Here is a 57,671-nt window from a genome sequence, read left to right as displayed (position 1 = left end):
TTCATGGAAAAAAGTAATAAATGAACAGGAAGACAGGAAAAAATACAGTTACAACTCGTTAAGGAATGCGCCGTTGCACCAGATAACAGAAGAATATTTTTACGAAGAAAAAGAATTATGAAAATACGAACAAAAGAATTAAGCAAACTGGGATACACTAACAATGTGGCTCGCAGCCTCGCTATAAATATCATAAGCAAACACTGCAAGCACGACAGCAAGGATCAAATAACAAAACTGCTGTGTGACCTGTTGGCAAATCCCGAAAAGTACAAAGACAATGAGGTGTGGTGCAAACTTGCCGAGCATTTCGCTCCTACCACATACGAAAAGAAATATACAGTGTATGACCTGCTCGATAATCCGCTACCATTCAAAACTTACGGTGGCAAATTTATAGAGAGCCTTGCCAAGCAACAGATGGAGCTGGCTATGCGGCTACCGGTAACACTATCGGGCGCACTGATGCCCGATGCACACGCCGGATATGGTTTACCCATTGGTGGTGTACTGGCTGTAGACAATGCAGTGATACCTTATGCAGTGGGTGTAGACATCGGTTGTAGGATGAGCCTGACCGTATTCGATGCAAAGTCAGATTATCTGAAACGTTATTCGCACCAGATAAAAGAAGCATTGAAGGGATACACACATTTCGGAATGGAGGGAGGGCTACCCTTCGCACAAGAGCATGAGATACTTGACAGAAGCGAGTTTCAACGGACTCCATTGCTAAAAATGCTTCATGGGAAAGTGGTGCGGCAACTGGGGACATCGGGAGGAGGAAACCATTTCGTTGAGTTCGGAGAAATAGAATTGACCGAAAGCAATGTACTGAAACTTCCAGCAGGGAACTACGTAGCCCTACTCTCCCACTCCGGCTCGCGCGGCATGGGGGCGGCCATAGCAAGGCATTACAGCAACATAGCCCGCGAAGTGTGTAAACTTCCACGTCAGGCACAGCACTTTGCTTGGCTAGGCTTAGATAGCGAAGAAGGGCAGGAATACTGGCTGAGCATGAATCTTGCCGGAGATTTTGCGCAGGCATGCCACGAACGCATACACATCAACCTATCCAAAGCGTTGGGATTGAAAGCATTGGCAAATGTGAACAATCATCACAACTTTGCCTGGCGGGAAGAGATTGCTGCCGGAAAATATGCCATCGTACACCGAAAGGGAGCTACTCCTGCCGGAAAGGGTATTGCCGGATTTATACCGGGTAGCATGGCTACAGCAGGATACCTTGTGTGCGGAAAGGGTGTCAGTGAATCATTAAATTCGGCCTCACACGGGGCAGGTCGTGCCATGTCGCGCCAAAAGGCAAAAGAGCAATTCACCCAGTCGGCACTGAAAAAGCTGTTAAGCCAACAGGGAGTAACGCTCATCGGCGGCAGTGTAGAAGAGATGCCTCTGGCATACAAGGATATTGACAGAGTGATGCCGGCACAGGAAGCGTTAGTGGATATTCATGGGCGTTTCATGCCGAAAATAGTAAGAATGAATAAAGAGTAATGAAACGATGAAAACTAAAATATACATACAAATAACCTCGGGACGAGGGCCTGCCGAATGTTGTCGTGTAGTGGCTCTGGTGTTAGAGAGAATACTTAGGCAAGCTAAAGAAAAAGGTCTGAAAGCTGATGTTTTAGACAGGGAAGAGGGTGAGATAAACCGCACCCTCCTGTCTGCAACATTATCCATAGAAGGTGAAAAGCCCGACGAATTCATCAAAGAATGGGAAGGAACAGTATTGTGGATATCGAAGAGCCCATACAGAATCTATCATAAACGTAAGAACTGGTTCATCGGCGTCCGCACATTCTCCGTTAGTGAAAACATACAAGCTAATGAAAAGGAAATCCGGTACGAAACGTTACGTGCATCAGGACCGGGTGGGCAACACGTAAACAAGACTGAATCGGCTGTAAGGGCTGTGCATATACCTACAGGTCTGTCTGTTACAGCTTCGGATCAACGGTCGCAACTACAAAACAAAAAACTGGCTACCGAACGCCTGTTGGTAAAGCTTGCTGCATGGAACGTAGAACAGGCGATGCGCATAGCACAAAGCAACTGGAGCAATCATAACAGCCTCGAACGGGGCAATCCTGTGAAGGTAATAGAAGCTCCTTTGATATAAATACAAAAAGACTCAGAGGATATATTTTAACTTTTTGTCGATCATACTGTCCTCTTTGTCGATTTGCCTTGTGCGGATGATCAGTGGTTATTAATTTTGAGTAAACAATTTAAAAACAAAGCATTATGAAAAAGATAATAATAGCAATAAGCCTATTCTTCGCAACAGGACTTATCAGTCTGGCTCCGGCACAGAATATAAATATTAACATCAATCTGGACAAGCAACCTTCATGGGGACCTACAGGATATGATTATGCAGGGTATTACTATATACCCGATCTCAATGTTTATTACGATATAGCTAATTCGCTATTCTATTACCTATCGGGGAGCAACTGGATATCAAACCAGTACCTGCCTGATAGATACAGAAAATATGATTTGTACAGCATGTACAAGGTAGTGATAAACGAGCAACAGCCTTGGTCGCAGAATAAGACTCACAAAAAATCATATTCACAATACAAGGGTGACAGGACACAAGAGCCTATCCGCTACAGTAATAACAGCAAATATGACACAAGCAAAAATAATAACCGTAGCTGGGTGAGTAACGATAGACGTTCGACCAATATTAACAGCAAAACCAGTAATAAAAAAGAAGGTAATATCAATAATAATAGGAATAACAACAATAGCAAAAGCACCAATAACAGGCAGACATCTAACAGTTCGGGAAGAAACCAGAATGATCGTGCAAGAAATTAAGTGAAGTTAACAGCCCTTTTATCTACAGACACCAACGTGTAAATGAAAAAATAGTGTAGCCGAAGTCAAAACTATACCATATCACATTACACAATATTGAGGTAAAATAAGCCCCGGAAGCTACCCAGACGCAGACGGGGCAAATCTTGTCCGCGATATTGTGAAAGTCTATGGTAAACTCATTGCCGGACTGAATGAGTAAGAGAACATGAAAACACTTGCTCTTTTATTTTAAATTAACCTTAGTTAACCAAATCATTGTTAATGTAAATTAACCGATAAAAATATCCGAATTTATAATTTTACTGAAAATGTGATTATTAAGCAACGATTATCATAAAATACCATATATAAGATTGCCTGATAATACTTAATTTTATTAAAACAATAGTATTTTATAACATTTATGCAGTTACTTTGTCTAAAATTTACACAGAAGACACCCTTCCAAATATTCAAGACAATGAGGAAGTAGGTACTTTGAAACTTTAAGAAACTATTGAATCCATTAATTTAACTTAATTTTTTTTTGCATGAAACGTTTAAAGCTCGTAATGATGTTGGCTGCGCCAGCCTTGCTATTGTCGGTGGTATCGGTAGCACAAGAGTTGCCCACAACAGCTCAACCTGGAAAATGTTATGTAAAGTGTATCACACCTGATGAGTATAGAGACATAACTGAGGTTATCGTAGTAAAACCTGAGTATAAAGTACTCAAGACAACACCTGCTACTTACAAAACTATCGAAGAAAGAGTATTGGTTAAGGAAGCATCGAAGAAATACGTGCTCCACCCGGCTGTTTATGAAACAGTATCGGTAACTTACGAAAGTAAAGCCGAAGAAACTAAACTTACTGTACAACCTGCTTCATTCGGCAATTCAAGCAAAACTATACAGGTGCAACCTAAATCGGGTCGTTGGGAATACACTCAATTGGCAGACTGCCCTTCAGCTAATAGTGAAGATTGTATGGTAGCATGTTATGTGGAATATCCCGAAGTTAACGAAACTTATCCTATTTCAGTACTGAACGCTGCTGCATCTACAAGCAAAACAGTTATCCCCGGAAAGAATGCTACTTATACAAAACAGGTAATTAAAACACCTGCAAGAGTAGAAGAAATTGAAATTCCGGCTGAGTACAAAATAATTAAGAAAACAGTTGTTGATAAACCGGCAGGAGTAAGTGAAACAGTTGTACCAGCTGTTACAAAAACTGTTACTAAGAGAGAGTTAGTGAAAAAAGGTGGAATCACTACTTGGGAAGAAGTTGATTGTAACTTAGTAGGAACAGCTAATATCTTACCTATTTACTACGAACTGAATAGCGCACGTCTGACTCCTGAATCGGAAAGAATTATCGACGAGCACCTTCTGAAACTAATGAAAGACAAACCAGGATTAAGAATAGAAATCATGTCGCATACCGACTCGCGCGGAAATGACGATTACAACCTTGCATTGTCGCAACAAAGAGCTCAATCGGTTGTAAACTATCTGGTAGATCATGGTATTTCACGCAACAGACTTGTAGCTAAAGGATATGGCGAAACAAGACTTAAAAACAAATGTGGAAACGGTGTTGATTGTACAGAAGACCAACATCAGCAAAACAGAAGAACCGAATTTAGAATTATCCAATAAGCGGAATGCTGTATAAACAAAAGAATCATCCCTCCCTACAGAGGGGTGATTTTTTGTTTTATAGAAAAAAACACCACATACCAAATCCTTCCAAAAAGCTAAAAAATTAAAATAAAGATAGAGGCAGGCAGTAAGTTTTATATCTTGCAACGAAATTACCATAAAAGCTATGAACAGTATGAACCTAAAATATATTTTGACAATAGCCGGTCTTATGCTTTCGCTATCGTCGATGAGCCAGCCCCCTTTCCTTATAGACAAGGTGATCTCTAAAAATCAGATAACCACCTTCACAAACCAGAAGCTTCTGGTAATTGATTTTTGGGCTACTTGGTGCGGACCTTGTGTGCCGGCTACCAAACAGTTAGAGATAATTCAGGAAACAAAACCCAACGATGTGTTTATAGTTTCGGTATCGGACGAAAAAGAAGATGTAATAAGCACTTTTTTACAAAAGAAACCGATCAGGTTGACCGTCATCAGAGACTATCCCCCTAATAGTATGATAAGCTTGTTTAATGTGGAAAGAAGACCTTATTCAGTACTTTTAACCACCACCGGAGAAGTCCTGTACAGTGGACATCCGTCGGGTATAACCATTGAACTGATAGAAAAACATGCATCGCGGCTAAAGTCGAAAGGCAAAAAGGAATGGGACGATTTATTTACCTCTATGGCAGATCGTGTGGCAAATAACACAACAAATTACAAAGCTAAAAATGTAGGATTCAATATCAGCCGGAAACCCGGAGTCTCGAAATCGATATATAGCGAAAACGGCATTTTTAATTTCACAGGACGTATCTCAGAACTGATCGAATATATGACAGATTGCTCATCGTGGCAAGTGAGCTTGCAGAATATGAACGATTATGAAGTTGCCATGACTTGCAGCGAAAACGAAATGGCAACAGATAAAAATAAAATACTGGAACGGATATCCGGAGCATTGAGGCTCGATATACGCTCGCAATCCAAAACTATCGAAGGCACAATAGTGGAAGTCGCTGACGCCAAAAGGCTTTGGAACGACGAGCAGATAAGTTGGGGAGCCGAAAACTCGCAGGGATATATCATCGGATCGGATCGGATAGATGCCGACAATATTACCATTAGGCAGGTAGCGAACCTGCTGAGCGATGTAAAAAAGACATTTTTTTATTACGGAGGTCAAGACACCCAGTTGCACGATTGGAGCTTTCATTATCTATACGACAACTTGATGGAAGAAGACCTGCTATATAATTTCGGCATCAAACTGAAAAAGGGAAAAATAAGAGTTCCCTCATATATGGTGTCGCCTATGTAATACGGATCTTTATTGTAATTCGCATCTGTTTTTAGACACTAGTATGTAAGGCTACCCGTTATTCTAATTTTCGCAAGTAATCTTTGAGAGATCGTATTAATAAAAAGAGAACCAACTCCTTTACCAAAACAAAAAAAGAGCTGCCATACGACAGCTCTTTTCTATATAGATATTGTAAATATCCTGAGATTATGCGTTAACTTTAGCCATGTGAGCGATCAGTTCAAGCATTTTAGTAGAGAATCCCCACTCGTTGTCATACCAGCTAACAACTTTTACGAATGTCGGGCTAAGTTGGATACCAGCTTTAGCATCGAAGATAGAAGTGCGAGGATCGCCGATGAAGTCAGAAGAAACAACTGCATCTTCAGTATATCCAAGTACACCTTTCAATTCACCTTCTGAAGCTTCTTTCATTGCTTTACAGATTTCTTCGTAAGAAGTTTCTTTAGCAAGACGAGCTGTAAGGTCAACAACAGAAACGTCAAGAGTAGGAACACGCATTGACATACCTGTAAGTTTTCCGTTCAGTTCAGGGATAACTTTACCTACAGCCTTAGCAGCACCTGTAGAAGAAGGGATGATGTTACCGGCAGCAGCACGTCCGCCTCTCCAGTCTTTAGCTGAAGGTCCGTCTACTGTTTTCTGAGTAGCAGTAGTAGCGTGTACTGTAGTCATCAACGCTTCAAGGATACCGAATTTATCGTTCAGTACTTTAGCGATAGGAGCAAGACAGTTTGTAGTACAAGATGCGTTAGAAACGAATTGCTCACCTTTTTTGTATTCATTGTGGTTTACACCGCATACGAACATACGAGTGTCGTCTTTTGAAGGACCAGACATTACTACATATTTTGCACCAGCATCGATGTGTCCCTGAGCTTTAGGTTTTTCAAGGAAAAGACCTGTAGACTCAACGATATATTCAGCGCCTATTTCGTTCCATTTTAGGTCAGCAGGATTTTTTTCAGAAGTTACGCGGATAGCGTTTCCGTTAACAACCAATTTACCGTCTTTTACTTCAACTGTTCCGTCAAATTTGCCATGAACGGTATCATATTTCAGCATATAAGCCATGTATTCAACGTCGATAAGGTCATTAATACCTACAACTTGAATGTCTTTTCTGCCTTGTGCAGCACGGAATACCAGACGACCAATACGTCCAAAACCGTTAATACCTACTTTAATCATTTTGTTTTAATTTTTATAGTTAAAAAATTCGAGTATATCCATCCTAATTAAACACCTTACATGGAAGTAAATATCTGTAAATATTTATGTTATAAAACATGATTTCCAAAAGGCAGTACAAAGGTAGCAAAAATATTCTTATTTGTCTAACTACTTAGCTTTTTTTAATGACAAAAAGTAGGTTTTATCTCTTGATAATCACATTTTTGGCTGTTTTGTAAGGTCGAGTTGACTATTTGATGGTTTTAGTTGTAATCGCATAAATCAGAGTTGGCAAAAAAGCCTGATTTTATAGACAAAAATCTGTTAAAATATGCTAATCTCATTTACGTTATTACCTCTGCGACCGTCTGCGCGATGGCGCATTTGCCTTTTCTTTTTGAGGGTTCGTTTTGCCAATTCTGCGGTTATCATTTCCGGTAGACTTATTCACCTCCCTCTTGCTAAAATTACTATTAGCAGGTCTGTTTTTCGATGTCGGCGTTTTTGCACCCGGCGATTGAGGCTTTGGTCTTGATTTCTTTTTCGAAGCTTCCTCCGTTTTTACAGACGAAGCTGTTTTTTGGTACAGTGTTTCCACTTCTTCCGATGTAAGATTGCGCCATTTCCCCAGTTTGATGTTTCCCAGTTTGATGTGCATTACCCGTATGCGTTCGAGCCTGAGCACCTTATAGCCAAGATGGTCGCACATACGCCGTATTTGTCTGTTGAGTCCTTGTCGTAGTACAATGTTAAAAGAATGTGTCCCGGTCTTTTTTACTTCACATTTGCGGGTAACCACACCTAATATCGGCACACCATTCTCCATTTTTTTGATGAAATCCTCATTTACCAATCTATCAACAGTTACAGCATACTCTTTGTCATGGTCATTGTTGACACGCAGCATTTTGTTTACAATATCTCCGTCATTGGTGAGTATTATCAGGCCTATAGAATCCTTATCGAGACGCCCTACGGGAAATATCCGTTCTTCGTGCCCTATGGCGCGAATGATATTACCGGGATCGTCTGCGTCAGTCGTGGTTACAATGCCCAGAGGTTTATTGTAGGCAATAAAAACTGTCTTGCTGGTGCCGGACACTACTTCCCCGTATATTTTCACCTCTTGCCCTGCCAATACCTGACTACCGACTCTGGCCTTTCTGCCGTTTATAGTTACAGCACCCTCTTCGATGAGTTTGTCTGCTTCGCGGCGCGAACAGTAGCCGCTATCGCTGATGTATTTATTGATACGCATTTGTATTCTTTATTTAATGTAAGTAAAAGGATGATGTTTGATTACAGCCAGTTATTTTCTTTATACCATTGCACCGATTCTTCCAGCCCTCTTCTAAGATTGTACTTAGGCGAAAATCCGAGATCGTTAACCAATGGTGTAATGTCGCATTCCCAGTTGCGCTGTTTCATTATTTTATACTTATCCCTGTTCAGAGTAGATGGCTTCTTCGTTAGCTTGGATACTTCTTCCGCTATTACAGAAATGCCTTTGAGTAGCCATAAAGGCACTTTCAGACTGAGTACATGTTTTTTGCCGATTACCTCTTTCACCAACCGGGTATATTCCTTATCGGTATACACATCTCCGTCGGCCACAAAATATGCCTTGTCGCGAACATCACTTTCCAATCCCAGATATACGGCGTCCACCAGATCCCTTACATATATAAAGGTGAGGTGCTGAGGTTTGAAACCTGCGCCGACATCCAATCCCGACTTTACGGTCTTCACCATCAGGAAGTAATCTTTTTCGCGTGGCCCATACACCCCTGTCGGACGCAATATTATATAAGGGAAATCGTTTGTCGCTTGCAGATACTGTTCTGCTTTTAATTTACTCTTCCCATATGCAGTATTCGGATTAGGTGTATCATTCAGCTTTAGCGGGGCGTAATTCACTTCATCCCCCACGCCTATGGCGCTCAGGCTGCTCATCAATATGAACTTCTCCGGTACGGCATTCACAGCCTGTAGAGCATCTATAAAGTTGGCTGTGTATCCAAAATTTACCCTATCAAAGTCTTCGGCATTCAGACATTTGGTAACACCCGCATTGTGTACGATGTAGTCGAACTTGCCATGCTCTGACACAAATTCGCGTAGCTGCTCCTCCAGCTTAGCCTTATCGCCGAAGTCGAGGTCGATAAAGCGAATACGCTCATCCTGCAAATATTCGCGGCTGCTGCTTTTGCGAATACCTGCCCATGTGTCATATCCTTTTTTCAGTGCTTTCTCTATAAGAGAACTCCCTATAAATCCACTGGCTCCGGTGATAAGTATGCGTTTGTTGTTCATATCAAGGTGCAAATTTAATCATTATTCCGGATGTACTATACGTGAGGCCTCCGAAATTATTTATTCAATAGTGAGAACTTTAACGTTATAAATATTTGTAAGTTTGAAAAATATCACTAAATTTGCAACCCGATTTTGCACACGATTAAAGAATAAAATAAACATAAAAAATTACGATAGCGATGTCCAAGATTTGTCAAATTACAGGAAAAAAAGCTATGGTTGGCAATAATGTTTCTCACTCGAACAGAAAGACTAAGAGAAAATTTAATGTCAATCTTTTCAGAAAAAAATTCTACTGGGTAGAAGAAGATTGTTGGATCAGCCTTAATATTTCAGCTGCCGGTCTTCGCACAATTAACAAAATTGGTTTGGATGCTGCTTTGAAAAAAGCTGCTACAGACGGGTATTTGAACGCATAATAAAGGAGGACCTACACGATGGCAAAGAAAGCAAAAGGAAACAGAATCCAAGTGATACTTGAGTGCACAGAGCACAAAGAAAGCGGTATGCCAGGCACATCGCGCTACATCACTACAAAAAACAGAAAGAATACGACAGAAAGACTCGAATTGAAAAAATACAATCCGGTTCTTAGAAAAATGACTGTTCATAAAGAAATTAAGTAAAAATATATAGACCATGGCAAAGAAAGCAGTGGCCGGTTATCGCGATGCTTCATCGAAAGACGGTCGTAACTATGCAAAAGTAATAAAAATGGAGAAGTCGCCTAAGACAGGTGCTTATACATTTAAAGAAGAAATGGTTCCAAACGAATCAGTAAAAGATTATTTCAGCAAATAATCACAAAATAAAGAAATACAAAAGCCTCTCTGTCTCCGAACAGAGGGGCTTTTGTGTCTTAAAGAAGAAAACCAGAAGATTTACCTTGTTGATACTATCAGTTGAACCGATAAAAGATTAAAGCATACTTCACTTTACAGAAATGCTTTTTTTGCTTCATTATTTGATATGTATAGTCTGAAATTCACTATCTTTGATGGTTACAAGTATTAGTAGCATATTTGAAATATAAGGACATTTATGGGATTGTTTGATTTCTTTTCGAAACAAAAAAAGGAAACACTTGACAAAGGACTGGAAAAGACCAAAGAATCAATGTTTTCTAAACTGTCGCGTGCCGTTGCAGGGAAGTCGAAGGTAGACGACGATGTGTTGGACGATCTGGAAGAAGTGCTTATAACTTCTGATGTAGGGGTGAATACTACACTGAAGATTATAGAGCGCATCGAGAAGCGTGCAGCAAAAGATAAATATGTAGGTACAGATGAATTAAATTCCATTCTGCGCGAAGAAATCGCAAATCTGCTTACCGAGAATAATACAATCGACACAGAAGATTTTACCCTGCCCCAAGATTCGAAGCCATATGTGATTATGGTTGTCGGAGTAAACGGAGTAGGAAAGACCACTACAATAGGAAAACTAGCCAACCAGTTTAAGAAAGCAGGTAAGTCTGTCTATCTGGGAGCTGCCGATACTTTCCGTGCTGCGGCAGTAGAACAGCTGGTGATATGGGGTGAGCGTGTAGGTGTTCCTGTTATAAAACAGGCAATGGGATCAGACCCCGCATCGGTGGCTTTCGATACATTGAGTTCGGCAAAATCAAACGGAGCCGATGTGGTGATTATAGATACGGCAGGCCGCCTTCATAATAAAGTGGGATTGATGAACGAGCTGTCTAAGATAAAGAAAGTAATGGATAAAATCGTTCCCGGAGCACCACAGGAGGTGTTGCTCGTACTTGACGGTTCTACCGGACAGAATGCATTTGAGCAGGCAACTCAGTTTACGGCAGCTACTGACGTTACGGCGCTAGCTATAACCAAACTGGACGGAACGGCAAAAGGCGGTGTTGTGATCGGTATATCCGATCAGTTCAAGATACCGGTGAAATATATAGGTTTAGGAGAAGGTATAGATGACCTTCAGGTTTTCAGACGCAAAGAGTTTGTCGACAGCCTGTTTGGAGAATAAAATCTCTGAAATAATTTGAAAATGTACCAGAAAATGGTATTTTTGATAAAAAAACTATGGCACGAAATACATCCATTCTGCTAGGTGAATATTTTGAGAATTTCATCAAAGAGCAAATCGCATCAGGAAAGTATAGTTCTGTTAGCGAAGTTGTCAGGGCGGCACTAAGACGCTTTGAACAGGAAGAAAGCAAAGAAAAAGCCATTGTAAACGAGCTTAAGAAAGGTGAAAAAAGTGGGTTTGTAAAAGATTTTGACAGAAATAGGTATTTGACAGATATCCATACAAAATACCTGAAATAATGCCATCTTATAAAATAAGCAAAGAGGCGCTTAAGGATATCGAACACATCTGGCTTTACACTTTTGAAAACTGGTCTGTAGAACAAGCTGACAGATACTATAGGTTAATAATGGACGAAATTGAATATCTTTCGCTAATTTTTTCCGCAGGACGTGATTCCGGATATATCAAGGAAGGTTATAGAAGTTCTAAGGTAAAATCACATTTGATCTTTTATAAAAAATCCAAAGACGGGATCGTGGAAGTGGTAAGGATATTGCATGAAAGTATGGATGTTGAAAACCGGCTGACTGATTATTAAGAAGAATATAACAGCCTGTTTGGAGAATAAGTAATGAAAAAAAACAGAATAGATGTAATAACACTCGGTTGTTCTAAAAATCTTGTAGACTCCGAGTTGTTAATGAAACAGCTTTTGGCGAACGGCTACACCGTAAAGCACGACCCCGTAGTGTCGGAGGGCGAAATAGTAGTGATCAATACATGTGGCTTTATAGGTGATGCCAAAGAAGAGTCTATCAATATGATACTCGAATTTGCCGAAGCTAAAAAAGAACGTAAGCTGAATAAGCTCTTTGTAATGGGTTGTCTTACCGAAAGGTATATGGATGAGCTGCGGACAGAAATACCCGAAGTCGATAATTTTTACGGAAAATTCGGCTGGAAGGCACTGATCTCCGATCTGGGTAAATCTTACCATCAGGATATGGCGCTCGAGCGTAGCATTACTACCCCACAGCACTATGCTTACCTGAAAATATCGGAGGGCTGCAACCGTACATGTTCGTATTGTTCCATTCCTATCATGACAGGTAAACACCAGTCGCGTTCGATAGAGGAAGTGGAAGAAGAAGTGAGAGGACTTGTTGCCTCCGGTGTAAAAGAGTTTCAGGTAATAGCACAGGATCTGTCTTTTTACGGACTCGATAATTACAAAGAAGCCAGATTACCCCAACTGATAGAACGTATTGCGAAAATAGAAGGTGTGGAATGGATCCGCCTGCATTACGCATATCCTGCAAACTTTCCATACGATTTGCTAAGGGTAATGCGCGAAAATGATAATGTGTGCAAGTACCTCGATATAGCATTGCAACATGTCAGCGATAATATGCTGAAAAAAATGCGACGCAATATATCTAAAGAACAGACACTCGATTTAATAAAGCGCATCAGGGAAGAAGTTCCCGGTATTCATCTGCGTACAACACTTATGGTAGGGCATCCCGGCGAAACACATAAAGATTTTGAGGAATTGCTGCAATTTGTGAAAGAAGTCCGTTTCGAACGGATGGGGGCTTTCCCTTATTCACACGAAGACGGTACGTATGCCTACGCCCACTACAGGGATGAGATAGCCGATACAGTGAAGCAGGAGCGTATGGATGTACTGATGGCATTGCAGGAAAGAATAGCGCTTGAGATCAACGAACAAAAGATAGGACAGACTTTCAGAGTGATTGTAGACAGGGAAGAACCCGACTATTATATAGGGCGTACGGAGTATGATTCGCCCGAAGTTGACCCCGAAGTATTGATAAAGAAAAATAAAATGCTTAATATTGGGGAGTTTTACGAAGCAAAAGTAATAGGAGCACAACCATTCGACTTATATGCAGAAGTAATTTAACCTTAATATACTTCCTATGACAAATCAGGAATTGATAGCAGCACTGGCGAAACGCATGGGATGGACTCAGAAGCAGACTTCTGAAGTTCTGGAATCTGCCGTTTCCATTATCAATAACAATCTGGAAGAGAGTAACTCTGTAAATATACAGGGATTCGGCTTGTTTGAAACAAAGAAAAAAGGTGAACGCATATCCGTAAACCCTGTTTCGAAACAGCGGTTTCTGGTTCCTCCAAAAATTTCTCTGGCGTTCCGTCCCGGACAGACAATAAAAGATAACCTTAAAAAACTGGAAGTAAATGAATGAGCGGCTTAGTCTTCAGGATTTAATTGATCTTCTGGCAAAGAAACAGGATCTGACAAAAAAGGATGCCGAAACCTTCCTTCGGGAATTGTTTACGATAGTCTCGGAAACAATAGAGCAAAACGAATCGGTAAAGATAAAGGATTTCGGTACGTTTAAGCTTGTGAAAGTCAATGCGCGTAAAAGCGTAGATGTAAATACAGGTGAAGCTATCGAGATAGCTGCACATTATAAGCTCAGCTTTACCCCTGACAAGTCACTTAAAGAAGCTATTAACCGCCCGTTCGCACACTTCGAAAGCGTGGTACTCGAAGAGGGTGTTTCTTTTGATAATATAGAGCTAAGTGCTGAAACAAATGCTGTAGAGGCGGAGGATGATGCAGACGAAGCAGAATCGTTTGCCGGTGATGAAATACTGATAGGGCAAGCTGTAGAAGAGGTACTGAGAGAAGAAGAGATAGAGATAACAGAAGCCGAATCTGCCAAAGAAGACAACTCTACCGAAAAAGAAAGTATAGTTGCTCCGGCAGAAGAACAAATCCTTACTGCTCATAATACAGAGGAATTACAGGAACAGGATAAGGAGGAAGAGACAGCCGATCCCCAAAAACAGGAAGAGACAATAAACGAACACAATGTTCCGCAAGGCATCATTAATAAGATAGAGGAAGAAGCCCTGCTGAAAAATGTTGATAAAGAAAACATTGTGCTGGTCGTTACCGAACACGAGGAAGAGACAGAAGAGGAGTTGTTGGAAAGGAAACGGAAAAAGTCAAATCGCCGAAAATATATTTCTCTGGGCTTTTTTATATTCCTTATCATTGCCGGTTTTGCCGTAGGAGCATTGTATTTTCAGGAGATTGCACGATTTCTTACCACCGGCCCTGACGGAAAAAGCCCTAAGGCTGTAGTAGCCGATAATAATAAGCCTCAGGATAATAATACCATCATTGCAGATAGTTTGTCGTCAACAGCGCAGAGAACAGATTCGTCAACAGCAGCTAAACCTGTGCAGCAGAAGCCACAGGTGGCAACACCAAAAGCTGAAACGACTCAGCCTGTACCGCAGCAGGAAAAAACGTCGGCACCTCCTGCGTCATCAACAAGTACGACTGCACCACTGACTACGGTAACAATAAGTCCGGGACATACGTTACGCAATATCGCGTTGGAACATTATGGCCACAAGTCGTTCTGGGTATATATCTACGAAGACAATAAGAATGCGATAAAGAATCCGAACAATGTACCGTTGGGAACTAAACTTGTACTCCCTAATCCGGCAAAATACGGTATAGACCCTAAGAATAAAGAATCGGTAGATAAGGCTAAGGCTAAAGAATCTCAGTTGTTTACCAGTCTGGCACAGTAGTCAGAGATATTCTACTTTAAGAAAATGCTGAGGGCGTCCGCTTTCGGGAGGTATTATTGTATAATCACATTTATATTGTGAATACAGATAGTTGTGCGGATTGTGTGGTGCAGAGAATTCCATTCCTTCAAATTTGATATGGTTTACAGGTAGTATGTCTGCCGTCTTTTGCGCATGGCGGGCATTTATGCCATAGCTATACACCAGCGAATCGGGTTTTGTAATGGCACAAACGGCTCTAGCTAAGGCAACTAAAACGATACTGACAGGGTATAGAACAAGTGAGGTGCCATACTCGAAAAAATAACGACCGGAATGGAATGGCTGACCTCTTTTTATTCTTCTGAATGCCCTGCCATAGAGATTATCTAATGCCTTCTTCATCCACATATAGCTTCTTTCTACAGGGGCGATATCTATATAAAACCCTTTCACTTCGTACCGCGATGTATCTTCGTCTTTCATATATACGATAGAATTGCGATCCCTGACCTTCGAGAAAAGAAGAGTGTAATGCTTATTCTTGGGTGTTTGCAGATACAGGTGTGCAGGTAATTCCTCCGGTAGTATTTTCAACAGCTTCTTGTAGTCTGAGCGTAGCATTTCTATATCTATGTCATCGTCCCAGGGGATAAATCCGTCATGCACCACTGCACCCAGAAGCGTACCACCACTAAGCCAGTAGGGAAGCCCATACTTGTCGCAGATAGCCGTCACCGTTTTGAGTATCTCAAGCATTTTCAATTGCAGTGATCTCAATTCCGATCCGTCCGGATTATATATTTTCCTTAATTCTTCTGTCTGTGGGTGCATCAGATTTTATATTATAACCGCTCGCGCAGCATTTTTAGTAATAATCGGTATCCTTTCATATTCAGCTTTACCGGTAAAGATAAAGCTTTGAGGTAAGATTTTTGTCCTTTGCAGGCAAATATCCATCTGAAAGCGATTATAGCCAATAAAGTAGTATCATCATATTTGTTGCTTTGGGTCGCTGCTTCGGATATTTTCTTTAACCACACTCTTATCTGTTGCAACAGTTGTTTTGATGGCAGATAGGAGATTGTTTTGTCGCGGATCACCGAATGCAACGTAAGTTCTTCATCCGAAGCATTTACGCCGATATAGCTAAGCTCTCGTTTGTAAATATTTTTTACAAGATTGTCCAATTGTTCTTTCTTCGATTTGCTGATATTGGTATTGTGCCAACGGTAGCGGGTAAGATGTACGGGCAGATTTTTTAGTTTATATAGTCTGGATAACCTGCACCACAACTCGTAATCTTCTGCCAATGGATAATCTTTATCGTAAGGGTGGCCGAGCAATATTTTTCTACGGATCATAATACTCGATTGCACGAATGTGTTGATGAATAACAGCGAACACCTGATCTCTTCATCCGAAACGGGCATATTTATTTTTTTTATCCTGTTACCATTCACATCTATCATATGGCTCCATGTACCACATAATCCGTAATGGGAATTGTTGTCGAGAAAATCGACTTGCTGATGCAGCCTTTCGGGCATGGATATATCGTCACTGTCCAGAAAAGCAATGTATTCGCCTGTAGCTAATCCGATCAGTTTATTGCGGGTGTAAATAAGTCCTTTGTTGCCATCATTCCGGAAATACCGGATTCTCGGATCGGTGTACGAACGAATAATTTCGTCGCTGGAGTCTGTAGATCCGTCATTGATGATAATCAGCTCCCAGTCCTCAAGAGTCTGAGCGAGAATACTATCTATGGCTTCGGCAAGATATTGCGAAGCATTATAAACTGGCATCAAAACGGAAACTTTAATCATTTTAGTTACGAGTTACGAGTTACAAGTTCATTGTAATTCATAATTACATTTTTCTCCATCCTTCGGGATAGAAATTATCCAATAGTGCATTCTTCTTATTGTCCTGAAACCATTTTTCGGGAGCGATCACAATCTTTTCAGTATTTGCATTGAGCCATGCTCCCCACCAACTGAAGCTACTGTTGGCTATAATATTGTGTTTACAGAGACTCATCAACTGCATATCTATGTAGCTGTCGCTTCCCTTGTTCCAGTCGATAAACGTCACCGGATAACCGGCAAAACTGATATTTCCCCTTACCCTGTCGTGATCGTCCGAAAACACGAAGAATTCCGGAGTCTTCACATTCTCTGCTATTGCTTTTATTGCTTTTTCATAATAACAGCTATCGCAGGTAATGAAGTTTGCCGATGCACTTTTGTTTGAAAGGTAATCACCTCTGCGAATATGTACAGAAACGGAATTTATCCTCTTTAATCTCTCTGATAAAGAAAGATTGCTGTCAGCCAATGGTTTTCTGAACGTGAAATCGCGCCGTATATCAGATGCTATATTATTGAAATACCTCTCATTCTGAAAATACCCCGACATTGTAATATTCCCTTTCATAGTCTCTATCACAGGCTGGTAAAGAATTGCGTACGTATCGGTAAGGAATCCGAATTTCTGAAAAAATGCCCTGTGCTGTTGCACATATGGACGCAGTTTTATAAGGCATTTACCTCGCAGTGATGATACGAGTGGTACATCTATATTGAAGATATCGAGCTCGTATGCTCTGGCTGTCGCCTGTGTTTTTTTAGTCAGACTGTAAGTGTCGATGCGCAAAGAGGTATCGAGACGTTTTGCCAGTGCTTTTGCCGCAGCATACTGAAACATCTGATTCCCCAATCCTCCCGATAATAACAGTGTGACCATTTGTTGTATTATATTTGATGCAATATCAGTATGAGTAGGGGCAAAAAATCTTTCGCCCGCTGATAATTTCGGGCGAAAGATTTTTCGCCCCTACAGACTCTCACCGGAGATATTACGTTAATTCTCATCATTTATTTAATAAGAAATTTGAAAAACCTTATTTCTTTTCCAGAATAAATATACCACAACCATATTTACAACCGCAGTTGTTATTTATTTTTTCTTCATCCAGTTTTATATTGCGATGTATATCACCCTTGTCGTCTACAAAAGAAAAAGACTGCAAGGTGTATTTATCGTTGAAATAATCGAGCAGATACCGTATAGAAAAAACACGGTGAGCATTGAACTCCACACGCTGAGGCCCGATGGGTACCGAGAAATAAAATGTACCGCCCGTAGCCAATATGTCATAGATATTATTCAAGCCTTTCAGGTGTCCGTCCACATCTATAGGATCTCCGTACCTGCCCAGTCCGAAATGTTCGACAGCATGCAGAGACGAAACCGAATCACTGTAACCTTTCAGCTTGTCGCCTATCGGGTTCATCATATCGGCTTGTACAAACTTGATATTGGGCAGTGTGTTGCTAAGTGTGCGTATGTCTATCACCTCTATTTCCCTGTATGAAGCTACATGGGCTACAAAACCGGCTATACGGGAACCTATATCTACATGCCTGCGTGGATTGGCTTTGAAAAGTTCCTGTGCCACAAAGAAATCCTGATGAAAATAATGCCCTGAGGCATACCCTCCTTCTTCGTTTTTGTCGGTCAGACAGGGATAGTTTCCGGCCAGAGGGAAGGGATTATTTTTCTCCTTTACCTGCTTTCTAAATTCCTTTCGGGTGCGTCTGTACCAAGGTATTGCCGAGAGACTACGGATAATGCGTCGCGGATAAAATCCGAATATGAGCTGTATTGATTTTAGCATATATTTATTTAAGAGACTGCTTTATAAAATCTATTGTTTCCTGAATAATTACCGATCCCAGTATTTTAACTATCAGCAAATATAAGCAACTTCCGGCAATCAGCGGAATCAGCAACAGGAGATATATGTTTTCTATACCGATTTTGTACAGGAACAAGAAAGGCAGGAAAGATACTATAGCAATACCCATATAGGGTGTTATATCCATTAATGCCTCTTTCAGTGTATAGGCAATTGTTTTTCCGGAAAAATATATTCCTGTAAAGAAGGATACCACATTTACCAGACTGATTCCGCCAACCAAGCCCAACACTCCGTACCGGAAAGTAAGCAATATAGATAGCAGGAGTAATATATTTCTGAATATTTCTATCTTGAGCAGTAGCCCCGAACGTCCTTTGTATTGCAGCAATGAGCCTACCAGTCCGTATAGTGGATAGAATGCCCCTCCGATAGCGAGTATTTGCAGTATAGGGATTACATCGCTCCACTCAGGAGGCAGGTATATAGATACAATCGGCTTAGCCAGTGTAATAAATGACAAAGCTACCGGAAACGAAATGAAAGCCGTAATGCGTATGATCTTTCGGTATATTCTTTTCCCCCGTTGATTGTCTTCTCCTATATTGGATAGCAAAGGATACGCTACGCTTTTTATACCATCGCTTATCACAGATTGAGGTATACTGCTGAGCTTCACACCTTGCCCATAGGCAGCGACCTGTGCGAACGAGAATTTTTTACCGATGATCAACGGGAATATATTGGCGCAAATCTGGTTGAGCAGGGAGGTCAACAGTAGTTTCAGGCTGAAAGAGGACATCTCTTTAATGTGGATAAATGAAGCTCCTGCAACAGGTCTCCATTTAACAAATATCCACAGCAGCAGGCTTCTTATAAAACTTTGCATCACCTGTTGGGCAGCAAGGCTCCATACGCCGAAGCCATTATAAGCCAATGCGATGGCAATCAGTCCGGATATAATACCTGCCAGAAGTGTAATGCGGGTATTAATCTTAAAATTCAGGCTTTTTATCAGATGAACATTCTGAATAATGCCAAAGGAGTTGAATACAAAAGCCAGAAAAATAAAGCGGGATAAATCGGTGAGTACAGGTTTTCCGTAAAAACTGCTGATAAGCGGCGCACAAAAGAAGAAGAGAATATATAAGCCCAGACTGACCGATATGTTGAAATAGAAAACAGATGAATATTCCTGAGGCTGAACTTCCTTTTTTCGGATTAGTGCCGAAGAGAAGCCGCTCTCCTGCAATATGTTGGCTATAGCAGTGAATATGGCCAGAACCGTTACCAGCCCGAACTCTTCTTTTATAACCAGACGAGCCAGTATGTACACAAAAACAAACTGGATCACCTGTTGCCCGCCCTTATCGACAAAGCTCCAGAATAATGCCAAGCCTGTTTTTCTTTTTAGAGAATCTGCCATTCGTTATCTCGTTATCGGCTACAAAGGTATTAAAATACACTGACTTTTAGAGATCGGTGGTGTGTAATGTTTGTAAAGGACGATATCTTGCTCATATAGACTTCCGGTCTGTGTGTTATGTAACAAAAGATCACTTGCCTCTCGGGAAAGACAGGACAGGATGTACGATCAGTGAGAATCATTGATCTTTCAATTGCCTCTACTTTTAATTAAGAGGTGGAATAAGAATATATGAACGAAAGGCTTTATCTAAGCCATTTTTAGCTAAAGCTATTCTTCAGGCTACTTTAACCTACGCTTCAAAAGGCGTGGCAACCTCTACTGGAGGCAATGGTTTTACTTTCCTTTTTATCACTTTCCCGGAACTTTATCTATACCTGAAAAGTATAAACCAATAAATTTTTTGAAATTATGAAATACTCAGACCGTTTAGTTGAAAAAATGATCCGCCTGATAGAAGAAGATACCTACACCATCACCGAAATATGCGAAGCCCTGAAGATCAGCCGACACACCTACTATGAATGGCGGAACACCAAGCCCGACTTTCGCCGTAAGATAGACGAAGCCATAGACCGCCGCGACGATGCACTGGTTGTCATTGCCCGCCGGTCTCTGAAACAAAAACTCGAAGGCTGTGTACTCACCGAAGAACGCTGTGTGTATGAACCCGCCAGAAGCAACTCGGAAGTACAAATACTAAAAACCCGTACCGTCCGTAAGAAACAATGTCCGCCCGACCTGCGCGCCATCAAATACGTGCTCGACCGCAACGACAAACGCCGCGAAGCCGACAACAGCCCTTCACGCCGTCCGATGATCATCAATGTACCCGACCAGCATACAGCCGACATGCTGCGTGCGATGGATGAGCCCGACTACTGGGATAAGCGTCAGAAGATGATAGACGAGAAATATGCTCCCGGCGGCATCTGGTCTGATAAAGAAAAGGTTGACGAGACCGCCTATAAGAAGGATGAATAACAGCCCCTGCCGACCTCTCCAAAGGGCAGGCTTGTTAAGTTCTAATTTCTTTTTAGTAACTGTTTAAATTTGATTGGCAATTTTATTTTGCATTAAGTAATACATAATATTTATTGTCGTTTTCAATTCTGTAGGGGCCAAAGAATAATCAGAAGCAGTTATATGAAATGTTTTCGGTCAAATTTAAACAGTTACTTAATCAGTTGGCCCCACTTTTAAGTGGAGGAATAAGGTAGATCATTACGAAATGGCTTTAGCCAAAACAGATTTTGACTAAAGTCGTTTTAGGTATTACCTCCAATCCACCTTAAAAGGCGTGGCAACATGTAGAGCTTAAAAACAGCCCTGCCTCAGAGGGAAGCGACAAAGAGAGCAATTAGGATATAAAAAAAGGGAATGCTATAGGGGCGAACCCGCAAGGGATGCCCTGACAAAAGCCGATTATAAACTAGCAGGCTAGAAACATCGCTCAGCGAAACAGAGTGTAACTAAAACTAAGAGCCTGTTTAAATTTTACCAAAACATTTTGTTATCGTTCTTTTTTCGTTCATTTTCAGTCTCTTTTTGTCCGATTTTCCCCTTTCTTCAGCTTGAATAGCCCGCTATTCGCGCTTCAGATAAGAAAAAATCATTCCAAAAATAGTGCTGAAAACCTAAACGAATAAAATTTAAACAGGCTCTTAAGACTAATAAATTTGTGAAGAATGTCAGGTTTTAGTTAAAATTTCGACCCTGACATTTTAAGAAGTTTTTTAATTTAAAAAGTAAAAACAAAGCGAGGTGAAACAATACTTTCAGCCTTTTAACTATCTTTGCACCCAAATATATAAAAAACAACAGCTTAATTAAGCAATTTAATATTATACACCTGTTGCATTATGAAAAAATATAACCTGATAAACAACATTTTCGGTTGGTTCAGTTTTGCTGTGGCTGCGGTCGTTTACCTGATGACTATAGAGCCTACAGCCAGCTTCTGGGATTGTGGAGAGTTTATCACATCGGCATACAAACTCGAAGTAGGACACCCGCCGGGCGCTCCGTTTTTTATGTTAACAGGTAAATTTTTCTCACTGTTTGCATCCGATCCCAGCCAGGTGGCAATGATGGTGAATGCCATGTCGGGGATATTGAGTGCATTGACAATACTGTTTCTGTTCTGGACTATAACACATCTTGCAAAGAAACTCATATATACCGATACTGAAAAAGAAATGACTCTTGGTCAGACAATCGCTATCATCGGTAGTGGTCTGATCGGTGCACTTACATATACCTTTACCGATACATTCTGGTTCTCGGCCGTAGAGGGTGAAGTTTACGCCTACTCGTCCATGTTTACAGCCCTTGTATTCTGGCTGATACTGAAATGGGAAAACAGAGCCGACCAGCCGGGTTCGGACAAATGGCTGGTGCTGATAGCCTACGCAATGGGATTGTCTATCGGAGTCCATCTGCTGAACCTACTTTGTATTCCGGCAATAGGACTGGTATATTATTTCAAGAAAGCAAAAGACATCGACCTGAAAGGTACAGTGATAGCATTAGTAGTGTCAGTATTCCTCATTGTTGTGCTGATGTACGGTATCATACCGGGATTTACAAGAGTAGGCGGCTGGTTCGAAATGCTGTTTGTAAACTCTTTAGGAATGTCGTACAATAGCGGATCGCTTGTGTACATCCTATTAGTAGTGCTTGCCATTGCATGGGGATTATACGAAACGTTATCGCCAAAAGGCGATATGAACCGCGCTAAAATTGCCTTTATCTTTTGTATGTCGCTAGGGGGCGTAATTTTCATCGGAGACAATGCTCTATTGTGGATTGTCCTGTTCATCGCTCTTGCAGCATTTCTTTTTGTTTACAAAGGCGTTAATGTCAGATTTCTGAATACAACTATACTTTGCCTGATGGTTATCCTTATCGGATATTCGTCATTTGCACTGATACCGATACGCTCTATAGCTAATACTCCGATGGATCAGAACTCACCGGAGAATGTGTTTACACTGGCAAGTTACCTCAACCGCGAGCAGTATGGCGACAGACCATTGTTTTATGGTAAAACTTATGCTTCGAGCGAACTCAGAAACAACGAAGGCAGACTGGAAGCACCGGTAAGTGAAAAGAAGACTTACGACAAAGTGGTGAAGAAATCACCTGATCAGAAAGACGAGTATGTTGTAACCGGAACGATCCCGACTTACGGATACGACAAAACGATGTTTATGCCTCGTATGTACTCGACCGAAAGAAGACATGTTATGGGATATCAGATATGGGCAGGAATCAAAGACACTTCTGTGGCTCCTACCATGATGGAAAATCTGAGATTCTTCTTCGATTATCAGCTCAACTTTATGTACTTCCGCTATTTCATGTGGAACTTCTCGGGCCGCCAGAACGATGTACAATCGGTCGGAAACCTGAGCAACGGTAACTGGATTACAGGTATCAGTTTCGTAGACGAACTACTGGGACGCGGGCCTCAAGGTAATCTGCCGCCCGATATAGCCGAGAACAAAGGTCACAATAAATATTATATGCTCCCGCTGATTCTGGGTATTCTGGGTATTGCATTCCAGCTGACAAGGGGTAAGAAAGGTGAGCAACAATTCCTTGTTACCTTTATGCTGTTCTTTATGACAGGTATAGCCATCATCGTGTACCTCAACCAGCAACCATTCGAGCCGCGCGAACGCGACTATGCTTATGCCGGATCGTTCTATGCATTCTGTATATGGATAGGGTTCGGAGTTGCATTCGTCTGGAATCTGTTGAAAAAGGTATTGCCGGAGATACCTGCGGCGGCTGTAGCCACAGTGGTTACACTCTTTATCCCTATACAGATGGCAAGTCAGAACTGGGACGATCACGACCGTTCGGGCAGATATACAATGCGCGACTTCGGACAGAACTATCTGCGTGGTTGCGAGCCTAACAGTATATTGTTTACAATGGGTGACAACGATACATTCCCGTTGTGGTATGCACAGGAAGTAGAAGGTTTCCGCACCGATGTACGTGTAACCAACCTCAGCTACCTGCAAACAGACTGGTATGTAGACCAGATGCGCCGTCAGGCTTACGACTCGCCTCCTCTGCCTATCGAATGGGAAGAAGACCGTTATCAGGGATCGAAAGGCCAATCGGCATACGTATTGTCGAAAAAAGATATAGAGAGCGTTATCATGAGGGAATTCAGAGGCTCGAACGAAAATATGCTGAGCCGTATAAACTTCAATGATTTTTATGACGTCAAAGCGTTTAAAGACACCATGCTTCTGGACGATGTACTGGATATACTGAGAACAAAAGACAACTATGCTCCGCGTAATCCTTGGATCGACAAAGGCGTGGTGGTTCCGAGCAGTATTTTCAAAATGCCTATCGATACAGCCAAAGTAGACTGGAAGGCTCTGGGTGCAAAACCTCAGACTGAGATGGTATTTAACATGGGCGACAATAAAGGCGGCATCTACAGACAGGAGATCATGATACTGGAAATGCTGAACAACATAAATAAGGATGACTGGAAACGCCCTATGTATTACGCCATCACTATTGGCGAGGCTCCTCTGCAACTGATAGACCAGTCGATGCTGGAGGGTATCAACTACCGCATTACTCCGGGCATCATAGACAGTACTGCTGTAAATGTAGATGCGTCGTTCGACAATCTGGTGAACAAATATAAATGGGGGGGGATCGAAAATCCGAAGGTATATCTGGATGAAAATAACCTGAGAATGTGCCGCACATTCAGAATGATGTTCTCTTACCTGATTACAGCCTTACTGGAAAAAGGTGATAACGAACGTGCATTAATAGCTCTCGACAGATGTGTCGAAGTGCTTCCGGGTAATACAGTGCCCAGAGGTGGAGAGTCTATTACATTTGCCGATGCTTATTATCAGCTCGGACACCCTGAGAAAGGACAGAAAATAATAGACGAAATCCTATACAGGGCAGATGGAAGCCTGCAATGGTATGCCAGCATGAGGCAAAGCGATATGACCAGCTGTAGCAACGACATCCGGGAGCTGACCAATATGAAGATACAAATATTGGATATATATCGCCGCTACGACAGGGCTAAGTATAAAGCCTTTATGGACAACATCTTCAACCAGACAGAAGTGTTTATGAACAACAGGGTTAGCTTCGGGGATAGAAGCCATCCACTCGACCATCTGATGCAGATGACAATGAGGGGCGCTATCCTGAGTCAAGACTCGGCCATAAAGAAAGAAGATGAGGCATTGATGGAGCGTACTGCCGGATTGATGCAGAAATATAACCCCGAACTATTACAGAAATATTACAATACTAAATAAAGTATATAGGACAATGGATCTTAACGGGAAAACCTATTGAGATCCATTGCTTTATAATGGTTTGTTATGTTTATAGAACAACCTCCTAAATTGTATAGACTGCTCTTTCCCGGAGCATATTGGAGAAAACCTGTAGAGGGCGAAAAGACAGTTTATCTGACATTTGATGACGGCCCCATACCCGAAGTAACACCTTGGGTACTGGACTTGCTGGATAAATATGGCATAAAAGCGACATTCTTCTGTGTAGGCGACAATGTACGGAAGCATCCCGACATTTATAAGATGGTGCTCGACAGGGGACATCGTGTAGGCAATCATACCTTCAACCATGTACAGGGTGTCCGCAAATTCTCGAAGCGGTATATAGATAATACTTTCAAAGCATCCGATTATATAGAGTCTGATATGTTTCGTCCGCCACACGGACACATGCGGATAACTCAGTTCTTTGCTCTTCGCAGACATTACAAGATCATCATGTGGGATGTGGTGACCCGCGACTACAGTAAGCGGCAAACGCCGGAAAAGGTTTTCGGGAATGTAAAAAAATATACCCGCGACGGGTCTATCATTGTATTCCACGACTCACTAAAAGCTGAGGTGAACATGAAGTATGCCCTGCCTAAGAGTATAGAATGGCTCAAGGAACAAGGCTACACTTTTAAGTTATTGTGAAAGGAGGAAATTACATTATCTCCCCTATCTCCTGTACATATTTCTCAAAGTTATTCCTGTCTACTACAGAGTTGTTCTTGATCTTATTCCTGTAATTGTATACGGTTTGCGGCGAGAAGTGCAGAAGTGATGCTATTTTGGAACTGTCGCATATACCTAGTTTTATTAAAGCGAATACACGTAGTTCGGAGTTTAGAAGTTCACCCTTTTTCAGCTTAACTTTCCCTTTGTCGGAAAGCAGTCTGTTAAATTTTTCCAGAAAATCGGGGTAAAGCCTTAGAAAGGCATTGTCAAAAATCTGTAAGAATGAGTTTTGTACAGACTGTACTGATTCAGATGTATCACTCATTGAATAGAGATCATCAATCTGTTTAGCCAGTATCTTCCTTTTTACAGTTTCCCTGAATGAGTCCATCTTATTAAGGTATGAAGAGCTCAGGTCAATAAAAAGACTGATAGATTCTTCCCTGACCCGGTTTGCGCTTTGCAGCCTATCGTTTAGTTTATTTAACTCTTCATTCAGAGCATGCAGATTCTTCTTATTCTTCTTTACTATTTGTACTTGTCTGTACACATATACCAACAGTCCTATCAAAGCCAGAAACAGAATACTTATTGTCACCAATGATGCACGCAAATTACGATTCTTATTCTCACCTACCAATTGGTACGCCTTGATGATGACAGGCATATTCTGAGCCACCTGTACAGTACGTAACCGATTGTTATAGAAGTTAGCGTCCTCCATCGAATAGTTGATGTACTGATATGCGCGGGATAATTCTTCGGGGTTGTTTTGCGATAGAAAGACAGCCAGCCTTTGCAGAGCTATGTTCTCCTTCAATGCACATATCTGATCGGATATTGCAGCCAGTATAAGGTATTTTTCATAATCGCCATAGTTTCCCTGCAATCTATTTATAGAGGCCAAGTTACTACATACAATAGCATGCGACCTTACATTTTCAGGCAGCTCGTTCAGTAAATTAAGAAGTACCTCCTTCGCTTCTTCCAGCCGGTAATCCTTAAATAGTTTATATCCGTTGTAGTATGCTTGCATAGTAGAACCTTCAGGCAGCAAGCTATATACAGAATCTATATATGTTCGTTCTATTTTTTCATATTGAGGAGCAAATATACTGTCGTTTGAATAACTTTTCGCGATATAGTATATACCTTCCATAGTTTCGTAGTAGGTAAGGAGTAACGAACTGTCTAATTTTGCACGGTCCAGTTGAGAAATATTAACCATTGATTCATTGATCAGGCCGGCTGTCGATAGTAATTTGGATATATATATTCTGCTCTCGTCTTTATAATTGTTGTTTGCGAGCCGATCTGCAATTTCCCTATTTTTGCTTATATAATATATGGCTGAGTCATATTTGTACGTATAATATTCTTTGAATATTTGCTTATTGATATTATATTCATCATTTAATGTTATACCTTTTTTTATCAATCTCTTCAGGCTATCTATTCTGGACTCTTTTATATCCATATATACATGGCGTCGGGAAATTTCTTTATCAAGAGTTCTAAGGAGATCTGATCCTCTTGAATGAAAATTGAAAGATCCGAATATAAATAATATTGCAATGACGATGTTCTTCATATTATAATTATAGATAAATTTTAAATATTGAAACGAGCTATTTTTATACAATAATCACTACTTTGCTATCAAATTGCATGTATGAAAAATCCAATCCGAGACCTTAAATTTAGTTTTTTTTACATTACCTCCCAAATAAAAATCTACTTTATTACACAAACCCCATTCTCGTATTCACCTACTAATCAATACATTTATTGCTTTTTTGAATTTTCAACATCTACTTTGCATGGTATATCCGTTAATTAACCTGAAAATATGATTAAATTTGTATAAACGAGACTCCAACATAAATAGTTGAAACAAGAACATCTATTATCTTTCAATTTATCAAGTAGCAAGCAACTAAAAGTATTCTTATCTATTATCAATACTCCTTATAAATAATCAAATCTGAAAATAAGTGTTAAGATAATATGAAAACATCAAATATATCTATAAATAATTCAACACACTACCCAAACTTTCTTATTGAAAATTTGGGAGTTAGAGCTATTTTACTAGAGAGAGATAAAACCCTTATTTACACACAGTATATGCAAAAGGATAACCGTCTATAGAAATAGACGGTTATCCTTTATTGTTTTAAAAAATAGAGTAAGGTACAAAATATGTTAAGTATCACATACTAAATACACGAGTTTTTAAACCTTAAACTTAATGGCGCTTATGAAAAAATTGGGAATTATTACCCTATTTTTGTTTTTGGGAATAGGTATAACCCTAGCCCAAACTCAAGTAGTGAAAGGGTCTGTAGTAGATGAGTCCGGAGATCCTATTATTGGTGCGACAGTAGCAGTGAAAGGGACTACTACTGCAACGATGACAGACGTTGATGGCAAGTTTCAGTTATCAGTCGCAAGATCAGTGACTGCATTAACATTTACTTATGTGGGCTACGAAACAATAGATGTGAAAATAAGCCCTGATATGAAAGTTCAGATGAAATCTTCTGCAACAGAACTGAGTGAAGTTGTCGTTACCGGAATGACAGCTATGGATAAACGTTTATTTACAGGAGCTACAGACCGGTTGAGAAGCGAAGATATTAAGATAGACGGTATGCCTGAAATAACCCGTGCATTAGAAGGCCGTTCAGCAGGGGTTTCTATTCAAAATGTATCGGGGACATTCGGTGCTGCTCCGGTTATCCGAGTGCGTGGAGCCACTTCCATTTATGGAGACTCAAAACCATTATGGGTTGTTGACGGAGTTATTATGGAAGATGCTATCAATGTGAGTGCTGACGATTTATCCTCAGGGAATGCCAATACATTGATCAGTTCGGCCATAGCGGGGATAAATGCTGAAGACATTGCCGATATCCAAATTCTGAAAGATGGATCTGCAACTTCAGTATATGGAGCACGAGCTATGGGTGGTGTGATCGTTATTACCACGAAGAGAGGAGTACCTGGACAACATTCCATTAATTATACAGGAGAATTCTCTATAAGGGTTAAGCCTATGTACCGTGATTTCAATATAATGGATTCTCAGCAACAGATGGGTATTTACAGGGAAATGGAATCGAAAGGATGGCTAAGTTTTGCTCAGTCGTTTCGTTCTGCAGACAGTGGAATATATGGAAAAATGTATCAGTTAATGAACACATACAATCCTGCTACCGGCACTTTCATGCTCGACCATTCACAGGAAGCGGCAAACGCTTACCTCAGACAGGCTGAGATGAGGAATACAAACTGGTTTGATGAGCTTTTTCAAAATAGTGTTATGCACAATCATACAATAAGTATTTCAACAGGCTCCGAAAAATCTACGATATACGCATCTCTAGGAGCTATGCTTGATCCGGGATGGTACAAACAAAGTAATGTAAAACGTTATACAGCCAATATAAATGCAACACATAAAGTTTTGCATAACCTATCTTTCAAGATCGGCGCTATGGGACAATACCGTAACCAAAAAGCACCGGGAACAATATCATCTGATGTAAATGCTGTGACAGGACAGGTAAAGAGAGATTTTGATATTAACCCGTATAGTTACGCCCTGAATACATCAAGAGCTTTGGATGCGAATGAATTCTATCAATCAAACTATGCTCCTTTCAATATTATACATGAATTGGAGAATAACAGGATGGAATATGATGTGTCAACACTAAAATTACAGGCTGAAATTACTTACAGTCCAATATCAAACCTTACATTAAGAGGACTGGGTGCATTCAAATATGACCTGACCACTAGAGATCATCATATTTATGATGACTCAAATCAGGCAAAATCATATAGAGCAATGGATGATCCTACTATACAAAAAACAAATCCGCTACTGTATAAGAATCCTGATTATCCATACGAACTTCCGGTTACTATTTTGCCTAATGGCGGTATCTGGTACCGTAATGATAACAAAATGATCGGTTATGACATGCGCTTATCAGCCGATTGGAATCAAACAATTAACGATGTACATATTATTAACGCATTTGCCAGTATGGAGCTGAATTCAGCAAACAGATCGGAAGCTAATTTTACAGGATGGGGAATGCAATATTCAATGGGTGAAATTCCATTTTATGTATATGAGTATTTCAAACAAGGAATAGAACAAGGCAGCTCATATTACGGAATGGTTAACGGACGAACAAGAAATGCCGCGTATGTTGCTCAGGGAACGTATAGCTACTTAGGCAAATATGTATTATCGGGGACAGTACGCTACGAGGGATCCAACAGATTGGGTAGATCAAAAAGCGCCCGTTGGCTTCCAACATGGAATATTGGTTTAGGATGGAATATTTATGAAGAAGAATTCTTCAAAAAATGGCAACCTGCTGTTTCCCATTTACAAATCAAAGGTAGCTACAGTATGACCGGGGATTTACCTCCGGGCTCTATGTCCAGTAGCGAAATTGAAATTGGTGCATATAATCCATATCGTCCGTTTACAGATATACGGGAAACCGGTTTAAGAATAAATTATCTGGCCAATACAGAACTGACCTATGAAAAGAAACACGAGTTGAGTTTAAACCTTCAGGCCGGATTTGTCAATAACCGCATAAATCTAGATTTTAGTTGGTACGATAGAAACAACTATGACCTTATCGGATATGTCAATTCTTGGGGTGTAGGTGGAGAAATTATGAAACGTGCTAATGATGCCGAAATGAGCACATGGGGAATTGAGGCGACATTAAAAACCAAGAATATACAGACGAAAGATTTTAGTTGGACTACAGACTTTATATTCAGTCACTCCAAAACTAAAATTACAAAACTTATAACTTCCGGCACCAGAGTTTTCAGTCTGGTTAGAGGTGTAGCACCACTTGAGGGGTATCCTCAACGCGGTATATTCTCTGTTCCGTTTGTCGGATTGAATGAGGTTGGTCTACCTATATTCTTAGACGAAAATGGCAAAGAGACAACTACAGGTATAAACCTGCAAATGAGTGATCCGGACAAACTCGGATACTTGAAATATGAAGGTCCCAAAGAACCTACTACACACGGTGGATTCCAGAATACATTCCGTTATAAAAACTTTTCGTTTGGAATATTTTTCACCTATTCGTTTGGAAACATTATACGGTTAAACCCTGTATTCAGAGCACGTTATACCGATTTAACAGCAACACCAAAAGAATTTAAGAACCGCTGGATAATACCAGGTGATGAAGAATACACCGATATTCCTGTAATATTGAGCTCTCGTCAATACAGTAAGTACAACAATATGACCAATGCTTATAGCACATACAACTACTCAAGCGCACGCGTAGCCAAAGGAGACTTCATTCGCTTGAAAGATATTTCATTGAATTATGATGTACCAAAAGCATGGTTAGGACCTCACGTTAAAAACGCGTCACTCAGATTCTTAGCAACAAACCTATTTCTATTGTATGCAGATAAGAAATTGAACGGACAAGATCCGGAGTTTGTGCAATCAGGAGGAGTTGCAGCACCTGTACCTAGGCAGTTTACTATGTCTGTTAGATTAGGTTTTTAATCACACAAAAAGGATATAAATATGAAAAATATATTGAAATTTGGACTCTTTTTGGCATCTGTTATTATTTTAATGCCATCTTGCGACGATTATCTGGATACGCTTCCCGACAACCGGGCCGAGCTGGATTCGGAAAATAAAGTAATAAGCTTACTCGTTTCGGCATACCCAAATGCAACTAGTGCCATGATGAGTGAATACTGGAGTGACAACTGGGATAGTCACGAATGGGCCAACCTGAACACTAATAATTATATGGAAGATTTGTGGAACCTGAAAGATCAGCCAAACAGAGAAGGGAATGACACTCATTTCCGCTCTTGGGAATTATGTTACAAATCAATAGCCACCTGTAATGAAGTATTAAGTGTGATAGAAGAAATGGGCAGTCCGGCTTCATTAAGTGCCGCCAGAGCCGAGGCATTAGTTGCCAGAGCATGGAACCATTTCGAGTTGGCCATGCTTTTCCTTCTTCCATACGGGGAATCAAGTAGTACAGATATGGGATTGCCATATATGACACAGCCTGAAACAACAGTTAAGCCCGATTATACGAGGGGAACAGTTGCCGAATTTTATAAAAAAATACAAGAGGATATTGAAGCTGGTCTACCGGATATTGACAACAGCCTTTATTCGCAACCTAAATTTCATTTCAATACTAGTGCTGCTTATGCTTTCGCTACAAAATTTTATATGACCATTGGTGAATTTGATAAAGCAATTTCATGTGCAAACAGAGTATTAGGATCTTCCCCTAAACAGGTTTTAAGAGACTGGCAGGCGACAGTAACTATGAGTATGGACAATTCAGAGCAACCGGACGCATATATGCAAAAAAACAATCCGGCTACACTATTAATGTCTTATCCCACTTCGGGTTGGTCTACGCGCGGACCTAATAATTACAGTACAGGTAATAAATATTCCCATTCCCAGTTAGTGGCAAGATATGAAACTCTTCAATCTAATGGTCCGTGGGGTAATCATAGCCAAATCTACATAAGAACGTGGTGGAATACAAATACAAATAAATTATTCCATAAAAAAATAGGTTATTATTTTGAATATACCGATCCAGTAGCCCGCACAGGATACCAACATACAGGTATCGTTCATTTCACCACAGATGAAGTCCTGCTATACCGTGCCGAAGCCTATATACTTAAAAAAGAATATGACAAAGCATATCAAGATCTGACTACATTTATTACTAATTATACAAGGAGTAATCCTAGCAGGGAGGAAATCCTTGATTTCTATAAGGATATGGCTTATTACCATTATGAAGTAGTAACTCAGCAGAATCCTGATGGATCAGAAACTGAAATACAATACCCTACACCGAAGAAACCTTTACGTCCGCCATTGTATCAAATTGATTATGGGCAGGAACAGGAATGGTGGTTACACTATGTCTTACATTTAAGACGTATTCTTCTGATGGGTGAAGGACAGCGCTGGCATGATGTGAAACGATACGGAATAACAGTACACAGACGAGTTGTAGATGTTGGACATAAAGTCATAAGAGTGACAGACTCTATACCTTATAATGATAAGCGACGGGCTATGCAGATACCTCAGGAAATCATAAACGCAGGTTGTCCAGCTAACCCTAGATAAGGTTGTAAAACAAAAAAACGAACAATATGAAAAAGCTATTTATATTTTTATCAATCTCATTTTTGACATTGTCATTTTTTTCTTGTGGCGATGATTTAGATACCAGTTATAGTATTTTTGATGATTCTCTTATTCAGGAAAAGACAGAATTTGATAAATGGTTAGACAAATATTACGTAAAGCCTTATAACATACGTGTAATATATAACTATGTGGATACTTATTCCAATTATGACTATGACCTTATACCTGCCGAATTCGAAAAATCAAAGGCTCTGACAATTGCTGCACGATATCTATGGATTGAACCTTATGAAGAACACATAAGCTCTGCCTTTTTCAGGCAATATGCACCACGGGTATTACATTATGTCGGAAATCCGGGTTGGAAAAGTAATAACTCAATTGTTTTAGGTGAGGCCGAAGGAGGATTACGCATATCGTTCTATAATGTGAATGCCATTGAATTGGATAATCCTGAAACATTGATGCGGTTCGTTAAAACTATGCATCACGAATATGCCCATATTTTTCAGCAAAAGAAAGCTACAGATCCTGCATTCGATCAACTTACACCCGAAATGTATGTGAGCGACAACTGGACTAGTATTAGTTCTGAGCTTGAGGCACAAAGAGGTGGTTGTATATCTAAGTACGGAGCAAGTGCACCCACAGAAGATTTTGTCGAGGTCTATTCCATATTTGTAGTAAATACGCCGGAATGGTGGGAGCAAATGTTGAAAAACGCTTCAACTGATGCCAGTGGTAACCCTGTAGAGGGAGCAAATCTGATAAATAAAAAGTTTGAGATCGTTTATAATTATTATAAAGAGAGTTGGGGAATAGACCTCTACGAGATGAGATCTATTGTGAACAGACGTAAGAAAGAGATAGAGAATATCGATTTAAACACCCTTTATAAATAAATTGTATATTATGAAAAATTTGAAATATTATATATTATTTTTCATTGGTATTCTACTACTGCCATCATGTTTGCATGAAGAGGAAGATATCTTTGGAAAATCTGCTGCGCAAAGGCTGAATGAAGCACAGTTGCTCTATCAGAAAATCCTGACAGATGCACCTAACGGATGGATACTTGAATATATGGCAGGTGACGCCAATTCAAACAGAAAAGGAGCATATAATTTCCTTTTAAAATTTGAAAATAGAGAAGTTACAGCCTCAGTTGATGCTATGGCATTAGATGTAATTGATCCTACATCTACAGAACCATATAAAACTATAACATCGCAGTTCAAATTAGAACAGGATATGGGAGTAACCTTATCATTTGACACAGACAATCTGTTTCTGCATTACTTCCATGAACCACATGGCAGCTATACCACACTTAAGGGTGATTTTGAGTTTACTATCATGGAAGCTTATGAGGATCTGATAATTCTCAGAGGTAAAAAATATGGCAATATAATGGAAATGCGCCGTTTGGCGACAGATGTCACTTGGGAAGATTATTTGAAGGATGTGAATAAAATCACTTACGACACTGACTTTTACAGTAAATTTGACATACAGGCAGAAGGTCTAAGTATAGGTGAAATTACAAGAACCACAAATAACAGGTTTACCCTTACTTTGAATGATAATAAGCAAAGTGCATCAAATGCTATATACACAAGAGATGGGCTGAAGTTTATAGATCCATTAGAAGCCAACAACAAAAAACTACAAAATTTCAGGTGGGATGCTGACACAAAAACATTTATAAATACTGATCCGGAATTAGGCTCGGTAGTACTCATTCCTATACTTGATCCTTCATTCCTGTATTATGACCAGTTTATAGGAACATATACATTGAACTATAATCTGGGAACTAAAGATGTTACTATTGAACCAAAAGTTCAAAGAGCTTCATTCACATTGAAAGGACTTTCAGATTTTGACATCGAGCTCAAATTCAACAAAATGGAAGGCACTATTAGTATGATCTCTCAGGATGTAGGTATATCTTCTGATGGTTACACTGTAGCACTTTGCCCTTGGGATACAAATGCTGGTTACTTAACATGGTCAGTAGGAATTGGTCTAGTTAATAAGATGAATCTTACAGAACTGGAAAAAGGCAATATTGTATTTACTTTTGCAGATAACGGAGTATGGATCTCATATAAAGCAACAGGATTCCTATTAAGGAGATTTAATTCTGTACTGGGAGGTCATTCAAGTAGTACATATATTGGATACTACCAAGGTAATTATCAATTCTATAACTTTACTCTGACAAAAAAATAAACTAACCCCTAAGATGATAATTATGAAAAAAATAATTAATATATTACTTTTTGTCACATTGGGATTATTTATAGTCTCTTGTGAGAAAGATACCGGAGTAGATATTCCCGCCCCAAAACTAAAAGTCATAGAATCGAATGTACTTTTTGATCAGGAAGGGGGATCTGGCTTCATCAAAGTCGAGGCAGAGGAAAATATTTCAGCCACGACCGAACAAGACTGGATAAATATCAACATTTCGAATAAAACGGTAAATGTTACAGTTGGACCCAATAATAACATTGGAGGCCGTAGCGGTATTGTTACGATCAAATCGGGAAGTGAAAAAATTGAAATGTCTGTAATACAGCTATCATCCTTATTTTATCTTGAAAATGAAGAAGATTATTCTCTTTTATTCCCTCTTAAGGGTAGTACATTAGAAATTCCGTATGTAGGTAATCTCCCTCTCTCTTTTTCTTCTCAGGATACTTGGGTGAAAGCAATATCAGCGAATGATGGAATAATTAAAATTACAGTCGATCCTTATACTGCAAAAAGGACATCGAAGGTATTTGCTTCTGTAACATTCGAAGACGGGCATAAGAAAGAAATTACAATAAATATTACACAAGATCTTGACTATGCTGACTTATTAGGTGAATGGGAAATGACCTACAATCCGAGCAGTACATCTACTGTTGTGAATAAAAAAGATATTGTTTTCAATGAAGCGAATGTTAATAATCAGTATGATGTTACAGGATTAGGCCTGAATAGTACGTTGAGAGTGATATATAATACCACAAACAAAAACCTTGAGATATATCCATCACAAGATATGGGGCCATATCCGGCCGATACCAGCAGGAAACTTTCAATACTGGTATGGACTGCCGATGGTTACATCTCGTGGGGAGCGGCTAATTATTATAAGGGAGTCAAGAACAGTAATACCTCTGATCTGAGTTTTACCTTTACCGATAGTGGAACTTATGCTGGTAAAGTCATAGTTGGTTTGTATGGAATTCACACTTCTGTTATACCTGTCGCTTCCGGTACCTACTCTGCTTTGTCTTCTTTACACCATTGTAACATTTCAATAGTAAAGAAGTGATAAATAAATGACTATGTGATATAGTTATTTCTAAATTTTCTTTTACAAGAACACTACTTGAGGCACCCTTCACTACGCTAGTGGAGGGTGTTTTCGTTACCCCTCCAGACGAAAACACAAATACATAATATACAGATATTTAAATTGCTTCTGATAAGCAGATCAAAACAAAAATGGCTCCAGGAGGAGGAGGATTTGTAGCGAAGATCGATAAAGAGATGTAATAAATTGTAACGACAAGTAGATTTGAAACTGGTTGCAATTTATAACAATCAGCTACTTTTTAATTTCTGAGCTTCGTAAAAAATCGTACTTTTGTAATCAAAACGATTTTTGCATACATGATATTAGAACGCCTATCCATACTCAATTATAAAAACATAGAACAGGCCGAACTGGAACTATCGCCCAAGATCAACTGTTTTTTGGGAAGTAACGGTATGGGTAAAACGAATCTGCTGGATGCAATCTATTACCTCTCGTTTTGTAAAAGTCACAATAATCCGACCGACACTCAGAATATCCGTCACGATGCTGACTTTGCCGTTATACAAGGTTGGTACGACATAAGCAACAAACAGGAAGAGTTCTTTTGCAGTCTCAGACGCAGGCAAAAAAAACAGTTTAAACGCAATAAGAAGGAATACGAACGCTTCTCAGACCATATCGGGCTGCTGCCTCTCATTATGGTCTCTCCTTCCGATACCGAGCTTATAAGTGGAGGCAGCGACGAACGCCGCAAGTTTATGGATTTATTCCTGTCTCAGTTCGACAAGGAATACCTCCATTCTCTTATCCGCTACAACAAAGCATTATTGCAAAGGAATGCCCTATTGAAGACAGACGGGGCTATAGACGACACACTGCTCGACCTGTGGGATGAACAGCTTACAGAAGAGGGCACGATTATATACAACAAGAGAAAGGGCTTTATAGACAAGTTTATTCCTATCTTCCAGAAGTTCTACGATTTCATTTGCCTGTCGAACGAAAAGGTAGCTCTCACTTACGAGTCTCATTTCGATACTGAGGATTTTGCCACATTGTTGAAACAGCGAAAAGAAAGAGATAAAACATTAGGCTACACTACTGTAGGCATCCACAAAGACGATCTGGATATGCAGATGGATGGTTATTCTATCAAGCGCGTAGGTTCGCAAGGGCAGAATAAGACATACGTAGTTGCACTCAAGTTCGCCCAATTTGACTTTTTACGAAAAGCGACTTCAACAACTCCTATATTATTGCTGGACGATATATTCGACAAGCTGGATTCATCACGTGTAGAACAGATCGTTAAGCTGGTATTGGATAAAGATTTCGGTCAGATTTTCATCACCGATACCAACAGGGAACATCTATCCGATATCCTGTCGCAGACAAACAGTGACTATCACTTGTATGACGTTGAAAAAGGAGGGGTGGCAAAAAAGAATACAACGCTATGAGAAAACGGAATACTGAAAGCATAGGTGAAGTATTGAGGCAGTATTTTGAAGAGAATCCGTTCTTCAGACAAAAGCTTGCCGAAAGCAGGGCTGTAACCGGATGGGGGCAGTTACTCGGCTCGATGATAAACTCATACACCACGAACATCTATCTGCGCAATGGGGTTCTCTATGTGTCATTAAGTTCTTCGGTACTACGGTCGGAACTGATAATGGCAAAAGAAAGATTGATAAGTAAGATTAATGAACATGCGGGATTGCATGTTGTAAACGATATAGTATTCAGATAAAATAAATTATGGAAATTAAACCGGAAACATTTAAGGCTTCGCTTCCTATCCAAATACGTTTTGGGGATATCGACGCCCTCGGACATATCAATAATAATATATATTTCAGCTATTTCGATTTGGGTAAAACTACCTATTTCGATAATATCAGACCGGCATCTGTCAGTTGGACAGAGGGATTAATTGTAGTAGCACACATAGAGGTCGATTTCTTTTCGCCGATCTATTATAAAGAGAAAATAGCGGTCGATACCAAAGTTATCAAACTGGGGGATAAGAGCGGTGTTTTTCTGCAACAGATAAGGAATGTAAAAAATGGAGAGATCAAGTGCCGCTGCCAGTCGGTCTTCGTTACATATAATGCACAGACACAGTCGTCGATGCCTATACCGGATGACTGGAGAAAGGTCATTTCAGAATATGAGGAAGTAGAATTATAAGAAATTCATACACTTACTATTTGTATATTTGATTTTTTTTATACCTTTGCAAAAACAAAAAGAAAGAAGAATGAATTTTCTATTAACAAATACATTTTGGTGGTGGCACTCTCAACTCAAAAGGTCGTGAGCAAAGCCGGTATGTATTAATGAATGGAAAGTATAAAATACAAAGCCTGTCGTAACTCACGACAGGCTTTTTTTGTAAGAGAAAAATAAAACAATATAAAATGGAAAAATTTGCAGTAGACACCAACGGTTTTTATGGAGAGTTTGGAGGGGCATATATCCCTGAGATACTTTACGATAATGTGGAAACATTGAAAAATTCTTACATGAAAGTAATTAACGACTCTACATTTCAAGAAGAATACAATGCACTTCTTAAAGACTATGTAGGTCGTCCTTCACCCCTTTATCTTGCAAACAGATTATCAGAAAAATACGGCTGCAAAATCTATCTGAAACGGGAAGACCTCAACCATACAGGTTCGCATAAGATAAATAATGCTATAGGGCAGGTACTTCTTGCCCGCCGAATGGGGAAAACCCGCATTATAGCAGAAACAGGAGCCGGACAGCATGGTGTAGCAACAGCAACAGTCTGCGCACTGATGAATATGCAATGTATTGTATATATGGGCAAAACAGATATAGAACGCCAGAAGCTGAATGTACAGAAAATGGAAATGCTGGGAGCAACGGTTATCCCTGTAACCAGCGGTAATATGACATTGAAAGATGCTACGAATGAAGCTATACGCGACTGGTGCAGTAACCCGTCCGATACATATTATGTAATCGGCTCTGTGGTAGGCCCTCATCCCTACCCCGACATGGTAGCCCGCCTTCAATCGGTTATCAGCGAAGAAATCCGCAAACAATTATTGGAAAAAGAAGGGCGTGAAACTCCTGATTATGTTATGGCTTGCGTAGGCGGAGGGAGCAATGCGGCGGGATCAATTTTTCATTTTATAGACGAACCCAATGTAAAGATAGTATTGGCTGAGGCAGCAGGTAAAGGTATAGACACCGGTGAATCGGCTGCAACTATCCATCTCGGAAAAATGGGTATCATACATGGGAGTAAGACGCTGATCATGCAATCAGCAGACGGACAAATTGAAGAGCCTTATTCCATCTCGGCGGGTCTCGACTATCCTGGTATCGGCCCGATGCATGCCCATCTGGCAAAAACAGGCCGTTCGCAAGTATTAGCTGTTACTGATGATGAAGCTCTGGGAGCAGCATTCGAGTTGACAAAACTGGAAGGAATTATCCCTGCTATTGAGTCGGCTCATGCACTTGGAGCCTTAGATAAAATGAGTTTTGAGAAAGATGACGTAGTAGTACTTTGCTTATCCGGCAGAGGAGATAAGGATATGGAAACATATATTCAACATTTCGAAAATAATAAATAGCCGATAGTATGCAACGATATAAGATAAATGTCAGAACCAAGAACCTCCTAGCCGATCTCCAAACCCCAGTTGGTCTTTATTTGAAGGTCAGGGATATCTATCCCGAATCGGCCTTACTGGAGAGTTCAGATTATCATGGTGGCGAAAACAGTTATTCTTTTATAGGTATCAGCCCGATAGCTAGATTCAAAATGGATAATGATGAAATAACATGTACTTATCCGGATAATACTATAAAGAAAGAAAAGCTATCCCAATCAGAAAAGCTGACTGATAAATTTAATGACTTCATTCATCAATTTGATGTACAGGGAGAAAACAAAACGAATATTAACGGTTTCTTTGGCTACACCTCTTATGATGCCATTCGTTATTTCGAAGCTGTTGACCCAAGAAATAACAAGTTGAATAACTCTGATATTCCCGAATTCTATTATATACTTTATCGTTTTATACTTGTTATCAACCATCTGAAAAATGAACTAACAATAGTAGAAAACGTTGTAGATGGCACAGCTGAAAGGATGCATGAACTCGAAGCCATACTTACTAATAACAATATAGCATCTTACAATTTTGAAACCATCGGCCACGAACAATCGATGATTACAGATGAAGAACATCAGGAAATGATAAAGAAAGGAATCGTCCATTGCAAACGTGGCGATGTATTTCAGATAGTCCTTTCTCGCTGCTTCACTCAAAAATTTACAGGAGACGATTTTAAAGTTTACCGTTCTCTCCGCTCCATTAATCCTTCTCCTTATCTTTTCTATTTCGATTTCGGATCGTTCCGTATCTTCGGATCATCACCCGAAACACATTGCAAAATAACAAAAGGTAAAGCTTACATCGATCCAATCGCAGGCACTTATTTCCGTACAGGAGATGATGAAAAAGACCGTATATTATCCGAAAATCTTTTGAAAGACGAAAAGGAAAACGCCGAGCATGTGATGCTTGTCGATCTAGCTCGTAACGACTTGAGTCGCAATTGCCACGACGTAAAAGTTGAGTTCTACAAAAATGTACAATTCTATTCCCACGTCATTCATCTCGTTTCTCGTGTTAGCGGAATCGTAAATAAAGAGCACAATAATATTTCGGTGTTTGCCGATACCTTTCCTGCGGGAACACTTTCGGGCGCACCGAAAGTAAGAGCTATGCAACTGATACGTGATATAGAAAAACAGATGCGGGGTGTATATGGCGGCTGCATCGGATATATCGGTTTCAACGGCGATCTAAATCAGGCTATTACGATCCGTACTTTCCTTAGCCGTAACAATACATTGTACTATCAGGCAGGAGGAGGAATCGTTTCCAAATCGAATCCCGAAACCGAAGTTATGGAAGTAAAAAACAAACTGGGAGCATTAACCAAAGCTGTAAAAGTAGCTGTTGAATTAAAGAATTAGACGCCCCCTAAATCCCCCAAGGGGGACTTAAGCAACAAAAAATGAATAAAATTATAAATACAATGAATCAATCTGATCAGTCCCTCCCCTCCGGGGAGGTCAGGAGGGGCCGCATTCTCATCTTCGACAACTACGACTCATTTACATACAACCTTGTTCATCTGGTAAAAGAACTAGAATATACAGACGTGGATGTTTACAGAAACGATAAAATATCTTTGGAAGAGATAGAAAAATATGATAAGATTATCTTATCTCCCGGTCCGGGTATTCCATCCGAAGCAGGATTGCTTTTGCCATTGATAAAAGAATATGCTGGTAAAAAACCGATACTTGGAGTTTGCTTAGGACATCAGGCAATAGGGGAAGCTTTCGGAGCAACACTTACCAATCTGGAAGATGTTTATCATGGTGTTGCAACAAAGATAAATATATCAAAGTCCGATTATATATTCGATGGTTTGGAGAATGAGATCGAAGTCGGCCGCTATCACTCATGGATAGTGGATAATAAGAATGTTCCCGATTGTCTTGAAATTACAGCAGTCGATGATAATGGGCAGATTATGGCTCTCCGCCATAAAGAATACGATATTCATGGCGTGCAATTCCATCCCGAATCGGTACTAACTCCTGTTGGAGAAACAATAGTAAAGAAGTTTCTATTAAATAATTAGACAATACATTCCTATGAGTTTCGAAAAAGAAATAGAATTTCTATGTAAATATGAAAAATCAAATGACCGAGAAGTTTTTTCTAATGATCAAATTAAGGACTTGGAAAATAACTGTCCAAATATCCCCAGAGGATATATAGATTTTCTGAAAGAAATAGGTGCAGGTACTTTGAGAGAAATTCAATTTAGAGTATATGATGATTTGTTTGATTTTGATGACTTAGGATTAGATCATATAAGTGATTTATCGAAAGACATTAAATTCTTTGGTGACAATTATAGCGGAGACTTTGCAGGATTCGATTTATCTACCCCAAAGGATGAAGTTGTTGAATTCTGGCATGATTCCGAAGAATTGTATTATACAAATAAAACTTTCCAAGAGTATATACGAGGACAAATATTAATGGATGAGCAAGGCAATGATTTAAGAATCTAATAATAATATAAAATAAATGACCATGAACAAAAAAATCTTATTAAGCGAAAATGACATTCCAAGAAGCTGGTACAACATTGTAGCCGATATGAAAAACAAGCCACTGCTTCCACTTCATCCGGCAACAAAAAAGCCATTGGAAGTGAGCGATCTGGAGCCAATATTTGCAACTGAACTTGCTAAGCAGGAATTAAACTATACCGACCGTTGGATAGAAATTCCTGAACCAATACGCGAGTTATATAAAAACTATCGCCCTACTCCATTGGTACGTGCTTACGGTCTGGAAAAAGCACTGGATACTCCGGCACATATCTATTTTAAGAACGAAAGCGTTAGCCCTGTCGGTTCACACAAACTGAACTCGGCAATAGCACAGGCATATTACTGTAAAGAACAGGGAGTAACAAATATCACAACTGAAACCGGTGCAGGGCAATGGGGTGCAGCTTTATCATATGCTGCGAATCACTTTGGTTTGGATCTGGCAGTCTATATGGTGAAGATCAGCTATCACCAAAAGCCTTACCGCCGTTCTATCATGCAGACTTACGGTGCGGAGGTAATAGCCTCACCGAGTATGAGTACAAAAGCCGGGCGTAAAATTATTACCGAAAATCCGACTTATCAGGGAAGTCTTGGCACAGCTATTTCAGAAGCTATCGAACTTGCCTTGAATACTCCAAACTGTAAATATACACTAGGTAGTGTATTGAATCACGTTGCACTTCACCAGACCATCATCGGCCTCGAGGCAGAAAAGCAAATGGAAATGGCAGACGAATATCCCGATGTAGTGATCGGTTGCTTCGGCGGAGGTTCTAACTTCTCAGGTATTACCTTCCCATTCCTGCGTCATAAACTGACCGAGGGCAAAGATGTACGTCTTGTCGCAGCAGAACCTGCATCATGCCCCAAATTAACGCGTGGAAAATTCGAGTATGATTTTGGCGACGAGGCTGGATATACCCCACTCCTACCAATGTACACATTAGGACACAACTTCGCACCGGCTAATATTCATGCGGGAGGACTTCGTTATCATGGAGCAGGAACCATCGTTAGCCAATTGAAGAAAGACGGATATATAGAGGCGGTAGATGTGAAACAACTCGATACTTTCGAAGCAGGTATTCTGTTTGCAAAAGCAGAAGGCATAATCCCTGCTCCCGAATCATCACACGCTATCTGTGCCGCTATTCAGGAGGCACTGAAAGCAAAAGAAGAAGGACGTCAAAAAACGATCCTGTTCAACCTGTCTGGTCATGGACTTATCGACATGGCTGCTTACGACCGTTATTTCGATGGCGAACTGACTAATCATGAACTAAGTGATGAGGAAATTGCCAAGACAACAGATGCGTTGGAAAAATTGGCCTAGCCCCCTAAATCCTCCAAAGGGGACTTTTGAGCTAACGCCTACTATATAAAGAATTAAATAACAGAAAAAACACCCTCTTTGAAGCCTCCCCTTGGGGAGGTTGGAGGGGCCGCTTATGAAACAGATACTCAACAGACTCTTCGAACACCAATACCTCAACCGCAACGAGGCAAAGGGAATACTGACCAATATGGCGGATGGTAAATACAACGATTCCGAAATTGCCGCATTCATTAGTGTATTCCTGATGCGTAGTATCAGTGTGGATGAATTTCTCGGATTCTCTGATGCATTGCTCGACTTACGGGCAAATGTTGATGCACTTGCCGCCTATAATCCGATAGATATCGTTGGTACGGGAGGTGATAACAAAAACACATTCAACATATCCACCCTCGCCTGCTTTGTAGTGGCGGCATCAGGATATAAAGTAGCTAAACATGGAAACTATGGTGCCACATCGGTGAGCGGCGCATCAAATGTGATGGAACAACATGGCGTAAAATTCACTTCGGATGTAAGCAAACTGGAACGATCTATCGATCAGACTAATATCGCTTACATGCATGCTCCATTGTTTAACAATGCATTGAAAGTAGTCGCTCCTGTTCGTAAAGCATTAGGTGTACGCACATTCTTTAATATGCTGGGACCTGTAGTGAATCCTATTAAACCGAAACGCACTGTATTGGGTGTTTTCAATCTGAAAATGGCACGGCTCTATTCGTATATGTATCAGCAAACCGATGTCGATTATGCTATCGTTCATAGTCTCGATGGATATGATGAGATATCCCTGACCGGAGATTTCAAAATTATTAATAAATTTGAAGAGAATATCTTCACACCCGAACAGTTAGACTTCACGAGAGTAACCGAACCCCAATTATATGGTGGTGAAACACCCGAAGATGCAGCGAAGATATTTGATGATATAATTAATAATACAGCAACGGAGGCTCAAAAGAATGCGGTAATAGCTAATGCGGCAACAGCCATACAGACAATCGATCCTAGAAAATCTTTTACCGATGCAATAGCAGAAGCGAGAGAATCGATAGACAGCGGACGATTGAAAGATACATTTGGGAAGTTTTTAGTATTGAACACGTAAGACGATGGATAAGATTAGCTTTGAGATTCTGAAAGAGAATGCAAATAAAGGAGATATAGAATCCTTAAATGAATTAGCCTATATTTATGATGGTGGCTATAAGGACGATAATGGAGAAATCATTATTGAAAAAGATATTTCTTTAGCTATAGAGTACTATACAAAAGCAATAGAAAAAGGTTCAAGTACAGCAAGTCATAATCTCGCCACTATATATAGAGATATAGGCGATTATAAAAAGGCTTTCACTTTATATCAGAAATCACAAGAGTTATCCTCTGAAGAATGGAACAGACCTGTTCTATCTTTTAGTGTAGGCTTATGCTACTTATATGGAATAGGGATAGAAAAGGATACTTCAAAAGCAGTAGATATATTTGAAGCAATCTCACGGAAGAATGACGATGAGACTAATTATCCTTATGAAATAGATGAAGCTAATTTTATATTAGGACAACTTTATTTGTCTGGTATTGAGTTAGAGGAGGATATTGAAAAAGCGCGTGAATATCTTCTTTTGGCAAACAAAGATTCTGATCATCGTTCAGCACAAGAGTTACTATGGCTTATAGGACAAAATAAACAATGAAAAAAGTACTTATCATCAACGGTCACCCCGACAAAGAAAGCTTCTGCTTCGGGCTGCACCAAAGCTATAAAAAAGGCTCTTTGTCTAAAGGCAATGAAGTAAAAGAAATCATTTTGGCAGAAATGGATTTCAACCCGATCCTGCAATATGGCTATCGCAAGAGAACCGAACTTGAACCCGACTTGATAGAAGCATGGGAGAAATTACAATGGGCTGAACATATAGTTTGGATATATCCTACATGGTGGGCTTCTCCTCCTGCTTTATTGAAAGGCTTTATCGAACGCATCTTTCTGCCGGGCTTTACCTTCGAGTATCAGGAGAAATCGCCGTTTCCGAAGAAATTATTTACGGGAAAGACATCCGAAATAATCAGTACAATGGATGCGCCTGTATTCTACTACAAATGGATAGTGAAAGACATTGGTGGCAAAATGATACGTAAGAACATCGGCGCTTTTTGCGGTATTAAGAACATACGAACCACCTATCTGGCAACAATAAAAACATCGACTGCCGAACAGAGACAGAAATGGTTGGATAAAATAGAGAGAATAGCACAAAAATAATGGAATCAAACAACACAATTACAGCTTCTAACAGCCGCATTCGTATGGCAATCTTTTGCCTGTACTTTTGTACGGGAATCTGCTTCTCCAGTTGGGCAAGCCGAATACCCGATATTAAGACTACATTGGGATTAGGAGATGCCGCATGGGGAACAATCTTGCTGATGATACCCATCGGACAAGTCTGCGGGATGGCTATATCGGGTTTTCTGGTATCCAAACTGGGAAGTAAACGTATACTGCCCGTCGCGCTCATCGGTTATGTAGCAGCCCTCTTACTTGTAGGGGTTTCTTCCAGCGAATATGCTTTGATTATCAGCCTCATTGTCTTCGGATTCTTTGGTAACTTCTGCAATATATCTATAAATACACAGTCTGTTACCGTAGAAGCTATGTACAACAAACCTATCATGGCTTCCTTTCATGGTGGGTGGAGCCTTGCCGGACTAACAGGGGCAGCAATCGGTTTATTGATGTCGTCACTGCATCTCAAGCCAGTATATCACTTCGGCATTATCGGAGTCCTTGTCATCATTACCCTGATTGTCAACAAACGATATCTGCAACCCGACCATAAAAAAGAGAAAGACCCTGCCGAGATTGCAGCGAAAAAGAAGTGTAAACCCGAAACCTTCCTCTTTCTGCTCGGAATGGTTGCTTTCTGCGGAATGGCTGCCGAAGGAGCGATGGCTGACTGGAGCGGACTGTATCTGATAGACGTAGTAGGTACACCTAAACATCTTGCACCGATAGGGTTGGCTGCCTATATGGTGACTATGGCTTCGGGACGCTTTATGATAGATAAAGCTACCCAAAAGTGGGGGCGCAAGAGAATTGTGCAGACAGGAGGAATCCTCATAGCAACAGGGTTGTTCACAGCCGTTGCTTTCCCTCATTTTATTACTACTATCATAGCCTTTATGATCATTGGATTCGGTACTGCGGGAATTGTTCCAACCATTTACAGTATAGCGGGACAAAAGACCAGAATACCGACCAGTATAGCATTGACTATCGTTTCCAGCGTTAGCTTCTTAGGATTTCTGATGGGGCCGCCACTGATCGGTTATATTTCGAGTGCCACCAATCTAAGATACTCTTATGCACTCATCGGATTGTTCGGTATTTGCATTGTAGTACTGGCTTCCGTTATCAAAGTCTTTAGAAAAGAGGCCCCCTTACCCCCGGAGGAGGGAAATCCTCAAAATAGTATATAAATACTCTCTCAGATAGCCTCCCCTTGGGGAGGTTGGAGGGGCTAAAACATTATTATGGTAAACATACTAGATAAGATCATAGCAAACAAACGGCTTGAAGTCGAAAGACAGAAACAGCAGTATAGCATCAATGACATAATGCGCTTTATTGTAGATTCCGTCGAAAAGCCAAAGTCATTCAAAGAAGCATTGATAAGCTCACCTACGGGTATCATTGCCGAGTTTAAACGCCGCTCGCCCTCACGTGACTGGATATTTAAGGATGCCAAGGTGGAAGACGTCATACCTCTCTACTCACAAAACGGGGCAAGTGCTATTTCTGTTCTGACCGATATGGACTTCTTTGGTGGTAATCTGGTTGATCTGGAAAAAGCCAGAAGCCTGACCAAAACACCACTGTTACGTAAAGACTTCGTGATAGATGAGTACCAACTCTATCAGGCTGCATGGAAAGGTGCGAGTGCCATATTACTTATTGCTTCGGCTCTTAGCATAGAGCAAACAAAGCAACTAGCCAAAGAAGCCAAAGAGCTAAGCTTGGATGTTCTGCTTGAAATACATAACGAACAAGAACTTGCTCATATCAACGACCAAGTGGATGTAGTCGGAGTCAACAATCGCAATCTGGGAACCTTCGTAACCGATGTACAGATATCCTTCGATCTGGCAGATAAGATACCAAGCGAATTTGTGAAGATATCGGAAAGCGGTATATCACAACCACAGACCGTTATAGACCTGCAATCGGTAGGCTATAAAGGATTCCTTATGGGCGAGAACTTTATGAAGACTGCAAATCCGGGTAAGGCATTGGAAGACTTTATAACACAACTACGATGAATATAAAAGTCTGCGGGATGAAGTACCCCGACAATATAAAAGAGCTGGGTAAACTGCCTATTCATTTTATGGGTATGATCTTTTACCCGAAGTCTCCCCGCTTTGTCGGCAGCCTTACGCTGAGTGATCTGAACAGTGCGCTTCCTCCCTATATCGAGCGTGTAGGTGTATTTGTAAACGAAAGTATCGAGTACATTATAGAAAAAACCAATCTGTATAACCTCAACCTGATACAACTTCATGGCAACGAATCGGTCGAGTTCTGCGAAGAGCTAAGTAAGGCAATGCCAATAATAAAGGCATTCAATGTTTCCAAACCTGCTGATTTTGAGCAGACAAAAAGCTATGAAGATTCTTGCAGCTACTTTCTCTTCGATACGAAAACACCTCAATATGGAGGCTCGGGGCAAAAGTTCGACTGGGAGATTCTGAGTGAGTACAGAGGTAATACCTCCTTCTTCCTCAGCGGAGGAATATCTGTAGAAGATGCCGACAGTATAAAGCAAATAAACCACCCTAAATTCTATGGTATAGACCTCAACAGCAAATTTGAGATAGCACCCGGATTAAAGGATATAGAACAATTACAACAATTCATAAAAGCACTAAGAGATGAACAGGATTAAGCAACTATTCGAGAACAAGCAAAAAGATATACTCTCTATCTATTTCACTGCCGGATTCCCGCATCTGGACGATACATGTAACGTTATCAGAGAACTGGAAGCCAATGGCATAGACCTGATAGAAGTCGGCATCCCTTTCTCCGACCCGATGGCAGATGGGCCTACTATACAGGAGAGCGGTACAATCGCCCTCAACAACGGTATGACTCTAAAAGTACTCTTCGAGCAACTGAAAGATATCCGTAAGGATGTGAAGATGCCATTAATAATGATGGGTTACCTCAATCCGATTATGCAATATGGCTTTGAGAACTTTTGCAAACAGTGCAAAGAGACAGGCATAGACGGAGCTATCATTCCCGATCTGCCATTCGATGATTACATCAATGAATACAAGCCTATTGCCGATAAGTACGACATCAAGGTAGTTATGCTCATTACTCCCGAAACCTCTGACGAACGCATACGCCTGATAGACGAACATACCGATGGCTTCATCTATATGGTATCGTCTGCTGCTACTACAGGTGCGCAGAAAAGCTTCGATGAGAAAAAGCAGGAATACTTCCGCCGGATAAACAGTATGAACCTACGTAATCCGCGTCTGATAGGCTTCGGTATATCAAACAAAGCTACACTGGAAGCGGCACAGGAAAACGCAAGCGGAGCTATTATCGGCAGCAAGTTTATCACACTACTGAAAGACAGTCCGGATATAAAGGAAGCAGTACAAGCATTGAAAGAAGCACTAACCAATTAGCTATTAAATGCTAAAAACTTGTCGCTTGTCGCTTATAACTCGCAACTAAGTAGTATCTTCGCATCCATAATAAGTATAACTCTTTCTGGAACGAGATGTCAAAGTTACAGGATAATATAAAGCGAGGTGGTAAATCCATTTACAAATATAAGTTCACTATCCTCACTTTACTGTATATAGGACTTATAGCCTTTATTCCCATCGGGTTCGCATTCAGCGTATCCATGATGTTACTTATCGTATCGTTCCTGTTCCTGCTCAATGTTCTGGCTAAAACGAAGTACACATTTGTACTCACTTTCCTCCTTGCCTTTATTCTCACATTCAACGCCTATTTTGCCTTCATCCTCAGAAGCGATGTATCGTTGGAAATCATGGCCTCCATATTTGAGACACATATGGCCGAAGCTGTAAGTATGCTTAAAGGCGGCGTATTGTTTGGCGGGCTCATCGGACTGGTTGCAACTACAGCTCTGTTGTACTTTACGGAGAAAGAACTGAAAGAGTCGAAACTCTCTATAAAAGTATCCCTGCTATGCCTTGCCGGATATCTGCTCCTGTTCCTGCCATTCGTCTGCTACAAACGCATAAAATGGATGGAAGAAGAAGAGCTCTTTACCGAAGAGCCTGTAAGGGTGATACAAGATAAGGTAAACTTATATGCACCCATATTATACGGTAATATCTGGACAATTGTCGCATATCAGGTGGAAATGAGTAAACTCCGTACATTTGCCGATCAGAGCGACAAAACCCTGCCCGAAGGCATTACCCTCAACGATACAGTAGCCGTTCCGGAAAAGATATATCTGGTAATCGGCGAGAGTGCCTACCGCAATCATTGGTCACTATATGGCTATCCGGTAAAGACCACTCCGTTTGTCGACAGCCTGTCACAGGTAGAACCGAAACAGCTCAGCTTCTATAATGGAGTCGCCGCCGCACCTTTTACCCGCAATGTCCTGCGTATGGCTCTGTCGTTTGCCTCGCCTACCGATCTGGAACCTTTTTATACAGAAAAGACTCTGATCAACATGGCTAAGGACGCAGGTTATGAAACCCTCTGGATATCCAACCAAGGGAACTCCGGCATACAGGACTCCTATCTGGGTTATCTGGCTGCCGGTACGGATAAGGCCGTATTCTCGAAGGGTAGCTATCTGGCAAATGATGATATTGTGCTGATCCCTATGATAAAAGAGGAGCATAAGCCATCCGGCAAGCAATTCTTTGTCATCCACCTTGTGGGCAGCCATAACAACTATTCCGACAGGTACGACCTCAAAGATGTACAGGCAATACCGGGCGAAAACTCGCTGCTCAATCATTACGACCGCTCTATTCATCATACCGACAGGGTGCTGCATGCCATATACGACATAATGCATCAGGACTCTACGGCTCTGTTCTTCCACTTCTCCGATCATGGTGAAATCATCGGTAAAGGGCATGGCCCTTGGAAAAACGGCATAGCCCAATTCGATATTCCGCTGATAACAATCAATAAACATGCCGGCAATATTGAGACGGTTATGCAAAAGTATACTCAACCCGAAAAAGGTGTTATCAACAATACAAACACAATCTTCATTTTGGCTGAAATGATGGGATATAATATTCCACAAAAGCTTGTGGAAAAAGCCCTCTCCGATGGACAGTATGTCCGTCATGCCGACCAGTCCTATTCTTTCTATTCAGATGTAAAAGAAGAAACGGAATAGGCAATATCAGATAATTCGTCTTTACTTCTCTGTAGAAACTTTTAACTAAAACCTGACAGAAATTACAAGTTTCTAATATGTAGGGGCTAATAATCATTAGCCCGTTTTATCGATTATCGGGCGGATGATAATCCGCCCCTACGGCAAGCCCAGATATTTTAACTAAAACCTGACATCTCTCACTCTTTTTTCATAATCTTTCAAAGATCGCTTTTCATTGTTAACTGTTAACTGACATATAGATAAACTTTTTCATTTTTGTTCAGATAATTTATACGGGGATTTTACTATATTTGAGAAGTATAACTTTTACAAAACCATTTAGTATGAGAAAAATTCTGTTGTTATTATTAGTATTACCTGTGTTGTGTTTCGCACAAGACACGATAATAAAAAGTATGAATGATGAAGCAGTGAAAGAAGTCAGGCGTACACCAAACAGCTCCTTGTTGCTCTTGCAAGATAAGCTTCATGGCGACACCCTCAATACTTTTGTTATTACAGATAGTGCGAAAACATGGAAGGCAATACTGATAGATAACGAGCTGGTCTATGATCTGAAAAATATCAAGGTGGAGGATATCGCTTCCATATCCATATTGAAAGATTCTTCTATGATCGGCATTTACGGAAATCCTCCTGTCAACACACAAACTCTCGTTATTTATACGAAGCAGTTTATGGAGAAGGATAAAGATGAATATGAAGCTATTGTTCTCGATCCCGGTTTTGAGAGTTTCCTACTCACACAAACATCAAAAGATTTTTATTCCGAAACATATCTGAAGACAAAAAACGTATTGATGGTGACAGAATGGAACGCGCGTCATAGCCTGCCTTTACTATACGATCCCAATATCTATGAAGTCTCTATCGACTACAATCCGCAAACAGATTACGGACTAGAAGTAGAATACCGCCTGTATATGTTCTTCCGTTTTATGGAGAAAGAGCATCGCATGTCGCTGATCGATGATGGGCGGCTGACGAGGTAAAAGAAAAAGTTGCCACGCCTTTTAAGGCGTGGTTTGAAAGTAACCTCTGAGAAGACTTTAGAGCCTGTTTAAATTTTATTCGTTTAGGTTTTCAGCACTATTTTTGGAATGATTTTTTCTTATCTGAAGCGCGAATAGCGGGCTATTCAAGCTGAAGAAAGGGGAAAATCGGACAAAAAGAGACTGAAAATGAACGAAAAAAGAACGATAACAAAATGTTTTGGTAAAATTTAAACAAGCTCTTAGTCAAAACTGTTTTGGCTAACGCCATATCACAATTATCAAACTTACTCCTCCACTTAAGAGTGGAGGCAATTGATTGAAGCAGATGAGCACTTTTGGAGGCATCTTTTTCTTTTTTTATCAACCCGACTTCTTCTTTTACCAATTCAAAACATTCTTTCACCCTTCTTGACTAAAATATTATTTGTTAAATACATACATTTGGCATCAAACAAGAATCTTAAGGTCACAGACCTCTTTATTTCTTTTGTAAGCATAACAACTAAAGATGATTCTGTCCTAAAAGTATATCATTAAAAACTTTCTGTTACTTACATTAATAAAAACGACTTATGAGAACGAGACTACTGATTATTACCGCAGCCCTTGCCTTATGTCTGAACAGTTTTGCACAGGAAAAGAAAACAATCAAGTCGAAACTGAACGATGCCACTGTGTTTTTTCAGGGGGCAGAACTGCTACATACAGCTACAGCCACATTAGTGAAAGGAGACAATGAAATCTACATAGAGGGGCTAAGCCCGAATATAGATAAAAACAGCCTGAAAATAAAGACCACTAACGGAGTAATTGTTTCTGCTTATGAGTTTTCGGTGGACTACCTTACCGAAGGGAAATCGTCGAATACCATTGCAAAGAAGCTGACAGACTCAATAGATATTTACCAGAAGAAACTCGATCAGGTGAAAACCGAAATCAAAATTACGGCAAATCTGATAGACCTCCTGCAACAGGGAACCGAGAAAAATGTTTCGGGATCTGATAAAGGAATGGGGATAGACGAACTGATGAAAACGATGGATTACTATAAAAGTAAATCGCTGGATCTGTATAATGTACAGACCGCTAACGAAAAGAAAAGAGACGAATGTTCGGGTGCTATCAGCAGATTGAGGAAACAGCTCGATCAGGAGTCGTTGAAGAATAATAAGACATCGGGGATTATCAAACTGGCTTTATCAGCTCCGGTCGCAGCCAACTGTAATTTTACCATTTCCTATTATACCACTGCTGCCGGATGGACTCCGTATTATGACATCAATATTGCATCTACCGACAAACCGATCAAAATAGCTGCCAAATCGAAAGTACGCCAAACTACCGGACTCGACTGGGAAAGAGTTAAACTTACACTGTCGTCGGCAGTGCCGAGCAACGGAAAAGTCGCTCCTCTGTTTAATGCTTGGTTCCTCGATTATTATCGCCCACAGGCAAGAACGGAGTCAAGTAGTGCATATTTTGACAGGCGGTCTCTTGCACAAAATAGCTATTCTTATAAAGAAAATGAGAAATTTAAAAATGATACTTGGTTCCTTAGTTTAGCTGCCGGAGCGAATATGGCTGTGGGAGATAATAAAGGTTATATGGATTATAGAGATAGTAAGGCATCTCAACCGCTTTATGTTGTAGACGGTGCGCCTGTGGATGCTGACTACATGGCTTCGCTCGATCAGAATATGATAAAAGATGTAAACGTACTGAAAGATGCTTCGTCTACAGCTATATACGGCTCACAAGGTGCAAACGGTGTGGTTCAGGTTTCGCTGAAAAGTATGGACGACTATGTAAGCCAGAAAGAAAACGAGCTGACGATGGTGTACAACATAGATATGCCATATACCATACCCGGCAATGGCAAGGAACAGACAATAGACCTGCAAACAAGAGAAACTACAGCCGAATATAAATACTATTGTGCGCCTAAGCTCGATCCCGAAACTTACCTGCTTGCTGAGATTTCTAACTGGGAACAGTTGAATCTGCTAAGTGGAAAGGCAAACATTACTTATGATGGTACTTATGTAGGAGAATCGTTTATCAATGCGCGTTCTATTCAGGACAAACTGACGCTGACACTGGGTACGGATAAGCGTGTGACTGTAAAACGTGAAAAAATGCAGGATTTCAGCAGTACCAAATTCTTAGGCAGCGATACCAAACAGGCATTTGCATACCGCCTGACTGTACGTAACGGACAAAACAAGCCGGTGAAGATGGTGCTGAAAGACCAGTATCCGATCTCTACACAGAAGGCTATCGAGGTAGAACTGCTTAAAGAAACTACTGCTTGGACTGCCAACAAGGAAGATCTGGGTGTAATCACATGGGAAGAAGAGATCAAAGCAGGAGAAACAAAGACTTATCAGATAAATTATACAGTGAAATATCCGAAAGGGAGTAATTTGAATCTGTAAAGAAATAGGCTATTAAAATGTCCCGCTTGTTGTCAGACGGGATGTTTTATTATGTAGCTCTCCCCAAATTGTCTTGTTCTGAAATAGCGTTACAGTTTTTTAGGACGAGACATTAGAGGTTTAGAGCCTGTTTAAATTTTCACTTTCTCTCCAAACAATTCTATATACTTTTCCGGTCTTGTTGTATGAATAGGGATTATTGTATTAGGGTTAAGCGCTGTTACGAATTCTTTGATTGTAGAAATATCAGCATGTCCGGAAGTATGCAGATCAATAACCTCTTCAAAATTTTTCAAAAATTGAGTAGTCTTGTATTCTTCTTTGTGTCCGTTCCATTTAGAATAAATCAGACATGCTCCATCGGTTTTTATCCGTTTCAGGACTTCGTATATCATACTTTCCCGAATGAGAATTACCATATCTCTCCTATTATGTAATTCTTCTGTCGCTATTTTAAATTTTCCAAAAGGCTTAAATAAATGAGGTTTTTCATTTATTGCTTTCTCAGTCAGAGCCATAGGAAAAAATAAAAAAACATCATCGAAAGTAAACGGATTAGGCAATATTCTGGGCAATCCGTATAGAATATTTGCTGTGAATATATCCACAAGCAAAATTCGTTTTGTTTGTTTTGCTGCATTGTAAATCGCCTGCATACGGGCAATATTTGCCGATGATTGCAACACAAATACATTCCCCGATGTATTATTCATTATATCTACAGCATCCTTACTAATATCATATTCCGGTTTTGCTATATATTCATCCTTATATAGGTTTGTACCCTCAATCAGCAATGTATCTATATCCTTCAACAAAGGATTAGTTTGTATTGCAATAGTATATTTTTTAGCAAAGCCATGACAGCGAAAATCCCCCGTATAAAAAATTCGCTCTCCTTCACTTTCGATCAAAAAAGAGTAAGCATCAAATACCGAATGGTCGATCAGAAAAGGCGTAACAGTAATATCTTTTATTGTCACCGGCTTTTCATTCAACACATAATGAATAGGATTATGCGTTTTAGGTTGATTGGTAAATTCTCGAATCACATCCCATATCCGGAACGCATATTTACCCATATAAACAGGGATATCTTTCCGTATTTCATTAATAAGTCCGATATGATCGCCATGCATATGAGAAATAAATATGGCATCAATAGGCTTTTCCGTATCCAAAGAAGACAAAAACAAATCCGGCACATCAGGAATTACCCTTTCCGATTTATCTGCATTAATTTCGGGCAACTCGTCCCCTATATCTAATATTATACGTACCTGACTCGAAGATATTTCAATACAATTACCCCCAATCTGGTTTTGCCCCCGATGAATTGTTACTCGCATTTCGAATAATCTAAAATTGTATAATCAATTTTTTCGTTTCTCAAAATACTCTCAATATCTTTAATACGGTCTATACGCCCATCCGTTAATTCCGAATAATTATTAACAAGTAAAAGTATTGGCTTTTTGCTTATTCTTATAATGGAGGGCTCTTCTTTCAATATCCCGATTTTATACTTTATTTTAGCAACTTTCAAATAATAATACACAAACAAATCCTTATTATCATTAATGTAGTCAGAATATTTCTTCATTTGTTTTATGATGTCAATATTCTTGCCCCGAAGGCGCGGATCACTAATTAATTTTAATTCTACAAAACTCAAAACACCCTCTTTCAAACGAACAAGATCGAAGCGGATGATTTTATTTTCATTTTCAACTTCTTGTAAAGGAAGGGCATAGGCAAATTCGGAATCAATGTATAAATCTCTGTTATTCAAAATAAATTCGCCTTGTACCTTTTTTTCAGAAGAAACGGTTAACTTATCTTCCTTTAGCCTTTTAGTTCCCTTATCATTATCTTTTAAATATATCTCTTTGATATTCTTCTTCAAAAGCCGGATATAACCAGGCGTTTCTAATTCTTCGATACAATTGCAGTATTTGGACTCATTATTTCCATCTTTGTCCTTAATATCTCCTATATATTTTTGATGGGTTTCAGCTCTCAATTTCTTTGAATTACTATTATATGTAATTTTGATAAGACAGCCACCATAATAATAAACGTTGATATAGTTATCCTTTCTGATTTCAATATACAATTCTTTATCTTCAAGAATATCAATCCACCATTTAGGCGGATTTCCATGAATAGCTAATACAGTGAATATTTCATGATCAGGATCAAGTGATGTAAATTTGCCTTTAGCTCGTGTACTCATATTATTATTTTTAGTGCTTTCAAATCTATTGGCTTGCCTCGATAATCTTCTTATCCTGCTCTTTTTTCCTTGCTCTACAGCTTCTTCCATAGACTGAGGTGCCATTTTATTCAAAGCCTCAATATATTCTTCGGGATTTCTCTTCTCTCGTATTTTTTTTAGGATACCAGATTTCGATTTTTCCATATTTTCGTTTTTATATTCAACAATATGTGCCTATATATAATACGAACGAGCGAGAAAAAAGTATACAGACATTTAGTTAATAAACACTAATACATCCATATTTCACTTATTCCCCCTTGATCAACTATATCTAAACAAAAAAGTCCCCATACTATCAAGTATGAGGACTCTTCATTAAAACGGCGGTAACCTACTCTCCCACTAATCGCAGTACCATCGGCACGACCGGGCTTAACTTCTCTGTTCGGAATGGGAAGAGGTGGAACCCC

52 protein-coding genes and 1 rRNA gene (1 of these 53 running past the window's edge) are annotated in these 57,671 nt (G+C 40.1%); 41 read left to right on the top strand and 12 right to left on the bottom strand.

Annotated elements, in window-relative coordinates:
* The 6 genes from M2448_RS13565 to M2448_RS13540 form a co-directional block, all read left to right on the top strand.
* On the top strand, positions 1-121 hold the 3' portion of the coding sequence (locus M2448_RS13565; RefSeq protein ID WP_280646520.1) for a hypothetical protein. The gene continues 647 nt to the left of window position 1, outside the view; the window shows 121 of its 768 coding nt (coding positions 648-768); its start codon lies off the left edge, out of view; its stop codon occupies positions 119-121.
* Complete coding sequence (locus M2448_RS13560; protein WP_280646519.1) at positions 118-1,515, top strand: RtcB family protein; 1,398 nt, start codon at positions 118-120, stop codon at positions 1,513-1,515. Before M2448_RS13565 ends, M2448_RS13560 begins: the two co-directional genes overlap by 4 nt.
* A 7-nt stretch (positions 1,516-1,522) precedes the next feature.
* Positions 1,523-2,143, top strand: coding sequence for a peptide chain release factor H (gene prfH, locus M2448_RS13555; RefSeq protein WP_280646518.1), 621 nt, complete (start codon positions 1,523-1,525; stop codon positions 2,141-2,143).
* A 125-nt stretch (positions 2,144-2,268) separates the two neighbouring features.
* Positions 2,269-2,853: a hypothetical protein gene (locus M2448_RS13550; protein WP_280646517.1), complete on the top strand. Its 585-nt coding sequence runs from the start codon at positions 2,269-2,271 to the stop codon at positions 2,851-2,853.
* Positions 2,854-3,386: 533 nt separating this feature from the next.
* Positions 3,387-4,499, top strand: a complete 1,113-nt coding sequence (locus M2448_RS13545) for an OmpA family protein (protein ID WP_280646516.1) — start codon at positions 3,387-3,389, stop codon at positions 4,497-4,499.
* Positions 4,500-4,677: 178 nt separating this feature from the next.
* On the top strand, positions 4,678-5,808 hold the full coding sequence (locus tag M2448_RS13540) for a TlpA disulfide reductase family protein (protein ID WP_280646515.1): 1,131 nt from the start codon (positions 4,678-4,680) through the stop codon (positions 5,806-5,808).
* Positions 5,809-5,997: 189 nt separating this feature from the next.
* Here M2448_RS13540 and gap read toward each other — a convergent pair whose 3' ends face one another.
* The 3 genes from gap to M2448_RS13525 all read right to left on the bottom strand — a co-directional run bounded on the left by gap (position 5,998) and on the right by M2448_RS13525 (position 9,297).
* Positions 5,998-7,002, bottom strand: coding sequence for a type I glyceraldehyde-3-phosphate dehydrogenase (gene gap / locus M2448_RS13535; protein WP_280646514.1), 1,005 nt, complete (start codon positions 7,000-7,002; stop codon positions 5,998-6,000).
* A 334-nt stretch (positions 7,003-7,336) separates the two neighbouring features.
* Positions 7,337-8,242 carry a 23S rRNA pseudouridine(2604) synthase RluF gene (gene rluF, locus M2448_RS13530; RefSeq protein ID WP_280646513.1) on the bottom strand — a complete coding sequence of 302 codons (906 nt, stop codon included), beginning with the start codon at positions 8,240-8,242 and terminating at the stop codon, positions 7,337-7,339.
* Between the two features lie 41 nt (positions 8,243-8,283).
* A complete protein-coding gene (locus M2448_RS13525) occupies positions 8,284-9,297 on the bottom strand; it encodes an NAD(P)-dependent oxidoreductase (RefSeq protein ID WP_280646512.1) in 1,014 nt (337 codons plus the stop codon).
* Positions 9,298-9,479: 182 nt separating this feature from the next.
* Here M2448_RS13525 and rpmB point away from each other — a divergent pair, with 182 nt between their 5' ends.
* The 9 genes from rpmB to M2448_RS13480 all read left to right on the top strand — a co-directional run bounded on the left by rpmB (position 9,480) and on the right by M2448_RS13480 (position 14,904).
* Entirely contained in the window at positions 9,480-9,719 is a 240-nt protein-coding gene (rpmB, locus tag M2448_RS13520; protein WP_280646511.1) for a 50S ribosomal protein L28, read from the top strand.
* A gap of 18 nt (positions 9,720-9,737) precedes the next feature.
* A complete protein-coding gene (rpmG, locus tag M2448_RS13515; RefSeq protein ID WP_101689590.1) occupies positions 9,738-9,926 on the top strand; it encodes a 50S ribosomal protein L33 in 189 nt (62 codons plus the stop codon).
* Between the two features lie 13 nt (positions 9,927-9,939).
* Positions 9,940-10,101 (top strand): DUF4295 domain-containing protein, encoded by a 162-nt coding sequence (locus M2448_RS13510; RefSeq protein ID WP_280646510.1) that lies wholly within the window; start codon positions 9,940-9,942, stop codon positions 10,099-10,101.
* Between the two features lie 240 nt (positions 10,102-10,341).
* Positions 10,342-11,295: a signal recognition particle-docking protein FtsY gene (ftsY, locus tag M2448_RS13505; RefSeq protein WP_280646509.1), complete on the top strand. Its 954-nt coding sequence runs from the start codon at positions 10,342-10,344 to the stop codon at positions 11,293-11,295.
* Positions 11,296-11,351: 56 nt separating this feature from the next.
* Positions 11,352-11,597, top strand: coding sequence for a type II toxin-antitoxin system ParD family antitoxin (locus tag M2448_RS13500; protein ID WP_280646508.1), 246 nt, complete (start codon positions 11,352-11,354; stop codon positions 11,595-11,597).
* Complete coding sequence (locus M2448_RS13495; RefSeq protein WP_280646507.1) at positions 11,597-11,899, top strand: type II toxin-antitoxin system RelE/ParE family toxin; 303 nt, start codon at positions 11,597-11,599, stop codon at positions 11,897-11,899. Before M2448_RS13500 ends, M2448_RS13495 begins: the two co-directional genes overlap by 1 nt.
* A gap of 33 nt (positions 11,900-11,932) precedes the next feature.
* The gene (rimO, locus tag M2448_RS13490; RefSeq protein ID WP_280646506.1) at positions 11,933-13,228 is read left to right on the top strand and encodes a 30S ribosomal protein S12 methylthiotransferase RimO; all 1,296 of its coding nucleotides are present in this window, start codon (positions 11,933-11,935) and stop codon (positions 13,226-13,228) included.
* A 16-nt stretch (positions 13,229-13,244) separates the two neighbouring features.
* Positions 13,245-13,535: an HU family DNA-binding protein gene (locus M2448_RS13485; RefSeq protein WP_280646505.1), complete on the top strand. Its 291-nt coding sequence runs from the start codon at positions 13,245-13,247 to the stop codon at positions 13,533-13,535.
* Positions 13,528-14,904: an HU family DNA-binding protein gene (locus M2448_RS13480; protein ID WP_280646504.1), complete on the top strand. Its 1,377-nt coding sequence runs from the start codon at positions 13,528-13,530 to the stop codon at positions 14,902-14,904. Before M2448_RS13485 ends, M2448_RS13480 begins: the two co-directional genes overlap by 8 nt.
* On the opposite strand, the gene M2448_RS13475 is transcribed toward M2448_RS13480, so the two are convergent.
* From M2448_RS13475 to M2448_RS13455, 5 genes are all read right to left on the bottom strand, one after another.
* Positions 14,905-15,717: a LicD family protein gene (locus M2448_RS13475; protein ID WP_280646503.1), complete on the bottom strand. Its 813-nt coding sequence runs from the start codon at positions 15,715-15,717 to the stop codon at positions 14,905-14,907.
* A gap of 11 nt (positions 15,718-15,728) precedes the next feature.
* Positions 15,729-16,691, bottom strand: coding sequence for a glycosyltransferase family 2 protein (locus M2448_RS13470; protein ID WP_280646502.1), 963 nt, complete (start codon positions 16,689-16,691; stop codon positions 15,729-15,731).
* A 64-nt stretch (positions 16,692-16,755) separates the two neighbouring features.
* Complete coding sequence (locus tag M2448_RS13465; protein ID WP_280646501.1) at positions 16,756-17,631, bottom strand: alpha-1,2-fucosyltransferase; 876 nt, start codon at positions 17,629-17,631, stop codon at positions 16,756-16,758.
* 157 nt (positions 17,632-17,788) lie between these two features.
* Complete coding sequence (locus M2448_RS13460) at positions 17,789-18,565, bottom strand: DUF268 domain-containing protein (RefSeq protein WP_280646500.1); 777 nt, start codon at positions 18,563-18,565, stop codon at positions 17,789-17,791.
* A gap of 4 nt (positions 18,566-18,569) precedes the next feature.
* The gene (locus M2448_RS13455; RefSeq protein WP_280646499.1) at positions 18,570-20,012 is read right to left on the bottom strand and encodes a lipopolysaccharide biosynthesis protein; all 1,443 of its coding nucleotides are present in this window, start codon (positions 20,010-20,012) and stop codon (positions 18,570-18,572) included.
* 411 nt (positions 20,013-20,423) lie between these two features.
* Between M2448_RS13455 and M2448_RS13450 the strand changes: the two genes are divergently transcribed.
* The 3 genes from M2448_RS13450 to M2448_RS13440 all read left to right on the top strand — a co-directional run bounded on the left by M2448_RS13450 (position 20,424) and on the right by M2448_RS13440 (position 26,011).
* Entirely contained in the window at positions 20,424-20,996 is a 573-nt protein-coding gene (locus M2448_RS13450; protein WP_280646498.1) for a phBC6A51 family helix-turn-helix protein, read from the top strand.
* An 878-nt stretch (positions 20,997-21,874) separates the two neighbouring features.
* Positions 21,875-25,333, top strand: a complete 3,459-nt coding sequence (locus M2448_RS13445; protein WP_280646497.1) for a DUF2723 domain-containing protein — start codon at positions 21,875-21,877, stop codon at positions 25,331-25,333.
* A 66-nt stretch (positions 25,334-25,399) separates the two neighbouring features.
* Complete coding sequence (locus tag M2448_RS13440; protein ID WP_280646496.1) at positions 25,400-26,011, top strand: polysaccharide deacetylase family protein; 612 nt, start codon at positions 25,400-25,402, stop codon at positions 26,009-26,011.
* 10 nt (positions 26,012-26,021) lie between these two features.
* Here M2448_RS13440 and M2448_RS13435 read toward each other — a convergent pair whose 3' ends face one another.
* Complete coding sequence (locus tag M2448_RS13435; protein ID WP_280646495.1) at positions 26,022-27,512, bottom strand: DUF6377 domain-containing protein; 1,491 nt, start codon at positions 27,510-27,512, stop codon at positions 26,022-26,024.
* Positions 27,513-28,295: 783 nt separating this feature from the next.
* On the opposite strand from M2448_RS13435, the gene M2448_RS13430 reads away from it, so the two are divergent.
* From M2448_RS13430 to M2448_RS13320, 23 genes are all read left to right on the top strand, one after another.
* The gene (locus tag M2448_RS13430; RefSeq protein WP_280646494.1) at positions 28,296-31,613 is read left to right on the top strand and encodes a SusC/RagA family TonB-linked outer membrane protein; all 3,318 of its coding nucleotides are present in this window, start codon (positions 28,296-28,298) and stop codon (positions 31,611-31,613) included.
* 21 nt (positions 31,614-31,634) lie between these two features.
* Positions 31,635-33,239, top strand: coding sequence for a RagB/SusD family nutrient uptake outer membrane protein (locus tag M2448_RS13425; RefSeq protein ID WP_280646493.1), 1,605 nt, complete (start codon positions 31,635-31,637; stop codon positions 33,237-33,239).
* 26 nt (positions 33,240-33,265) lie between these two features.
* Positions 33,266-34,165, top strand: a complete 900-nt coding sequence (locus tag M2448_RS13420) for a putative zinc-binding metallopeptidase (RefSeq protein WP_280646492.1) — start codon at positions 33,266-33,268, stop codon at positions 34,163-34,165.
* A gap of 10 nt (positions 34,166-34,175) precedes the next feature.
* Positions 34,176-35,501, top strand: a complete 1,326-nt coding sequence (locus tag M2448_RS13415) for a DUF4302 domain-containing protein (protein ID WP_280646491.1) — start codon at positions 34,176-34,178, stop codon at positions 35,499-35,501.
* Positions 35,502-35,523: 22 nt separating this feature from the next.
* Positions 35,524-36,597: a BACON domain-containing carbohydrate-binding protein gene (locus tag M2448_RS13410; RefSeq protein WP_280646490.1), complete on the top strand. Its 1,074-nt coding sequence runs from the start codon at positions 35,524-35,526 to the stop codon at positions 36,595-36,597.
* A gap of 341 nt (positions 36,598-36,938) precedes the next feature.
* Complete coding sequence (gene recF / locus M2448_RS13405) at positions 36,939-38,045, top strand: DNA replication and repair protein RecF (protein WP_280646489.1); 1,107 nt, start codon at positions 36,939-36,941, stop codon at positions 38,043-38,045.
* Positions 38,042-38,335: a DUF721 domain-containing protein gene (locus M2448_RS13400; protein ID WP_280646488.1), complete on the top strand. Its 294-nt coding sequence runs from the start codon at positions 38,042-38,044 to the stop codon at positions 38,333-38,335. The genes recF and M2448_RS13400 overlap by 4 nt, the downstream gene beginning before the upstream one ends.
* 8 nt (positions 38,336-38,343) lie before the next feature.
* The gene (locus M2448_RS13395) at positions 38,344-38,775 is read left to right on the top strand and encodes a thioesterase family protein (protein ID WP_280646487.1); all 432 of its coding nucleotides are present in this window, start codon (positions 38,344-38,346) and stop codon (positions 38,773-38,775) included.
* A 230-nt stretch (positions 38,776-39,005) separates the two neighbouring features.
* Entirely contained in the window at positions 39,006-40,196 is a 1,191-nt protein-coding gene (gene trpB / locus M2448_RS13390; RefSeq protein WP_280646486.1) for a tryptophan synthase subunit beta, read from the top strand.
* A gap of 8 nt (positions 40,197-40,204) precedes the next feature.
* Complete coding sequence (locus M2448_RS13385) at positions 40,205-41,614, top strand: anthranilate synthase component I family protein (protein WP_280646485.1); 1,410 nt, start codon at positions 40,205-40,207, stop codon at positions 41,612-41,614.
* Between the two features lie 62 nt (positions 41,615-41,676).
* Complete coding sequence (locus tag M2448_RS13380) at positions 41,677-42,291, top strand: aminodeoxychorismate/anthranilate synthase component II (RefSeq protein ID WP_280646597.1); 615 nt, start codon at positions 41,677-41,679, stop codon at positions 42,289-42,291.
* Positions 42,292-42,304: 13 nt separating this feature from the next.
* Positions 42,305-42,730, top strand: a complete 426-nt coding sequence (locus M2448_RS13375) for an SMI1/KNR4 family protein (RefSeq protein ID WP_280646484.1) — start codon at positions 42,305-42,307, stop codon at positions 42,728-42,730.
* 22 nt (positions 42,731-42,752) lie between these two features.
* Positions 42,753-44,111, top strand: a complete 1,359-nt coding sequence (locus M2448_RS13370) for a TrpB-like pyridoxal phosphate-dependent enzyme (RefSeq protein WP_280646483.1) — start codon at positions 42,753-42,755, stop codon at positions 44,109-44,111.
* Positions 44,112-44,226: 115 nt separating this feature from the next.
* The gene (trpD, locus tag M2448_RS13365; protein ID WP_280646482.1) at positions 44,227-45,225 is read left to right on the top strand and encodes an anthranilate phosphoribosyltransferase; all 999 of its coding nucleotides are present in this window, start codon (positions 44,227-44,229) and stop codon (positions 45,223-45,225) included.
* A 4-nt stretch (positions 45,226-45,229) separates the two neighbouring features.
* Entirely contained in the window at positions 45,230-45,814 is a 585-nt protein-coding gene (locus M2448_RS13360) for a tetratricopeptide repeat protein (protein ID WP_280646481.1), read from the top strand.
* Positions 45,811-46,383: an NAD(P)H-dependent oxidoreductase gene (locus M2448_RS13355; protein ID WP_280646480.1), complete on the top strand. Its 573-nt coding sequence runs from the start codon at positions 45,811-45,813 to the stop codon at positions 46,381-46,383. The genes M2448_RS13360 and M2448_RS13355 overlap by 4 nt, the downstream gene beginning before the upstream one ends.
* Positions 46,383-47,600, top strand: coding sequence for an MFS transporter (locus M2448_RS13350; protein ID WP_280646479.1), 1,218 nt, complete (start codon positions 46,383-46,385; stop codon positions 47,598-47,600). The genes M2448_RS13355 and M2448_RS13350 overlap by 1 nt, the downstream gene beginning before the upstream one ends.
* 54 nt (positions 47,601-47,654) lie before the next feature.
* Positions 47,655-48,440, top strand: coding sequence for an indole-3-glycerol phosphate synthase TrpC (gene trpC, locus M2448_RS13345; RefSeq protein ID WP_280646478.1), 786 nt, complete (start codon positions 47,655-47,657; stop codon positions 48,438-48,440).
* The gene (locus M2448_RS13340) at positions 48,437-49,066 is read left to right on the top strand and encodes a phosphoribosylanthranilate isomerase (RefSeq protein WP_280646477.1); all 630 of its coding nucleotides are present in this window, start codon (positions 48,437-48,439) and stop codon (positions 49,064-49,066) included. The genes trpC and M2448_RS13340 overlap by 4 nt, the downstream gene beginning before the upstream one ends.
* Positions 49,053-49,826: a tryptophan synthase subunit alpha gene (gene trpA / locus M2448_RS13335; protein WP_280646476.1), complete on the top strand. Its 774-nt coding sequence runs from the start codon at positions 49,053-49,055 to the stop codon at positions 49,824-49,826. The genes M2448_RS13340 and trpA overlap by 14 nt, the downstream gene beginning before the upstream one ends.
* Positions 49,827-49,921: 95 nt before the next feature.
* Positions 49,922-51,547: a phosphoethanolamine transferase gene (locus tag M2448_RS13330; RefSeq protein WP_280646475.1), complete on the top strand. Its 1,626-nt coding sequence runs from the start codon at positions 49,922-49,924 to the stop codon at positions 51,545-51,547.
* A gap of 326 nt (positions 51,548-51,873) precedes the next feature.
* Positions 51,874-52,542, top strand: coding sequence for a DUF6146 family protein (locus tag M2448_RS13325; RefSeq protein WP_280646474.1), 669 nt, complete (start codon positions 51,874-51,876; stop codon positions 52,540-52,542).
* A gap of 575 nt (positions 52,543-53,117) precedes the next feature.
* Complete coding sequence (locus tag M2448_RS13320; RefSeq protein ID WP_280646473.1) at positions 53,118-54,980, top strand: mucoidy inhibitor MuiA family protein; 1,863 nt, start codon at positions 53,118-53,120, stop codon at positions 54,978-54,980.
* Between the two features lie 131 nt (positions 54,981-55,111).
* Here the strand turns inward: M2448_RS13320 and M2448_RS13315 are convergent, their stop codons facing one another.
* The 3 genes from M2448_RS13315 to rrf form a co-directional block, all read right to left on the bottom strand.
* Positions 55,112-56,329: an MBL fold metallo-hydrolase gene (locus M2448_RS13315; RefSeq protein WP_280646472.1), complete on the bottom strand. Its 1,218-nt coding sequence runs from the start codon at positions 56,327-56,329 to the stop codon at positions 55,112-55,114.
* A complete protein-coding gene (locus M2448_RS13310; RefSeq protein WP_280646471.1) occupies positions 56,320-57,402 on the bottom strand; it encodes a hypothetical protein in 1,083 nt (360 codons plus the stop codon). Before M2448_RS13310 ends, M2448_RS13315 begins: the two co-directional genes overlap by 10 nt.
* Positions 57,403-57,579: 177 nt before the next feature.
* Positions 57,580-57,671 (bottom strand): 5S ribosomal RNA (gene rrf / locus M2448_RS13305); the annotation flags it as partial.

This window comes from Dysgonomonas sp. PF1-14 (assembly GCF_029892965.1).
Lineage (GTDB): Bacteria > Bacteroidota > Bacteroidia > Bacteroidales > Dysgonomonadaceae > Dysgonomonas.
The sequence above is the reverse complement of the archived record's forward strand: the minus strand, read 5'-3'. Positions and strand labels throughout refer to the sequence as shown.

Bases quoted from the DNA above. Each gene is read 5' to 3' on its own strand.
- M2448_RS13480 (WP_280646504.1), top strand. From the start codon at position 13,528: ATGAATGAGCGGCTTAGTCTTCAGGATTTAATTGATCTTCTGGCAAAG.
- M2448_RS13465 (WP_280646501.1), bottom strand. From the start codon at position 17,631: ATGGTCACACTGTTATTATCGGGAGGATTGGGGAATCAGATGTTTCAG.
- M2448_RS13545 (WP_280646516.1), top strand. From the start codon at position 3,387: ATGAAACGTTTAAAGCTCGTAATGATGTTGGCTGCGCCAGCCTTGCTA.
- prfH (WP_280646518.1), top strand. From the start codon at position 1,523: ATGAAAACTAAAATATACATACAAATAACCTCGGGACGAGGGCCTGCC.
- M2448_RS13540 (WP_280646515.1), top strand. From the start codon at position 4,678: ATGAACCTAAAATATATTTTGACAATAGCCGGTCTTATGCTTTCGCTA.
- M2448_RS13475 (WP_280646503.1), bottom strand. From the start codon at position 15,717: ATGCACCCACAGACAGAAGAATTAAGGAAAATATATAATCCGGACGGA.
- M2448_RS13470 (WP_280646502.1), bottom strand. From the start codon at position 16,691: ATGCCAGTTTATAATGCTTCGCAATATCTTGCCGAAGCCATAGATAGT.
- rimO (WP_280646506.1), top strand. From the start codon at position 11,933: ATGAAAAAAAACAGAATAGATGTAATAACACTCGGTTGTTCTAAAAAT.
- M2448_RS13500 (WP_280646508.1), top strand. From the start codon at position 11,352: ATGGCACGAAATACATCCATTCTGCTAGGTGAATATTTTGAGAATTTC.
- M2448_RS13395 (WP_280646487.1), top strand. From the start codon at position 38,344: ATGGAAATTAAACCGGAAACATTTAAGGCTTCGCTTCCTATCCAAATA.
- rluF (WP_280646513.1), bottom strand. From the start codon at position 8,242: ATGCGTATCAATAAATACATCAGCGATAGCGGCTACTGTTCGCGCCGC.
- M2448_RS13320 (WP_280646473.1), top strand. From the start codon at position 53,118: ATGAGAACGAGACTACTGATTATTACCGCAGCCCTTGCCTTATGTCTG.
- recF (WP_280646489.1), top strand. From the start codon at position 36,939: ATGATATTAGAACGCCTATCCATACTCAATTATAAAAACATAGAACAG.
- trpD (WP_280646482.1), top strand. From the start codon at position 44,227: ATGAAACAGATACTCAACAGACTCTTCGAACACCAATACCTCAACCGC.
- trpB (WP_280646486.1), top strand. From the start codon at position 39,006: ATGGAAAAATTTGCAGTAGACACCAACGGTTTTTATGGAGAGTTTGGA.
- M2448_RS13420 (WP_280646492.1), top strand. From the start codon at position 33,266: ATGAAAAAGCTATTTATATTTTTATCAATCTCATTTTTGACATTGTCA.
- M2448_RS13495 (WP_280646507.1), top strand. From the start codon at position 11,597: ATGCCATCTTATAAAATAAGCAAAGAGGCGCTTAAGGATATCGAACAC.
- ftsY (WP_280646509.1), top strand. From the start codon at position 10,342: ATGGGATTGTTTGATTTCTTTTCGAAACAAAAAAAGGAAACACTTGAC.
- rpmB (WP_280646511.1), top strand. From the start codon at position 9,480: ATGTCCAAGATTTGTCAAATTACAGGAAAAAAAGCTATGGTTGGCAAT.
- M2448_RS13410 (WP_280646490.1), top strand. From the start codon at position 35,524: ATGAAAAAAATAATTAATATATTACTTTTTGTCACATTGGGATTATTT.
- M2448_RS13310 (WP_280646471.1), bottom strand. From the start codon at position 57,402: ATGGAAAAATCGAAATCTGGTATCCTAAAAAAAATACGAGAGAAGAGA.
- M2448_RS13400 (WP_280646488.1), top strand. From the start codon at position 38,042: ATGAGAAAACGGAATACTGAAAGCATAGGTGAAGTATTGAGGCAGTAT.
- rpmG (WP_101689590.1), top strand. From the start codon at position 9,738: ATGGCAAAGAAAGCAAAAGGAAACAGAATCCAAGTGATACTTGAGTGC.
- trpA (WP_280646476.1), top strand. From the start codon at position 49,053: ATGAACAGGATTAAGCAACTATTCGAGAACAAGCAAAAAGATATACTC.
- M2448_RS13485 (WP_280646505.1), top strand. From the start codon at position 13,245: ATGACAAATCAGGAATTGATAGCAGCACTGGCGAAACGCATGGGATGG.
- M2448_RS13455 (WP_280646499.1), bottom strand. From the start codon at position 20,012: ATGGCAGATTCTCTAAAAAGAAAAACAGGCTTGGCATTATTCTGGAGC.
- M2448_RS13385 (WP_280646485.1), top strand. From the start codon at position 40,205: ATGCAACGATATAAGATAAATGTCAGAACCAAGAACCTCCTAGCCGAT.
- M2448_RS13510 (WP_280646510.1), top strand. From the start codon at position 9,940: ATGGCAAAGAAAGCAGTGGCCGGTTATCGCGATGCTTCATCGAAAGAC.
- M2448_RS13325 (WP_280646474.1), top strand. From the start codon at position 51,874: ATGAGAAAAATTCTGTTGTTATTATTAGTATTACCTGTGTTGTGTTTC.
- M2448_RS13340 (WP_280646477.1), top strand. From the start codon at position 48,437: ATGAATATAAAAGTCTGCGGGATGAAGTACCCCGACAATATAAAAGAG.
- M2448_RS13525 (WP_280646512.1), bottom strand. From the start codon at position 9,297: ATGAACAACAAACGCATACTTATCACCGGAGCCAGTGGATTTATAGGG.
- M2448_RS13370 (WP_280646483.1), top strand. From the start codon at position 42,753: ATGAACAAAAAAATCTTATTAAGCGAAAATGACATTCCAAGAAGCTGG.
- M2448_RS13330 (WP_280646475.1), top strand. From the start codon at position 49,922: ATGTCAAAGTTACAGGATAATATAAAGCGAGGTGGTAAATCCATTTAC.
- M2448_RS13440 (WP_280646496.1), top strand. From the start codon at position 25,400: ATGTTTATAGAACAACCTCCTAAATTGTATAGACTGCTCTTTCCCGGA.
- M2448_RS13380 (WP_280646597.1), top strand. From the start codon at position 41,677: ATGAATCAATCTGATCAGTCCCTCCCCTCCGGGGAGGTCAGGAGGGGC.
- trpC (WP_280646478.1), top strand. From the start codon at position 47,655: ATGGTAAACATACTAGATAAGATCATAGCAAACAAACGGCTTGAAGTC.
- M2448_RS13350 (WP_280646479.1), top strand. From the start codon at position 46,383: ATGGAATCAAACAACACAATTACAGCTTCTAACAGCCGCATTCGTATG.
- gap (WP_280646514.1), bottom strand. From the start codon at position 7,002: ATGATTAAAGTAGGTATTAACGGTTTTGGACGTATTGGTCGTCTGGTA.
- M2448_RS13560 (WP_280646519.1), top strand. From the start codon at position 118: ATGAAAATACGAACAAAAGAATTAAGCAAACTGGGATACACTAACAAT.
- M2448_RS13435 (WP_280646495.1), bottom strand. From the start codon at position 27,512: ATGGATATAAAAGAGTCCAGAATAGATAGCCTGAAGAGATTGATAAAA.
- M2448_RS13425 (WP_280646493.1), top strand. From the start codon at position 31,635: ATGAAAAATATATTGAAATTTGGACTCTTTTTGGCATCTGTTATTATT.
- M2448_RS13355 (WP_280646480.1), top strand. From the start codon at position 45,811: ATGAAAAAAGTACTTATCATCAACGGTCACCCCGACAAAGAAAGCTTC.
- M2448_RS13460 (WP_280646500.1), bottom strand. From the start codon at position 18,565: ATGCTAAAATCAATACAGCTCATATTCGGATTTTATCCGCGACGCATT.
- M2448_RS13450 (WP_280646498.1), top strand. From the start codon at position 20,424: ATGAAATACTCAGACCGTTTAGTTGAAAAAATGATCCGCCTGATAGAA.
- M2448_RS13315 (WP_280646472.1), bottom strand. From the start codon at position 56,329: ATGCGAGTAACAATTCATCGGGGGCAAAACCAGATTGGGGGTAATTGT.
- M2448_RS13375 (WP_280646484.1), top strand. From the start codon at position 42,305: ATGAGTTTCGAAAAAGAAATAGAATTTCTATGTAAATATGAAAAATCA.
- M2448_RS13430 (WP_280646494.1), top strand. From the start codon at position 28,296: ATGAAAAAATTGGGAATTATTACCCTATTTTTGTTTTTGGGAATAGGT.
- M2448_RS13445 (WP_280646497.1), top strand. From the start codon at position 21,875: ATGAAAAAATATAACCTGATAAACAACATTTTCGGTTGGTTCAGTTTT.
- M2448_RS13415 (WP_280646491.1), top strand. From the start codon at position 34,176: ATGAAAAATTTGAAATATTATATATTATTTTTCATTGGTATTCTACTA.
- M2448_RS13550 (WP_280646517.1), top strand. From the start codon at position 2,269: ATGAAAAAGATAATAATAGCAATAAGCCTATTCTTCGCAACAGGACTT.
- M2448_RS13360 (WP_280646481.1), top strand. From the start codon at position 45,230: ATGGATAAGATTAGCTTTGAGATTCTGAAAGAGAATGCAAATAAAGGA.